The organism is Plantactinospora veratri, assembly GCF_036421995.1.
GTDB lineage: Bacteria > Actinomycetota > Actinomycetes > Mycobacteriales > Micromonosporaceae > Plantactinospora > Plantactinospora veratri.
This window is the reverse complement of record NZ_JAZGQL010000009.1, coordinates 1-57,671: the sequence shown is the minus strand read 5'-3', so window position 1 is coordinate 57,671 and position 57,671 is coordinate 1. Positions and strand designations below refer to the sequence as shown.

Below are 57,671 nucleotides of genomic sequence, written 5' to 3'. Positions count from 1 at the left end.
GAGGGAACCCATGACGCTGCCGCTACCCGTACCCGCGTCGGCCCGACCCCGTCGGGCCCTGACCGTGCTGACCACGCTGGCGCTGCTGCTGGCCGGAGCGCCCGCCTCCCCCGCCCCGGCCGCCGACGTCGCGCCGACCCCGGTGGACAACCCCTACCTCGGCGCGACGGCGTACGTGGACCCGGAGTGGTCCGCCCGGGCCCGCGCCGAACCCGGCGGGGCGGCCGTCGCCGACCAGCCGACCGGGGTGTGGCTGGACCGGATCGCCGCCATCGCCGGCACACCCGGCCGGATGGGGCTGCGCGCCCACCTGACCTCGGCGCTGGCGCAGGGCGCCGACCTGGTGCAGTTGACCCTCTACAACCTGCCCGGCCGGGACTGCAACCGTCGGGTCAGCTACGGCGAGCTGGCCATCGTCGAGCTCGACCGGTACCGGACCGAGTTCGTCGACCCGATCGTCGCGATCCTCGCCGACCCGAGCTACGCGGGGTTGCGGATCGTCACCGTCGTGGAGCCGAACTCGCTGCCGAACCTGGTCACCCACACCTCGCCGCGTCCCGCCGCGACCGCCGGCTGCGACCGGGCCAAGGCCGACGGCGTCTACCTCGCCGGCGTCGGCTACGCGCTCGCCCGGCTGGCCACCGTGCCCAACGTCTACCCCTACCTCGACGCCAGCCACCACGGCCAGCTCGGCTGGTCGAACGACGGGGCCGCGACGGCGGCGCTGCTCCGCCAGGCGGCCACCGCCGCCGGCAGCACCCCGGCGGCCGTGCACGGCTTCACCGTCAACGTCGCCAACTACTCGGTACTGCGCGAGCCCTACCTCGACGCCGACGACGTGGTGAACGGCCAGCCGGTACGGGACACGCCCTGGATCGCCGGCAACGCGTACGTCGACGAACTGCCGTACGCCCGGCAACTGCGCCAACACCTGGTCGCCGTCGGCTTCTCCACCCGGGTCGGCATGCTGGTCGACACCTCCCGCAACGGCTGGGGCGGACCGGACCGGCCCACCGGACCGGGACCGTCGACCAGCGCCGAGGAGTACGTCGAAGCGGGCCGGACCGACCGGCGCGGCTATCTCGGCAACTGGTGCAACCAGGTCGGCGCCGGACTCGGCGAGCGGCCGGTCGCGGCGCCGGAGGCCGGCATCGACGCGTACGCCTGGATCAAGCCGCCGGGCGAGTCCGACGGGGCCAGTGACGTGCTCGGAGCGAACCGGCCGTACGAGCCGATGTGCGACCCGACGTACCGCCCGCACCTCTTCCCCACGGTGACCAGTGGTGCCATGCAGAACGCCCCGCAGGTCGGCGAGTGGTTCCCGCCGCACTTCCGGCAACTGCTGGCCAACGCGTGGCCACCGCTCTGACCGCCGCTCTGACCATCCCGGTGCTCCGGCGGGGCCGGCCGGAGCACCGCACCGTCCTCAGTAGTAGTTCCGCATCAGCTCCTCCGCCCAGCCCGGCTGGGTCACCGGGGTGCGCGGGGCGAACTCCCGCAGGTACGGCTTGACGTCCAGCACCGGGGTACCGTCGAGGGCGTCCAGGTCGGCCACGTGCAGGTCCCGGCCGTCGACCCGGAGCAGCCGGCAGCGCGAGACGGCGAGCCGGTTGGGGCGGTTCGGACCCCGCGAGGCGAAGATGCCGACCACCGGGAACCGGTTGTCGCCGCGCGGATGCCGGGCCGCCGGACTCACCCGGTCGGCGTCGACCCGGTCGAACAGGAACACCACCTCGAGGTGGGAGAAGTCGGCCAGCCCGAGCGCCGCGTCGGCGGGCAGGTGTTCGGCGATCCGGATCACGGACCGCACGTCCCGCCACTCGTCCTCGAACGCCTCGGCCCGGCCGCCGATCACCCGGGCCACCGGCTCCACCTGATAGCTCATCTCCACCTCGAGGTTGTAGTAGTCGGGCCTGTCATCGTAGGGACCGCGCCGCCGCCACCGTCGCACTGGGTAATCCAGGCCGGCTCCAGAAAATGCGGTACGCCGGTTGCTACCGTTTACCGGCCCGCCGGGAAAAAGGGGGTGACCAGGCACATTGTCTTCACTCGACCAGACCGTCGACCCGCAATTCGCGCGGGTGTCGGTCATCGTCCCGAACTACAACAAGGAAAAAACTCTCCGCGCCTGTCTCGCGGCGGTCTACGCGCAGACCCGCCCGGCGGCCGAGGTGATCGTCGTCGACGACGCGAGTACCGACCGGTCGCGGCAGATCGCGGCCGAGTTCCCCTGCGCCGTACTGGCGTTTCCGGTGAACCGGGGCGTCTCGGCGGCCAGGAACGCCGGTGCCGCCCGAGCCGGTGGTGACCTGCTGTTCTTCGTCGACTCGGACATCGCACTGGCGCCCGACGCGCTGGCCGGGGCGGTGGCGGAACTGCGGGCGCATCCGAACTGCGGCGTGGTGCAGGGGATCTACGACCTGACGCCGCTCTTCGCGGACGGGCCGGTGGAGTCCTACAAGACGCTCTTCGAGCACTTCTGGCGCCGCCGCGACGTCGGGGTCACCGCGATCACCATGTTCGCGCTCACCGCCGTCCCCCGGGCGGTGTTCGAGCTGGTCGGCGGCTTCGACGAACGGCTGCGTGACGCCGAGGACGTCGAGTTCGGCACCCGCCTGCCGGCGTCGTACGAGATCCGCACCAGTGACCGCGTGGTGGGCCGGCACGACGACGTGGACCGGCTGGGGCCGTACCTGTCGGAACACTTCCGCCGAGCCCGCACGTACGCCGGAGCGGTCGTCGCGGCGCGCTGGGCGCCCGGGCCGGCGAAGTCCGATGTGGAGCCAGCCGAGCGACGGGCACCGCACCGGATCGACCTCGGCTCGGTGGTCGGGTTGCTGGGCAGCGCCCTCGCGGTGGTCGGGCTGCCGCTGGCCGTCTGGTCGCCGTGGCTGCTGCCGGTGCCGCTGGCCGGGCTGGCGGCCTTCCTCGGCGCGGACCGGGCGCTGCTCGGGTTCGCGCTCCGGCAGCGCGGGCCGGGCTTCCTGATCTTCTCCACCGGGATGCGGTTCCTGACCCACCTGACCGAGTTCACCGGGCTGGCACTCGGGCTGGGCCGGGCCCTGCTCCGGCGTCCCCGACCCGGCCGGGTCGCCCCGCTGGCCCCGGAGTCGACCCGGTGACCCGCCCGCCCGGCCCGACCGGCTCGGCCGGACCAACCGGCTCGACCGAGCTGGCTGACCCGCCCGGCCCGGCTGGGCTGGGTGCGGCGGTCGAGGCGGTGCGGCGGGCGGTCGGGCGGCGGCCCGGCTGGTGGCGGCGGGTCAACCAGCTGCTGGTCGTGGTCTTCGTGCTGGCCCTGACGGCCGGGCTGGTGCTCTTCCTGCGGGACCAGGACTGGACACCGGTCCGCGCGCTGGCGCAGCGGCTCGACCCGGTCCAGGTCGGACTGGTACTCGGCGGTGCGCTGCTGGTCAACTCGGTCGGGCTGTTGCTCGGGTACCACTCCTGGCAGGCGCTCTTCGTCGACCTCGGTGCGGCGGTGGACCGGTGGACCGCCGCCCGGCTCTTCTTCGTCGGGTTCCTCGCCAAGTTCGTCCCGGGCCGGTTCGTCGCGCTGCCGGTACTGCTCCGGATGGGTAAGGAGATCAACGTCGGTGCGGTGCGGCTCGCGGGTGTCTTCGGCCTCAGCTGGGTGGTGGTGGCGCTGACCGGGATGACCGTGGGCCTCGCGGCCGGGCCGGCGGTACTGGACCGGGCGACCGGGTGGATGCTGCTCGCCGTACTGCCGCTGGTGGCGCTCTTCGTCCGCCCGGACCTGCTCAACCGGGGGCTCGCCGCCACGGCACGACTGCTGCGCCGGCCACCGCCGCAGGTGAGCGCGTCCCGGGCCGGCGTCCGGCGGGCGATCACCACCCAGTCGCTGTCCTGGGTGGTCTCCGGGCACCACCTCTGGCTGCTGGCGGTGACCGCCGGCGCCCCGCCGCTGCGCTCCTATCTGGTCTGTGTGGCCGGTTTCGCCGCCGCGACCGTGGCCGGGTTGCTGGTGATGGTCGTCCCGGACGGGCTCGGCGTCCGGGAGGCGGTGCTGATGGTGGGGCTGTCGACGGTGATGCCGGTCTCGGTGGCCGCCCCGGTGGTGCTGACCAGCCGGCTGGTCTGCGCACTCAGCGAGGTCGCGGTCGGCGCGGGCGGGCTGCTGCTCGCCCAGTACGTCCACCGGCGCCGGCTCGGCCCGCGCGGCGGTGCCGACCCCGCGCTGACCGGCTGACCCGGATCCCCGTTCCGGCCGGTCGTCCGGTCAACCAGATCGAGAGCGTCGTTCCCGGAGACCGCCGGGATCCCGTCCACGTCGAGAATGTCTTCCACGTCGAGAATGTCGGTGACACCATGTCGAATGCGTTGGTCCGTGCGGTGGCACGGCTGATCCGAGTTCCGGTACGGGTACTGATCCGATCCCATCCCAGGATCAACAGGGCGTGGTGGAACGTCCAGTACGCCCTGGGGTTCTGGCGCTATCTCGACGACATGTCCGACGGGGACCTGCCGCTGTCGCTGATCGAGAGCTGGGCGCCCCGGCCCGCGATCCTCGACCTGGGCTGCGGTACCAGTGCCAACCTGCCGCTGGCGCCGGGTCGATACCGGCACTACCACGGCGTCGACCTCAGTTCCCGGGCGATCGAGGCGGCCCGGGCGCTGGACCGGCCGGACACCACGTTCGAGGTGGCCGACATCCGCACCTTCGACACCGCGCACCGGTACGACGCGATCCTGCTCCGTGAGGTCGTCTACTACCTGACCGAGACCGAGGCCGCCGACCTGCTGCGCCGGTTGCCCGCGATGCTGACGCCCCGGGGCCGGATCGTCGTGCAGATCTACGACGAGACCCCGGCCGAGGAGTTCGCCCGGATCGTCCGGGCCTGCGGCCTCTCGGTCGCCGAGGAGGTCCCCGCGCGCCTCGGGGACGGTCCTGCCGGTGCTTTCTTCGTGCTGACCGGTCAGGAGGGGATCGAGCGGGCCGATGGCCCCGGGCGCGGCGGATCCGCCGGGTTGGATTCCGCCGAGCCGGCCATCGAGCCGGGTCACGCCGGGCCGGGTCACGCCCGGTCGGGCAACTCCCGGTCGGGCGACACCGAGTCGGTCACCGGGATCAGACCGGGACCCGCCGCTCCCACCACGGCCGCACGGTGACGGGCTCGCTGCGCAGCAGCCGGCGGTGCAGGTCCTGGAGCCGGTGCCCCGGCTCCACCCCGAGCCGGTCGGCCAGGGTGATCCGGGCGTCCTCGAAGGCGGTCAGCGCCTCGGCCCGCCGCGACGTCTGGCCGAGGACCACCAGCAGCAGTTCCCAGAGCCGCTCCCGCATCGGCTGTTCCGCGAGCATGCAGCGCAGCTCGGAGACGAGGTTCTCCACGTCGCCGAGGAGCAGCCGTACCCCGGTGGCCTCCTCCACCGCGTCCTGACGCAGTTCGGTGAGGCGGATCCGTTCCGCCTCGGCCAGCGGCCCCGTCGCCTCCTGGAGCGCCAGGCCGGACCAGCGGGACAGCGCCTGCTGGAAACAGTCGAGCGCCCGGGACAGCTCGCCCTGGGCCCGGGCCGCCCGGGCCACCCTGACGTCGTGCTCGAACCGGGTGACGTCGACGGCGACCGCCGGGACGTCGAGGGTGTATCCCGGACGGGTGGACCGGAGTACCCGGGCCAGTGCCGGCGGCCGGCCGGGATGCTCCAGCACCCGGCGCAGCCGGCCGATGTAGGTGTGCACCATGTTCTCCACGGAATCGGGCCGGCGCCCGTTCCAGATCGCGTCGACGATCTGCGGCACCGACATCACCATCCCGCAGCGCAGTGCCAGCACGGCGAGCACCTCCCGCTGCCGGGGAGTCCCCAGGTAGAGGTTGGTACCGCCCCGCTCGGCCCGGATCGGGCCGAGCAGCAGGATCTTCAGGTCGTCTTCCGACATCTTCACTTCCCCCTAGAGAGGCATCGCTGCTTCCCCCCGCACGGCCGGGCGACACTGCCCGGCGTCGTCGTACGCAGAACGGCACGTCGTCACTACCGGTCGGCACCGGGTACGACGAACCGCAGTCCCCGGTCGAGCAACCGGGGAAGTACGGTTTCCAGGGCCGCCACGGTCTGCGACCGGTCGCCGCCGCCGTCGTGACAGAGCAGGACGTGTCCGGGCCGGCTCCGGGACAGCCGCCGGACGATCCGGTCCACCCCCGGGCTGCGCCAGTCGCTCGGGTTGACCGTCCAGTCCACCGGCACCAGGCCGAGGTCGGCGGTGGTCCGTATTACCGTCGACGACCAGTTGCCGCCCGGCGCCCGGAACAGTCGGGGCGCGGCCCCGACGGCATCCTCGATCTGCCGCTGCGCCGCCACGATCTCGGTACGCAGCCGCGGCGCGGGCAGCGCGGCGAACGGCTGCGGATGCGTCATCGAGTGGTTGCCGACCAGGTGTCCGGCGTCGCGGATCCGGCGGGCCAGCCCGGGGTGTTCGGCGACACGGGCACCGATCAGGAAGAAGGTGGCCCGGACCCGGTGCCGGTCGAGCAGGTCCAGGATCCGGGGCGTCCACTCGGGATGCGGCCCGTCGTCGACGGTGAGTGCCACGCTGTGCCCGGCCACCCCGAAGACCGGCCGGCGCCCGTCGCCGAGCATCGGCCGGCGGCACCGGAACTGCTGTGCCCGGAGCGCGAACAACAGGTAGTGCAACGCCTGGGCCGACAGGTACGGCCAGGAGATCCGCCCGGTGCCCGGCTCCGCGGTCATCGCCGCCCCGCCTCGTCCGGACCGGGGTTCCGCCGGAGGCGCGCCGCGTCCAGGTCCAGCCGCTCCACCCGCACCCGGACCTCGTCGACGCCGGTCTCCGGGAGCCGGGCCCGACCGCCGATCGGCCCGCTCATCGGGACGATTTCGCGGCGGCCACCCGGGCCGGGCCGAAGTCCCGGTCCACCAGGTGCCGCAGCCCTCCGACGACGGCACCGGCGACGACGGCCAACTGGACGAGCAGGTGCACCGTGTAGAAGAAGACCGCGAAGCCGAGGCCGCGCCGACGCAGCACGAAGCGCAGCAGTCCCGGGTCGGCGGCGACGAAGAGCGCCAGCAGGAAGAGTGGGACCGCCAGCAGCACCGGGGCGTAGAGGCCGAGCGGCAGGGTCAGCGGCACCAGGGCGGCGCTGAGCAGTCCGGCCGGGGTGTTGGCGCGGATCCCGGCCGGTCCTCGCTCGGCCCGGGCGACCGGGACGAGGAGCTGGGAGCGGCCGAACTGCTTGCGCAGCAGCCGGCCGAGGTGGCTGTCGTCGTCGTGCCGGCAGACCACGGTGTCGGTCAGCACGATCCCGTAGCGGTCGCCCATCCGGTCGCCGATCTCGACGTCCTCGGAGGCGCGCAGCCGCTCGTCGAATCCGCCGACATCGTCGAAGACCGTCCGGCGGATCAGGCAGACCGCGAAGAGCGTGGTGCGGACCCGGCCGACGTGGCGCAGCCGCCAGTAGTGGCCGTGCAGCAGCCGGTACGCCTCGACCGGGCCGTCGTCGTGCAGCGGCCGGAGCGCGTAGATGCCGTGTACGCAGGCGACGTCGGGCTCGGCGGTGAGGATCGCCAGCGCGTTGGCCAGCGCGTCGGGCTCGGGGGCGCAGTCGGAGTCGACGAAGAAGAGCAGCTCGCCCGTGCTGGCCCGGATGCCCCGGTTACGGGCGGCCGCCGGCCCGGCGTTGCGGTCGGTGACCAGCAGCCGGCACGGGAACTCGGCGGCGATCTCCCGGGTGTCGTCGGTGCTGGCGTCGTCGACGACGATGACCTCGGTGACCGGGTGCCGTTGCGCGTAGACGGCCGCCAGGCAGGCGCGGAGAGTCTTCGAGCCGTTGTGTACGGGGATGATGACCGACACCGTCGGCGACATGTTCACCCACCTCAGCGGGATTGCGGGACAACCATCAGGGACATTGACATTACGAGATCTACTCCGTCGCGACCAAGCTATCCAGTCGGTTGTCGACTGGCAAGCGTTGCCTTACGTAGTCAAGGTTGCGTCCAGCACCGATCCAGAGAAGATCCCGTACCAATCGATAGCGTCACGACATGCCCAATCTGGTCAGCCTGTCCGATTGCGATCGACTCACCGTTCGCGAGGTGCACGACCTCTATCGTCGTTACGTCAACGCGAGCCAGGTCAGCCTGATGACCTCGTTCGGGTTCGGCCGGGAATTGGTCGACCACGCCGAAGGCGCACACCTGGTACTCCGCGACGGTCGCCGCGTCCTCGACCTCACCGGAGGCGTGGGCGTACTCAACCACGGTCACAACCATCCGCGCATCCTGGCCGCCCGGCAACGGTTCGCGGCCCAGCGGCGGATGGAGGTGCACAAGACGTACTTCTCGCCGTACCTGGCGGCGCTCGGGCACAACCTGGCCCAACTCCTCCCCGGTGACCTGCGGATGTCGTTCCTGCCCAACTCGGGTGCCGAGGCGGTCGAGGGGGCGGTGAAGCTGGCGTACAAGTACCACGGCGGCCGGCGCGCCACGATCCTGCGCGCCGACTGCGGGTTCCACGGAAAGCTGCTGGGTTCGGGTGGGCTGACCGGACAACCCTCGTTCGGTTTTCCCACCATTCCCGGCATAGTTCCATTTACCTATGGGAATCTGGACTCCGTCCGGGAGGCGGTCGAGGCACATCCGGGCGATGTCTACGCTCTCATCGTCGAGCCGTTCAGCGCCTCCACCGTGACTTGGTGCGACGAGGACTTCCTCCGCGGCATTCGTGAGCTGTGCGACCGGCACGACATCGTGCTCATCTTCGACGAGATCTACACCGGTTGGGGTAAGACCGGCAGCCTCTTCTACTTCATGCGGTATCCGGGGCTGGTCCCGGACGTCCTTACCACATCCAAGTCATTCGGCGGTGGAAAGTCATCGATTTCTGCATTCGTGGCGCGGGAAAGGGTGTTCCGGAAGGCGTACGACAACCTCACCGACGCGCTACTGCAGAGCACCAGCACCACCTACTACGGCATGGGCGAGGAGTGCGTCACCGCGCTGGAGGCGATCAACATCGTGGTGGAGGACGACTACCCGGCCCGGGCCCGCGAGCTGGAACGGGTACTGGAACCGGCGCTGAACCGGCTGGCCAAGGAGTTCCCGGACGCGGTGGGCCGGGTGGCCGGGGCGGGCGCGCTCTGGGGCGTACAGATCGACGGCGGCCCGAAGATCCTCGACCTGGTGGCCAGGCTCGCCCCCGCCGGGATGGCCCGGGACCCGAGATTCAAGGCGAAGCTGGTCACCTGCGCGGTGATCCAGGCGCTCTACCGGGACCACGACATCTTCACCTACTACACCCTCAACGGCCGCAACCCGCTGATCCTCGGCCCCTCCCTGGTCACCGACCCGGCCGACGTGCAGCGGGCCACCGACGCGCTCGGCGAGGTACTGGAGCAGGGCCTCACCAAACTGGTCACCCGGTTCGTCGCGCAGAAGGTGGGGTCGACGCTGTGGTGATCACCGTGACCGGGGCGGCCGGCATGCTCGGCTCCCGGCTCGTCGAGCGGCTGACCGCCGACGGGCACCGGGTGTGCGGGGTGGACCTGCGCCCGGATCCCGGCGTCACCGTGGTCGGCGACATCCGGGACCCCCGGGTGATGGAGCGGGCCACCGACGGCGCGACCGCGGTGCTGCACTGCGCGGCGGCGCTGCCCAGCTATCCGGCCGCCGAGATCCGCTCGATCATCGTGGACGGCACCGGGAACGTGCTGCGGGCCGCCCGCAGGGCCGGGGTGGACCGGGTCCTGCACGTCTCGTCCACCGCCGTGTACGGGCTGCCCCGCCAGGTGCCGACCCCGGAGGAGCACCCCCGGGAGCCGGTCGACACGTACAGCGCGGCGAAGGTGGCCGCCGAGGAGATCGCCGAGCGGTACCGGGCCGACGGGCTCCCGGTCGCGATCCTGCGGCCGAAGACCTTTCTCGGGCCGGGCCGGATGGGACTCTTCGCGATGCTCTTCGAGTGGGCCGAGGAGGGCCGGAACTTTCCGGTACTCGGCCGGGGCGACGTACGGATCCAGATGTTCGCCGTCGACGACCTGGTCGACGCGGTGCTCACCGTGCTGGCCGCACCCGACGAGGTGGCCAGCGACACCTACAACCTGGCCGCGGAGCGGTTCCGTACCCTGCGCGAGGACTTCCAGGCGGTGCTGGACGCGGCCGGGCACGGCAAGCGGGTTGTCGGGGTACCGGCCCGGCCGGCGCTGTTCGCCCTGGAACTGCTGGAGCGCAGCCGGCTCTCCCCCGTCTACGGGCGGCTGCTGCACAAGCTCCGGTACGACTCCTACGTGAGCATCGACAAGGCCGTCGAACGCCTGGGCTTCGCACCGAAGCTGTCCAACGAGGACGCGATCCTGCGCACCTACGAGTGGTGGCGCTCGGAACGCCACCTGACGCGCCCGTCCCGGGGCGGCCGGACCAGCCGGGACCCGTGGCGGCAGGGCGTGCTCTCCCTCGCGAAGATCTTCTTCTGATCGGAGTCGAAGGTGTCTTTCTCTGCCCGGAGCCGAGGGTGACCGCCGTCGAGACGGTCGTCGAGACCGCCGTACCGGCCGCACCGGGACGCGGTATCCCGGCCCCCCGGCCCGCCCGGCACCTGCTCGCTCTGACCCGACCCGGTCACGCGGTCAAGAACCTGCTGGCCGTACCGCTGGCGCTGCTCGACACCCCACTGTGGACCGGGACGGCGCTGCTGCGTACCGGCTGGGCGGTGCTGGTCTTCACGGTGGCCGCCTCGACGATCTACGTCGTCAACGACATCGTCGACCGCCGGCTGGACCGTATCCACCCGGTCAAGCGCAACCGTCCGGTCGCCGCCGGCCTGGTACCGGTACCGCTGGCCTGGCTGCTCGCGGTCGGGCTCGCCGGGACGCTGCTGGGCCTGGTGCTGGTCGGTCCCGACCTGCCGTGGTGGCCGCTGGTCGGCTACCTCTGCCTCAGCGTCGCCTACAGCCGGTGGCTCAAGCACCTGCCGATGCTGGACATCTGCGTCGTCGCCGCCGGCTTCGTGCTGCGGGTCCTCCAGGGGTACGCCGCCAGCGGGGCGACCCCGTCCGGGCTGCTGCTCACCGCCGTCTTCGCCGGCTGCCTGGTGCTGATCCTCGGCAAACGGCGGCACGAACTGGCCGCCGCCGGCTCGGCGCACCGGCCGGCGCTGGCCGGCTACAACGTGCTGCTCGCCGACCACCTGCTCGGGCTGAACACCGCGCTGGCCAGCACCACCTTCCTGCTCTACCTGAACACCGACGCGCCGCTCGGGCCCTGGCGCCCGGTCACCCTCGCCGTGGTGGTGCCGCTCGGCCTGCTCGCCGCGTTCCGCTACCTCCAGGCCGTACTGGTCCGGCAGTCCGGCGGCGACCCGATCCGGGCCCTGCTGCGGGACCGGATGATCGTGGCCAGCGCCGTCCTGATCGGCACCACGCTGACCCTGGCGGAACTCGGTGCCCGCTATCCCAACCTGCTGAACTGGATGGATCTATGAACACACCGCTCGTCTCGGTCATCGTGCCGAACTACAACTACGCAAGGGCACTCGGGCTCTGCCTCGGGGCGCTGCGGGCACAGAGCTATCCGAACCTGGAACTGATCGTGGTCGACGACTGCTCCACTGACGACTCGGTCGCGGTCGCCGAGTCCTACGGGGCACGCGTGCTGCGTACGCCGAGCAACTCCGGACCGGCGGCGGCCCGCAACCTCGGTGCGGCGAACGCGCACGGCGAGATCCTCTTCTTCGTCGACTCGGACGTCGCCGCCAAGCCGGACGCGGTCGCCAACGCGGTCGAACTGCTCACCGCCGATGCGGAGATCGGGGCGATCTGCGGCAACTACGATCCGGTGCCGCTGGTCCGGGACAGCCTGCTGGAGGAATACCGCTGCCTCCAGCAGTCCTACTGGCTGATCGCCGACGAGGGACGGATCATGACCCTCTACACCGCGCTGCTGGCGATCCCGGCCCGGGTCTTCGCCGAGATCGGGCCGTTCAACCCGCGACTGCGGGAGACCGAGAACGCCGACTACGGGATGCGGCTCGCCCAGCGGTACCAGATCTGGCTCTCGCCCAGGGTGCGCGGCGTGCACGACCACGACGCCGACCTGGGCGTACTGGTCCGCAAGGTCTTCACCCGCACCGCCCTGCACATCCCGATGTACGCCCGCAAGCCGGAGTTCCCCGGCGGCCTGAGCAGCGGACCACGCGCCTGGGTCAGCGTGGCCGCCCTGCTGACCGTGCTGACGTGCGCGCTGCCCGTGCTCTTCGGCCCGGCGTTCCTGGCGGTGCCGCTCGCCGCGCTCGCCGCCTGCCTCGCCGGCGACCTGCCGATGTACCGGTTCGTCCGCCGGGAACGCGGCCTGCTCTTCCTCGGCTACTTCATCGCGATGCACTTCTTCCTGAACCTGGTGATCGCGGTCGCCGCGATCTCCGGGGTGGTCGCCTGGCTCGCCTCGGGCCGGTTCCGTGGGCTCTACGACCGGCCGGAGGTGGCCACCCGATGACGGTGAACGGTGCGCGGCCGGACGACGGCCCGCTGGTCTCGGTGATCGTGCCGAACTACAACTACGCCGAGTCGCTGGATCTGTGCCTGCGGTCGATCCTGGACCAGACCTACCCGAACATCGAGATCCTGATGGTCGACGACTGCTCGACGGACCAGTCCGTCGCGGTGGCCGAGGCGCTCGGCGTACGGGTGGTGAGCACCGGACGCAACGGCGGCTGCGGCCGGGCCCGCAACATCGGCGCCGCACACACCAGCGGCGAGCTGATCTGCTACGTCGACTCCGACCTGGTGCTCGCGCCGGACGCGGTGGCGAACGCGGTACGACTGATCCTCGGCGACCTGCGGATCGGCGCGGTCTGCGGGATCGAGGACCCCGAGCCGCTGCTGCACGACACGGCGGTGGCCCGGTACCGTGGCCTGCAATATCACTACTGGTCGATCAGTTCGGAAGGTGACGTGTCGTTCCTCTTCCCGGCCGTCTGCGTGCTGCGCCGGCCCGTCTTCGAGGAGATCGGCCCGTTCAACCCCGGACTGCGGCACACCGAGGAGGTCGACTACGGCTACCGGCTGAGCCGCCGCTACCGGCTGGTGCTCACCTCACTGGTCCGGGGCCGGCACGACCACGACCACGAGCTGCGTGGGCTGCTGCGCAAGCTGTTCCACCGGGGACGGCTGCGGATCCCGCTCTACGCCCGGGCCCGCCGGTTCGGGCAGGGCTTCGAGACCGCCGCCCGGGCCTGGGGCAGCCTGGCCGCGTTCGGCGTACTGCCGGCGTTGGCGGTGCCGCTGCTGCTCGGCCCGTGGGGGCTGATCGTCCCGGCCGGGCTGTTGGCAGCCTCGCTCGCCTGCGACGCCGGCATGTACGGCTTCGTCCGCCGCCGGCACGGCGTACCCTTCCTGGTCTTCTTCGCCGGGCTGCACTTCCTGGTCAACGTCGCCATCACCGCCGGGGTCGCCACCGGCGCGGTGCAGTGGCTCGCCTCCGGCACGTTCCGTCGGCTCTACGACGCCTCGTTCCCGGTCGACCCGAGCCCGCTGCGGGGCCCGGCGTGACGGTCGCCGTCCCCGACAGCGACGGGCTACTGCCCGGAGGGCCGGCCGCCGGCACTCCGGGCGGCGCCACTCCCGGCAGCGCCACTCCGGGCAGCGGTACTCCCGGCAGCGCCACTCCGGGCAGCGTTGACCCACCGGGGTCCGGCTTCAGCTCGCCGGCCGAGGTGGAGCCGTCGGCCGAGGTGGAGCCGATGTCCGGCGTGGTCCGGAGGGGCCGGCGCGGCTGGCGGTGGTGGCTCTACGGCGGGCTCGTCGCCGCCGCGGCGCTCTGGCTGGCCTTCACCGTGGCACACCTGGTGCTCAGTGGGCAGTGGTGGCTCTGGCTCGCGGTCGACGCCGTGCCACCGCCGGCCTTCCTCGGCGTACCGCTGCTGCTGGCCGTGGCCGCCGCGCCGTGCCGCCGGTCGCGCCGACCGGTGGCGCTGCTGGCCGCCGCCGCCCTGCTGCTCGGCGGGCCGCTGTCCGGGCTCAACCTGCGCGGTCTCACCGGCGGTGACGGTCCGCCCCCGCCCGACGCGGTCCGGGTCTTCAGCTGGAACACCGGGTACTGGGACGAGGGCGGCCAGACCGACGAGCTGTACGCACTGCTCCGGGCCGCCGACGCCGACGTCTACCTGCTCCAGGAATACTGGTACGAACACTCCTCCGGACCGGGTGCGGCGGAACTGACACGGCTGCGTACCGAGTTCCCGGGCTTCCACATCGCGGTCGTCGGCGAGTTGCTGACCCTGTCCCGCCATCCGATCCTGCGTCGGCTGCCGCTGGATGCCCCGGACATGCCGCCGGCCCTGTGGGGCACGAGTGAGCAGTGGCGGTACAAGGTGCTGCGTACCGATCTGGACCTCGGGGCGGGCCGGGTACTGTCGGTCTACAACCTGCACATGCCGGTACAACTGGTGCCGGACCACAGTCCGCTGGGTGGCGAGTTCTACCGGGTGATCCGGCAGCAGCACGCGCAGCGCGAGCCGCAGTGGCGGGCGCTGGCCCGGGACGTGGCGGCCAATCCGCATCCGATGCTGGTCGCCGGCGACCTCAACACCAGTCCGGCAATGGGCGACCTGGCGAAGCTCCCCGACCGGCTCCGGGATGCCAGCTACGCGTCCTCGGCCCGCTATCCGGCGACCTGGTCGGATGCGCCCGGCTGGCCGCGCCTGTGGCGGCTGGACTGGGCCTTCGTCTCGGCTGCGGTCCGGGTGCACTCGTACCACTTCGGCCGGCCGACGAACGGCGTCTCCGACCATCGCCCGCAGCAACTGGTGCTCTCGCTGCGATGACCTGCCACCGGTCGCACCGTCGGCCGGGATCGCACCGTCGGCCGGGATCGCACCGTCGGCCGGGATCGCACCGTCGGCCGGAAGTGGCGGTCGCCGGGAAGTGGCGGTCGGCGGTCCTACCGGCCGTCCGGGTCGGGCGGGTGGACGGCGGGCGTCTGTCCGGCGTCCTGGGCGTCGTCCTGGTCGGTGGCGTCGACGTACCGGACGCCCAGCCGGTCCAGCAGCGGTCGGAGACCGTACATGTCCAGCCCGAGCACGCCGTCCGCGAGCTGCCAGCGCTTCTCCTCCTCCCTGGCCTCGCGCTCGGCCCCGGCGGCGGCGACCTCCCGGGCCCGTTCGCGTGGCACCACCACGACTCCGTCGTCGTCGGCGACGATCACGTCGGCCGGACGCACGTAGGCGCCGCCGAGCACGATCGGGACGTTCACCGAACCCGGGCTCGCCTTCACGGTGCCCTGCGCGGAGACCGCGCGGGACCAGACCGGAAAGCCGAGTTCGGTCAGCGCGGCCACGTCACGGCAGCCGGCGTCGATGACCAGGCCGAGGACGCCACGGGCCCGCAGCGAGGTGGCCAGCAGTTCACCGAAGGCACCGTCCGTGCTGGGCGAGGTGAAGGCGACCACGAGTACGTCGCCGGGGCGGGTCTGCTCGACGGCCGCGTGGATCATCAGGTTGTCGCCCGGCTGGGCCGAGACGGTGACCGCCCGACCGGCGATCCGGGCACCCGGGTAGATCGGTCTGAGCAGGTGTCCGAGCAGGCCGGTGCGACCCTGCGCCTCGTGCACCGTCGAGACGCCCTGTCGAGCGAGTCGCGCGACGGCGTCGGGCGGTGGGGCGGCGTCGGTCCGGACGATGACGTGATCCGTCACAGCAGCTCGTCCCCGACCACCGGGAAGACCCGCTGGTACGCCTCGGCGTGCGTGATCGACCGGTTACCGCCGTTGCGGACCGCCTGCACCCCGCGCCGTACGCCGAGATCCGTGTAGTACCCGACCAGGTGCCCCTGGGCCCCCATGATCCGCATAGCCTCGACCTTGCGGTCGAAGACGGCGGTGATGTCCAGCAGCAGGTTCGGCACGAAGCCGCACTGCTCGGGCTGGTGCGGTTCGAACTGCAACACGTTCGGGGCGCCGATCGGTCGGGTGTCCCGGTCGTGTCCGGCCGCCTGGGCCACCATCCGGGCCCGGAGCACGATCTCGTGGGTCAGCGAGTGGTCGAGGTTGTAGGGATCCTTCGCCGGATGGGTGAGGATCACGGCCGGGTCGACCCGGCGGATCGTCGCGACGACGCTGTCGTAGAGGTCGTCCGTGGCGCGCAGCGGGTAGTCCCCCGCGTCGAGGAACTCGATGTCGGCGCCGAGCACCTTCGCCGCCCGGCCCGCCTCGTCGCGTCTGGCCTCCTTGACCCGGTCGAGGGTCATGCCGGGCTGCTTCCACAGTCCCTGCGATTCACCCTTCTCGCCGAAGGTGAGGCAGAGCACGTGCACCGGCTGGCCCCGGGAGGCGCCGAGGGCGATGGCGCCACCGGCGCGCCAGACGAAGTCGGCGGCATGCGCGCTCACCACGAGGATCGGACCGCGCCCGATCGGAGACGCTGTCATCGACAATCCTTCCCGAGCGGTTCCGCGGGTACGTCGTACGTCCGGGGTGGAAGCCGCCACGCTTGTCGGAGCAGACCGATCATAGGGGCGGCCAACACGATTACCAATAACATTGTCAACAATCCCGGGCCCGGGAAGGCGGACGGACGATGCCCGGGATGCCAGCGCCACTCGGGATGGTGGTGGAGCCGTTCGGCGTGGGGGCGGCCCCGTTTTCGCTGGGCGTTGGTGCGGTCCCGTTCGCGCTGGGCGTTGGTGCGGTCCCGTCCTCGTTCGGCGTGCGGGCCGCGAACGGCACCTCGGCAACGGCCGCCGAGGCTTCGCCGGCCGGGTGCTGCCACAGCCCGCGTCGACGCAGGATCGGCAGGACACCCTCGCCGACCCAGTACGCCTCCTCCAGGTGCGGATGTCCGGAGAGGATGAACTCGGTGATGCCGAGTGCGTGATACTCGGCGATCCGGTCGGCCACCTCGGTGTGGCTGCCGACCAGTGCCGTACCCGCACCGCCGCGTACCAGCCCGACCCCGGCCCAGAGGTTCGGTGACACCTCCAGCCCGTCCCGGGAACCGCCGTGCAGCGCGAGCATCCGGTGCTGCCCCTCGGACTCACTACGCCGCAGTCCGGCCTGGACGGTCGCGACGTCGGAGTCGGCGATACCGTCGAGCAGCCGCTGCGCCTGCGCCCACGCCGCCTCGGCAGTGTCCCGCGCGATGACGTGCAACCGGATCCCGAACCTCATTTCCCGGCCGGCCTCGGCCGCCAGCCGCCGGATCCAGGTGAGTTTCTCCGCCACCTGCGCGGGTGGTTCGCCCCAGGTCAGATACACGTCGCTGTGCCGCGCCGCCACCGGGCCGGCCGCCTTCGAGGAGCCGCCGAAGTAGATCGGCGGGGCGGGGTCGGGCAACCGGGTCAACCGGGCCTGTTCGACCCGCAGGTGCTCCCCGGCGTGGCTGACCGTCTCGCCGCGCCACAGCGCCCGTACGACGTGCAGGAACTCGTCGGTACGTGCGTACCGGGCGTCCTTGTCGAGGAAGTCCCCGTAGCCGCGCTGCTCCTGCGACTCCCCGCCGGTGACCACGTTGAGCAGCAGGCGCCCGTGGGAGAGCCGCTGAAAGGTCGAGGCCATCTGTGCGGCCAGCGTCGGCGAGGTCAGTCCGGGCCGGAACGCCACCAGGAACTTCAGCCGCTCGGTGACCTCGGTCAGCATCGCGGTGGCCAGCCAGGCGTCCTCGCACCAGGCGCCGGTGGGAGTGAGGGCGCCGACGAAGCCGAGCTGTTCGGCGGTCCGGGCGATCTGCCCGAGGTACGCCAGGGTGGCCGGCCTGGCACCTCCGGCGGTACCCGGCGGCAGTCCGTGCCCGCCGCCGACGATGTCCCGGCTGTCGCCGTAGGTCGGCAGGAACCAGTGGAAGGTGAGCGTCATGGTTTCTCTCCGGTGAGCTGCGCCCGGGTCACGGGCGGGACGGGTGGGCGTCGGGCGACGGCGGCGTCGCGGACGGGCGGCTGCCGCGTTCCGATCCCCGGCCCCGACACCCTATCCATAAATCCTATCGGTTTAGTAGGCTAATCCGGCGGCCGGCCGTGGCGAGGTGTGCCTCGACGCATCCGGGCGCCCCGTCCGGCATCGACGCCGCCGCCCGCACCACGCCTCCGCCCCGCCCCGCCGGTTCGTTCCCCGCCGGTTCGTTCCCCGACGATTCGTTCCCCGACGGTTCGTTGCCCGACGATTCGTTGCCCGACGGGCCGGATCCACAACCTCTTCAGGAGCATTCCGATGGTTCACCGCACCCTCAGCCCTCGCCACCGGCTCCGATCCGCCGACGACGGTTCCCGCCGGCCCGACGGGACCGCCCGCCGACCGGGCGGGAGCCCGCGCCGGTCCGACGACGGCGGCCGTGGCCTGCCCACCCCGAACCGCCCCGCCCGGCAACCGCGTACCCTCCTCGTCGGCCTGCTAGCTCTGGTGCTGGCGGCGACCGGGGCGGTCGCCGGATGCGGCGACGAGAGCGCCGGCGCGGACACCGACGAGTTGCTCGTCGGCTACCAGCGGTTCGGCGGCCTCAGCCTGGTCAAGGCCCGCAACGGGGCTCCGGAGGTGAAATGGTCGCTGTTCGAGAGCGGACCGGCGCTGACCGAGGCGCTCAAGGCGGGCGCGATCGACATCGGCCAGGTCGGCGAGGCGCCACCGGTGTTCGCCGCGGCCGGAAAAATCAGGTTCCGGATCATCGGTACGTCGGAACCGGTGCCGCAGGGCGAGGCGGTACTCGTCAAGGAGGCCAAGGGATACCGCAGTTTCGCCGACCTCAGGGGGAGGACGGTCGCCCTCAACAAGGGGTCGAACGTCAACTGGCTGCTGGTCAAGCTGCTGGAAGCGCACCACATGACACTGGCGGACATCAACGTCAAATATCTCAAGCCTGCTGAGGCGCGTCCGGCCTTCGACAACGACCAGGTCGACGCCTGGATCATCTGGGACCCGTACTTCGCGCTGGCCGAGCAGCACGGAGTGAAGATTCTGGCCGACGCCACCGGGCTGGCCAGCAACCGCGAGTACATCCTCGTCTCGCCGGAGGCCCTGGAACGCAAGCCCGACCAGATCCGGACGTTCCTGGGAACGTACCGCAGCGTCACCGACTGGGGCATCGCCAACCCCGAGCAGCGGACGAAGATCCTGGCACCCGAGCTGAAGATCGACGAACCGACCACCGCCCGTGCCCTGGCCCGCAGCGCCAAACCGCTCGCCCCGGTGACCCCCGAGATCGGTGCCGAACTCCAGGCGATCGCGGACGGCTTCACCGAACTGGAACTGATTCCGGAACGGGTCGACATGGCGTCCCTGGTGGATGCCCGATTCGACGGAGTGTTCCGGTGACGGACACCCTGGTCGAGAAACCGATTCGTTCGCCGGCCGCGCCGGTGGCCGTCCGGCGACCCGAGCGCCGGCACCGACCGGCGCGACGCTGGCGGCGCGCCGTCACCCCGGTCGGGCTCCTGCTGATCTGGCAGGCGGCGTCCCAGACCGGCCTACTGCCGGCGGAGAAGCTCTCCGCGCCGAGCGCCGTGGCCCAGACCGGCTGGCGACTCGTCCGGGACGACACGCTCGGGATACACCTGTTCGACTCGCTCACCCGAGCCGGCATCGGGCTGGCGATCGGCGGCACCCTGGCGCTGGTACTCGGCGCCACGGCCGGTCTGCTCCGGCTCGGCGACGACCTCGTCGACCCGCCGGTGCAGATGGCCCGGATGCTGCCGCACCTCGGGCTCGTGCCGCTGCTGATCATCTGGGTCGGCATCGGCGAGTCACTGAAGATCACACTGGTGGCGCTCGGTGCGTTCTTCCCGATCTACTTCAACACGTACGCCGGGATCAGGGACATCGACGAACGCCTGGTCGAGGCCGCCCGGAGCTGTGGACTCAACCAACTGGCCCGGATCCGGCACGTCGTACTCCCGGGTGCCCTGCCGTCGCTCTTCCTCGGCCTGCGGCTGGCCCTCGGCGCCGCCTGGCTGAGTCTGGTGGTCGGCGAACAGGTGAACGCGCAGACCGGGATCGGCTTCCTGATGATGGAGGCCCGCGAGTTCAGCCAGACCGACGTGGTCCTGCTCGGCCTGCTCGTCTACGCGCTGCTCGGCCTCCTCTCCGACCTGGCACTGCGAGTGGCCGAGAGGAGGACCCTGACATGGCGACGCGGACTCCAGGCGGTCTGAGCACCGCCAGTTTGAGCACTGCCCCCCGGGCCGTCGTCACCGCGCACGCGGTGCGCCGTGCCTTCGGCGCGACGGTCGTACTCGACGGCGTGGACCTCGCCGTCGCGCCGGGCGAGATAGTGGCACTGCTCGGTGGCAGCGGCTCCGGCAAGAGCACCCTGTTGCGCATCCTGGCCGGGCTCGACCCCGCAGCGACAGGCGAGATCACCCGGGCCGGCAGCCAGGCGGTGGTCTTCCAGGAGCACCGGTTGCTGCCGTGGAAACGGGTGGCCGACAACGTCTCCCTCGGCGTCGCGGGCCCCGGGGTACGGCAGCGGGTCGCCGCCGCGCTGGCCGAGGTCGGACTCGCCGAGCGGGACCGGGCATGGCCGACCGAACTCTCCGGCGGTCAGGCCCAGCGGGTCGCCTTCGCGCGGGCACTCGTCCGCGAGCCCGCGCTGATGCTGCTGGACGAACCGTTCGGCGCGCTGGACGCGCTGACCCGGCTGAAAATGCAGACCCTGTTCGGGCGCCTGCACGCCGAGCACAGGTTCGCCGCGTTACTGGTCACGCACGACGTGGACGAGGCACTGCTGCTCGCCGACCGCACCCTCGTACTCGACGACGGGCGCATCGTGCAGAACGCACCGGTACCGCTGGATCGACCCCGCGCCCCCGACCAGCCCGGCTTCGGGCCGCTGCGCCGGCACCTCCTCGACCAACTCGGCGTGCGCCCGGCGCAGGACGGCGACGCCGACACCTGACCGGCTGCGCCGGCACGGCGGGACGGAGGTTGGGCGGTGGCGAGCCGGTGCGTCAGGCCGCGATGGGCAGCGTGGCCGCGTAGCCGGCGGCCAGGTCCGGGTCGCCGAGCGTGGACTCCGGTACCGCCAGCCCCGGGCGCACCTCGGCGCCAAGTTCGGCGAGCAGGCCACGGAGGTGCCGCTGCGACTGGGCGGCCTGCTCCGGGTCGGTACCGACGGTGATCGGCAGCGCGACCACTCCGGTGAGTCCCTGGTGCGGCAGCCGGTCGAGGAAGACCTTCAGTAGGCCGGTGTAACTGCCCTTGTAGGTCGGGGTGGCCACCACCAGGATCCGGGCCGCCCGCACCGTCGCCATCCCGTCGACCACGCCCGGCTCGTCGGGTAGCAGCAGAGCCGGCCCGTACGCCGCCAGGTCGACGACGACGGGTGGTTCCGTGCCCTCCCGCCGGGCTACCACCTCGGCGACCGAGGTGGCGAGCCCCTGGGTGCGCGACCCGGGTCGCGGGTTGCCAGAAACGACGACGATCTCGCTCACGTGTTCCTCCGCCCGACGCCGCGGATCCGACGCCTTCGTCCCGGTAGCCAACTGTCCGATGTGGTCACGCCTGATGTCGGACACGGCCGCTGGGGCGAGTCGACGTCCGACCTGCATGCGTTCGTTAGCTCGTCCAGCAAATCCTACCTATCCGATAGGTTGAAGGGGAATCAGCAGGTCGGGTTTTCAGCACGCCGGCCACAGGAGCCCGGATCGGGGCGAGCGGAGACGCCAGGGACCTGTCCGCACCAGAACCGGACAGACGGCTCGTCACCGGCCGGTCGGGCCAGCTCATCGGGACGCATCGGCGGGACCGACCGAGGTCGATCTCATTGATCTAGCATGACCGGAAGTATTCAAGCCGGTACCGAAAGTCGTCGTCGCAGAGCACTCCCGCTTCCGGCAGATCACATCGGCAGGGCGGCAGTGACGTCGAGCTCCACCAGCTGACCCGGGAAGCCGAGCTGGGCCACCCCGAGCAGGGTACTGGCACTGGTGAACGCCGGAGCGAGCGAGGAGGCCTGGAAGCGTCGCCAGACCTCGGCGAGCACGTTCCGGTCCGCGCTGACGACATAGATGACCGTACGGACCACGTGCTCCGGTCCGGCGCCCACAGATCCGAGCGCGATCATGGCGTTGGCGGCAACCTGGTCCACCTGTGCGCCGAAGTCGCCCGGACCGACCAGCACACCTCCGGCGTCCAGCGGACACTGTCCCGCCAGATAGGCGGTACGCCCCGCCGGAACGATCGTGACGTGGTGGTAGCCCGGGGTGACATGCAGTCCGTCAGGGTTGCTGCGGGAGATCGTCATGGTGCCCAGTCTGCGAGGTGGCAGCGTCCCGCCGGCTCGGGGTATGCCGCCGTGCGTGATCCACCGGCGCCGTGTACAGTTGTCCCCCGTGCGGCGCTGCGGATGGCCGACGGGCGAGATCATCGTCCCGGCGGTCGCTCAGTGACGTAATGCAGGTCCGGGTGGCGGAATGGCAGACGCGCTAGCTTGAGGTGCTAGTGCCCGTATAGGGCGTGGGGGTTCAAGTCCCCCCTCGGACACGTTATTTCGACACGAAGCGTGATAGTCCTTCGTGTTTTGCGTGATCCCCGTCCCGTCGGGCGGGGATTCTTGCTGTGGTGGCGAGGACGGGTAGGCGCGGTGTGAATGGCTTGGACCGCGATGAACCGCTCCTCGGTGACCAGCGGGTGAGCGATCTGACGCGAGATAACCCACTGCGGGGCGGCGTTCCAGCGCTGGACCTCGCGGTGCCGCGCGACGGTCCCATCGGGCATGAGGTCGTCGTGGTCGGTGCGCTGCCGGTTCCAGACCTGGCGGCCGGTGTAGCGGGGGTTGGCCAGGATCGCCGCGACCGTGGTCAGCATCCATCGGTGGCCGCTGCGGTGAGGGTTACGTGATGGGTCGGCGCCGGACGGACACGGCACACCGGTGTCGTTGAGCCTGCGAGCGATACTGGTCACGCCGTAGCCGGCCGGGCGCCGCTCGAAGATCCACCTCACAAAGGGTGCGGTCGCCGGGTCGGGTGCCAGGCGGTGCAGACGGCGACCCCAGGCGGCGTGGGCGCGGTTCGGATGAGGGTCAGCTGTTCGAGCTGTTGGCCGTGGAAGGCACGTTCGTACTCGCCCACGACGATCGCGTCGAACCCACGAGCCACCACGGCACCGTCCATGCAGGATTGAGCGAGCCCAGCAACCGGCTGCCACCACTGACTACCCGTAGGTACAGCCGATCCGCGGCGGCACTGTCGCACGGGGCGGCGCCCCCGGTGCGAGACCGCTTTCAGTGACGACTATTCGTTGATCTTGTCCAACGGACTGAGGCGCGCTTGATCTCACCCTCTCGCTTGCCACCTGGCGCAAGCTACCTGGAAGGCAGCACGGGCGGCAGTGGCCGGGAGGATTCGGTAACAAAAGTGGACTGGACTCGCGCTGCGGATCCGGCGTAGCATCCTGCTCCAGAGAGATCGTCAAGCGATCGCCGCTGGTGGATGTAGACAGCGGATCGGGGGATCAATGATCTATGCGCTGCCACCGCAACGCCACTCTTCCTGCGCTGCTATAGCGCCGCATCCCTGGGTTCTTACCTTGGTTCCCGAGGAGCGCTACAGAACAAGCCGGCAAGACTAGCGTCGATCTTCACGAGCCTATTGGCCTGATGTCGGCTGGTGTGCGTCAGCCTTGGACCTACCTTCTGGCCGCGGTGGCCTGGGCTTGCCTCCTCACCTCCAGAGTGGTCAGACGGCGATGCCAGCAAGACCGCTGGCGGCGTGTCCAAGGCCGGGAGCCGCGTCGGTGCCGTCGCTCGTCGGGCGGGGCGGCCGGGCCAGGCGCATCAATAGCACCTCCAGCCGTCTTCTGCGACCAAGCCGCCACCACTCTGCCGGGGACGAGGAACGCCCTCGCGCTGCGGTTCACCGAGTCGAGCCGTGCCGTCCTGTGCTGGCTCAGCCTGCGAGCTGGCGGCGCCAACGGGTGGCAGAGACGACCGCCTACCTCCCTCCGCACGGCGGATACGTGCTGGCCGATTTCGATCGCCGGTGCGCCACTGCCTAGAGCGGTTTGCCGACTACTGGAGCAGCAGGTCCGCTGAACGGCCCGATGCACACGAGGCACCAGACGAGAGGGGTTCGCGAACCGTGGTGACAGTGGATATCTTCGGTCGCTGCCAGTCATACAACGAGAGCCAGGAGGCTCGCGCAGCCGAGCTCAACCCGAACTTCATTCCCGTCGAGGGGCACGACGCGACCGCCGCGCAGACAATCGACGGCGACATCCTCATGTGCGGCTCGAACAACTACCTCGGGCTGACCTCTGACCCGCGCGTGAAAGCGGCAGCGCAGGCGGCGATCGAAGAGTACGGCACGTCGCGGACGAGCTCGCGGCTGCTCAACGGCAATACGCCACTACACGACGAACTGGAGCACGAGCTGGCCGACTTCCTCGGCATGCCGGCGGCGCTGGTGTTTCCGACCGGCTACCACTGGAAGCGCTTGCCCATGGCGTGCCGATGGTCGCGCTACCGGTGGGGAACGACCAACCAGGCGTGGCCGCCCGGCTCAAGTACCTCGGCGTGGGCGAGTCCAACCCGGTGCACAAGGTGAGTCCGGCGCGGCTGCGGGCGGCCATCGACAAGGTGGGCGACGACCCTGCCTACCACGCGAAAGCGCAGCACCACAAACGCCGGATCGCGCAGTTGGACGGCGTGCGGCGCGCGGCCGACATCGCGGAGGAGGCGTTCCGGACGCGCCGGCCGGTACGCAGACAGGAGATGTCCGAAACGACGGAGGGTGGCCGCCGATGACACAGCAGGCGGGACGTATGGCCCGGCAGCTGCCGACGCTTAACGGTTTGCGGGGGATCGCCGCGGTAACGGTTTTTTTCTCCCACACGACGTTGTTCGGCTTTTTCGCCGACGAGCGGGTCGACGACTGGTGGTACACGGCTCTCAGCCGTACCGGATCTGCCGCGCTCGGCTTCTTCTTCATCCTCAGCGGTTTCGTCCTGACCTGGTCGGCTCCCGACCACGAGCCGAATCGCCGGTTCTGGCGCCGCCGGGCCGCCCGGATCCTGCCGAACCACCTGGTCGTCTGTGCTGTGTTCATCGTTCTTCTAATCCTGGTACGAGGGGGCGCGCCGCTGTGGCCGACGCTGGCGAACGTCGCGCTGGTGCAGAGCTGGATTCCGAATGAGTTCATCTTCAACGGAGTCAATCCGCCGAGCTGGTCGCTGAGCTGTGAGATCTTCTTCTACGCATCGTTCCCGTGGCTGCTCGCCGGCATCCGAAAGCTCTCCGCTACCTGGCTCTGGTCGATGGCGGGTGGCATTGTCGCCGCGATGCTTGTCGCACCCGTCTTCTCCACGGCGTTCCTTCCGGCCGAGCCGACGTACACCTACGCGGACGCGGCATTTCCGCAGTTCTGGTTCGTACAACAGTTCCCGTTGATCCGGATGCTGGACTTCGTCCTCGGAATCGTCATCGCCCAACTCGTCATGCGGGGGCTGTGGATCAGGCTGAGCCTGCCCGCCGCCGCACTTGTCACGCTGGCCTTCTACGGCGTTTCCGAGGTCGTTCCGCTGCTCTACTCGGTGGTCGCGGCGATGGTCATCCCGCTCGCGCTGCTGGTGGCCGCCGCGGCGCGGGCGGACGTCGAGGGGCACCGCTCACCGCTGCGCGGGCGGGTCGCCGGCTGGCTGGGCGACACGTCCTTCGCCTTCTACCTCATTCACATCCTGGTGTTGTATGGCGCCGGCAACATGTCTCCGAGCGGCTTCGGTGTCGCCGCTGCGCTGGCCGTGATGATCGGCGCCTACCTGGTGACGCTCGCCCTTGCATCGTTGCTTCACATCGGCGTGGAACGGCCGATGATGCGCCGGTTCGCCAGATCCCGAAAACCTGCCGCCGGCCCTCAGCCCGCCGCAGTGGCTACCGCTTCGCCTGCCATTGAGCCGACACCCGTCGCGACGGGTGACGGGACGCGAGTCAGGTAGCGACAGCCGGAGGTCGGACCTGGCCTGGTGCCCTGGCTGATCCTGTCCGGATCAGCCAGGGCATCAGTTCACCGGACGGTCAGCGTGGCCCGGACCGCGTCAGCCGGACGCAGAGTGACCATGGGTACGACCTCAAGCCGCTCGTCGCGTGTGTCCACCCGGTAACGGGCGAGCAACGCGCTCAGCAGTACGGTCATCTCCAGCAGCGCGAAGTGTTCCCCGATGCAACTGCGCGGCCCGCCACCGAACGGAAAGTAGGCGTAGCGCGGCCGATCCTGCTGCCCGAGGAACCGGTCAGGCTCGAAGCGCTCCGGGTCGGGCCAGAATTCCGGATGCCGGTGCGTGACCCAGGGAGCAACCACCACCTTGGTATTGGCCGGAATCCGGTAACCGGAGACGACGACGTCGGTCTCGGTCATCCGCTCCATGCTGTACACGGGCGGGTACAGCCGCATGCCTTCCATCGCCGCAGCTCGCACAAGTTCCTGGTCGCCCGTGCCGATCCCGGCCGCGACCCGTTCCTGCACCTCGGGATGCCGACCCAGCAGGTGCATGGTGAAGGCCAGCCCGGCCGAGGTCGTCTCATGCCCGGCGAGCAGGAACACCAGGATCTGATCCCGGATCTCCTCCATGGACAGCGTCTGCCCGGTTTCCGGATCCTTGGCCGCGAACAACCGGCCGAGCATGTCCTCGTTCTCCTCGCCGCCGGTTCGCTGTCGGGCGGCAATGATGCGGTCGACGATCTCGTACTGGGTCGCGCGTACCTGCGTGATCCGGCGGGACCGCGGAGTCGGCCAGCTCAGCGGCAGCTTGACAACCTGTAGGGCGCGCGCCAGCGCGAGGTCGCCCAGAATGGGCATGAGCTCCTGCAGACGGGGGACGACCTCGTCGATGTCGTCGCCGAACAGTGCCCGGCCGACCACCCGCATCGTGTAGCGCTGCATGACTTGGTACAGGTCCACGACGGATCCCGTGGTGACCGCCATGTCGTCGACGACGCGGGCCGCTTCGTTGGCCATCAGCTCGGTGTAGCGGGCCACCCGGCGCGGTGTGAACAGCGGTTGCAGCGTCCGCCGCTGTTGCAGCCAACGGTCTCCGTCGCTGGTCAGCAGGCCCTCACCGATGAACTCCCGAAGGATTTCGTACGCGCTCGCGCGGCGGCTGAAGACCTGAGGCGTGGTAAGGACCTGATGGATGCCGTCGGGGTGGTGCACGTTCACCACGTCGACGCTGACGGCACGTGGCCCCCGAGGCAGTCCGACGTGGTAAGCAACCACGTCGCCGTACGTGTGGAAGCCGTCCAGGATCGATCCCAGCAGGTCGCGGCGGAGCGCCGGCAGCATGCCGAGTAGCGGATGCCCGGCCGGACCCGGTACGGCGATGGCCTTGGACAACTGTGTCGTCACGGTGATCCCCCGATCAGTTAATCGACCTACGTCGACTATATTTCCACGCGCCGTACCCCTTCTCAGTCCCTGGCCCCGCAGTGCGCAGCGATGGTCATCACCATCGCTTTCGCCAGTAGTCAAGAGTGCAGCACCAGCTCGGCCTCACTGGCCGGCGTGCGCTGCACGACCGCACCGCCTCCACGAGCGGCGGGATCGCGATCCGGCCGGCTCGCTTCGGCCGTCGCCGACCCCCGACCGGACTCGCTGGCCAGGCCGCGGCTCCGACGTCACCGGCACCCCCGCCGATCGGCCGAGGAGCGACAGCCGGGCGTGGCACCGCTGGACAGCGCGCACGCCCGGCCGCGCGGGCAGGCGCGGCTGCTGCGCTCGCGCCGGCGGCAGCTCACCAGTGGCGGTACGAGGCCCAGTCGAAGTCCGCGTATCCGCCCTCGGCGCCCAGGTCCTGAACCCACAGGCCGACGAATGCGCCGGTGAAGCCCCAGCCCTCAGGCTCGCCCTCCACGAGGGTCGCGGCGTACTCGTCGGACAGGATGGTGGCGTCCAGCTCCGCCGGCAGGTCGACCCAGCGCGCCGCACCGGCCAGTTGATAGGCGAACGTGACACGCGGACCGTCGAAGGTGACCCGCAGCGTGATGTCGTCCGCGCCCGGCAGATCGACGCGGCAGGCGTCGTGCATGACACGCCGACCGTTGTCGGAAGACATCACCTCAAGCACCGGCTGGCCGTCGTCGTCGGCGGTCAGATAGGCGTAGTGCCAGTTGCGGGTGTTGTAGTAGGCGGTGACGCCAGCGAGCTGGCGGTAGTTGGCCGGCTCGAAGTGCATGTAGGCGGTCAGCTCGCACTGCTGCGAGGTCACGCGACGCGCGACCAGGCTCGGACGCCGCCGGCCGACCGGCGACTGGCCGCCGTGAATCCGCAGGAACGAGGGCCGCGAAGTGAGATCCACCCAGTCCGCGGTGGCGTGACGGCGCAGCGTCGACCACTCGGGGCCGAGCACCGGGTCGGTGAAGTCGTCCCGCTCCTCCGCCAGATCGCCCGCCGGCTCAGCTTCGCCCGGCACGGGTACGATCACCGCCGGTATCCCGTCCTCGATGCGCGGCCACTCCCCCTCCGGCCATTGCACCGCCTGGATTGCGGTCTCCCGGCCGAGCACGCAGCGGCCGAGGGGGGTGTACGGCCGGGCCGTCAGGTGCGCCAGGTACCAACGCCCGTCCGGCGTGGACACGAGGCTGCCGTGACCGGCCTTCTGCAGCTCCAGCTCGGGACGACCGTACGAGGTGAGCATCGGGCCGGCCGGATCGACCTCGTACGGCCCGAACAGGCTACGGGAGCGGGCCACTGTCACCTGGTGCGTCCAGGAGGTGCCGCCCTCCGCGGTCACCAGGTAGTACCAGCCGTCCTTCTGGTACAGATGCGGAGCCTCGGTGGTGCCGGCGGTGGTTCCCTGGAAAATTGTCCGCTCGGTGCCGACGAGGAGCCGGGCCTCGCGGTCGTACTGCTGGATCTCGATGCCCGCGAACCGATCACGGCCCGGCCGCCAGTCCGCGGCCATCGACAGCATCCAGGTTGTGCCGTCCTCGTCGTGGAACAGCGACGGGTCGAACCCGCGCCCATGCAGTACCACCGGGTCCGACCAGGGCCCGGCAAGGTCGCGCGCGGTCACCAGATAGTTCTGCGGATCCCAGTACCCGCTGGCGAAGCTTGCCACGTCGGTGTACAGGAGATGGAACTCGCCATCCACATAGGACAGGTCGGGCGCCCACACGCCATTGGAGTCACCCGCTCCGGTGAGATCGAGAAGCCGCCGCTCGGTGAGGACGCCACCGAGCGGGCGCCAGCGCACCAGGTCGGTCGAGTGGTGCAGCCGGACGCCGGGGTACCACTCGAAGGTCGACGTGGCGATGTAGTAATCGGTGCCGACGCGCAAGATCGACGGGTCGGGGTTGAAGCCGGGAAGAACCGGGTTTCGGATCAGCCGGCCGGGCTCTTCGCCGCCGTGGGGCCCGGCTGCTGCCGGGCTCTTTGTTGCGGTCGTCATTTCGCTTCTCCGTAACGGTAGCCTCGTCGAAAGTTTCGGCGAAGTTTGATCGCCGGATCGGCACAGATTAGCCGTTGGAACGTCCTAGTGACAATGTCGGCGGCCTGTACAGCCGTGTCTTTTCAACGCTCCATGTCTCCGGAAGTTCTCCGATACTTCTCCCCCACAACCCTCTTGGTGGCCCCGCAATGAGGCCTGACCTCCGGGTCCGGTACGGCCGCTCCCGAGCGCCCGAGCGTGGTGCAGATCGCCGATGGTCCCGGGACCAATCCGGAGACGATGCGCAGTCGGGTCCGCACCGATGAGGCTGGACTCCGCGCACGCCCGCAGGCGGGCCGCTTCGCCGCAATGTCGTACCTGTACAAGACCCACCCTGGGCCCGGCAGCTAACGTCCGTCTGCCAGCCAACCCTGGCCGGCTGTCCGCAACCCGAATTCAGAGGAAACCGTGTTACTCAGCGTCAACATCTTCGTCAGCCTCGACGGTGTCATGCAAGGACCCGGAAATCCCGACGAGGACCGCTCGGGCGGCTTCGACCGCGGCGGGTGGCTCGTTCCGCACGCCTCGATGCAGACCAACGAGGTCGTCGAGAGCTGGTTCCGGGAGGCCGACGCGTTTCTCTTTGGCCGCACCAGCTTCGGCCTGCTCGGCGGGTACTGGCCGAAGGTCACCGAATCTGACAACCTGATCGCCACCAAGCTCAACACGCTGTCGAAGTACGTCGTCAGTTCCACGCTGACCGACGATGAAGCCGATTGGAACCCGACGACGGTCCTACGCGGTGACCCGGCCGACGAGGTACGCCGCCTCAAGGAGCTTCCCGGCAAGGAACTCCAGGTTCACGGAAGCTGGAAACTCGTGCAGACGCTGCACCAGGCAGGACTTGTCGACGTCTACCGGCTGCTGCAATACCCGGTCGTCGTCGGCACGGGAAAGCGCCTGTTCCCGGACGGATCGACGCCCGCGACGTTCGCAACCGTCGAAAAGAGCTCGCGCGTACTGCCCGGCGGGGTCGTCTCGCTGACCCTCAACCCCACGAGCCTCGGCGCGATCTCCGCAGGCGCGTACACGGTCGACGAAGGGCGCTCGGCGACGGTCCTAGACTGACATCGGTGCCCGACCGGCTCAGGCTCTGATCTCCGGCTAGGACCTGTGTCGAAGCCGGTCACAGCCACTCGTTGATGGCGGCGGGCTGGATACTGGCACCGTACGGCCGCCCTTGGATCCCTTGGCCCGTCGGTGGGCATCCCGGTCGGTCTAGCCGTAGGGTGGCCGGCCGCCGAGATCTCCACGATCATGGTCGAGTACGTACACCGTCCGGCACCCGACCACCGGTTCGGTCAGCGTCTCGACGCGTGCAGTGCGGCCAGGGCCCGCCTTTCGAGCAGACGGAAACCGCAGGATCCGGCGATCGCCACGGCCTGTTCGGCGGTGTAGCTCGCCGAGGCCGGGTCACCGGCGGAGAGCCGGGCGGTGGCGAAGCCGACCAGTGCCCGTGCCTCCACGAACGGGTAGGCGTTGTGTGCGATCGACACGCAATGCTCGAACCACTGGATGGCGGCCGTCGCTTCTCCGAGCGCGAGGTATGCCTGGGCGGCAGTGGCCGCGGTTTGTGCCGTGGCCCTCCTGTCGCGGACCGCGATCGCCATGTCGTGCGCCTGCCTCGCCACCTCCAGCGCGGTGACGGCGTCTCCGCGTTGGAGGTGCAGCTGACTCAGCTCATCCAAGGTGGACATCTCGCCGCGCAGGTTCGACTTGTTCCGGTACGCCGCGAGCACCTTGCTGAGCAGTTCGGAGGCACGCGCCTCCGCACCGAGCTGACGTAGCGCGCTCGCCAGGTTGCCCTGATTGGCCAGCGCCGACGTTTCCCGGCCGGTCGCCTCGTTGATCTTCAGCGCCGCGTTGAGTAGTTCGACGGCGTCCCGCAGCTCGCCCCGGCACAGCCGCAGCACCCCGAGTCCGTTGAGCGCGACCGCCCGCACGTGACCGAGCCGGTCGTCCTCGGTCAGCTCAAGCGCTCGGTGCAGCCACTCCTCCGCGTCGGTGAGCTTGCCCTGCTCCAGATAGTTCCACCCGATCTGATGGGACAGGTACGCCGCGGCCGTCGTCCAGCCGGTACTGACCGCGAGCTGCTCGCCGGCGAGGCAGTCGGACAGCGCCTCGTCGTCCCGGCCAACCGACCACAGCGCCTGGCCACGGCTGATCAACATCGCGGTCCGCGCGACGTCGTCACCGGCTCTGTTGGCCGCGTCCAGGCCTGCCTCCGCCGCAGACAGCCAGCCGTCGACGTGCCGGCGAACCAGGAAGTAGCCGCGGAGCTGGTCGGTGATCCGCCAGGCCAGTGCGCGGGCGGCGGACCCGGCCGCGTGCCGGACAACGGCGAGCAATGCGGGCAGCTCGACGTCCAACCAGGCGAGCGCCTCGGCTTCGGTGCCGAAGAACGTGTCCCGCTCGGCATGCGTCTCGAGCCGGACGAGCTGCGGGTACACCCATTCCATCGCGGCGGTCACCGCGTCGGCGTACCAGGCGTACAGCCGGGAGCGTGCCGGGTCGCCCTCGGCATCGTCGGCGAGCAGCCGGCGGGCGTACAGGCCGAGCAGGTCATGGAACCGGTAGCGGTCCCTCGTGTACTGCATCAGCATGTTCGCCTCGAGCAGATCCTCCAGCACGCGGTCGGCCTCGGCCGCCGGCATCGCCAACAGGATGCTGGTGCCATCGGCGCCGAAGTCGTCACCCGGGTGCGTGCCGCACAACCGGAACGCCCGCTGGGCCACCGTACTCAGATCGGCGTAGCTGAGCTGGAAACTGGTGAGCATGCTCGACTCACCGGTGGACAGTTCGGTGAGTCTGCGGTTGTCGTCCTGCAGTCGGCGAGTCAGGTCGCCGATGGTCCATGCCTGCCGAGTGGCCAGCCTGGCGCTTGCGATGCGCAGCGCCAGCGGCAGCCGTGCGCATGCCTCGGCGAGCGCGGCCGCCGCGTCGGGATCGGCGTCGGTCCGATGCGATCCGGTGGTCGCGGCGATCAGGGTGATCGACTCCTCCGGGCTGAGCGGTTCGAGGTCGACGACGCTCGCGCCGGTAAGGCCAGGCATCCGGCGTCGGCTGGTGACGACCAAGTCGCTGCCGCCCGCTCCGGGCAGCAGGGGCCGGACCTGGCCGGCGTCATGCGCGTTGTCCAGAAGCACCAGCATCCGGCGGTCGGCGAGTTCGCTGCGGAACAACGCGGCCGCCTCGTTCTCGTCGGTCCCGATCTGCCTGCTCGGCACGCCGAGCGCGCGCAGAAACCGGCCGAGCACCCGCATCGGTTCCAGTGCGGTCGCGGTGGCGCCACGCAGGTCAGCGTAGAGCTGACCGTCGGGGTACCTCGCACGCAACCGGTGCGCAGCGGCGAGCGCGAGAGCGGTCTTACCGACTCCCGCGATGCCAGCGATCAACACGATTCGGGACGACGTCGATCCGGACTCCTGGCCCGTCCTGGCGAGCGCGGCCTCGATTCTGGCGATCTCGTCCGCCCTGCCGACGAAGTCCGGCGGCGCGGCGGGCGCCTGCTGGACCGCGGTCCACCCCATCGTCCGTCGAACCTGCCGATCCTGCTGCCGGAGCACCGCGAGCTGGGCGGACCTCAGCCGCTCGCCGGGATCGATACCGAGCTGGTCGGCGAGCGCGGCCCGGATCCGCTCGTACGCCGCAAGTGCCTCCGCCTGCCGACCGCTCGCCGCCAGGGTCAGGATCAGCTCGGCATGCAGCGGCTCGTCCAGCTCGCGACGACCCGCCAGCTCTCGCAGCGGTTTGAACGCCTGTTCCGGCCTGCCGAGATCGCGCGCCAGCGTGGCGAACCGCTGGACCGTGCTGGCGTACTCGGTGGCTATCGCGGTGTAGAGCGGGCTCGACGCCACCCGCTCCGCGTCGATGTCACCGCGCCACAGCGCGACGGCCTGGGCCAGCCGGGTCAACGCCTCCTCCGGCTCGCCGTACGCCGCCCGCGTGGTGAGGTCGCGGAACGTCAGCAGGTCCAGGTGATCGGGGCCGACCGCGAGCCGGTACCCGGTCTGACCGCCGACGAGGACGCTGCCGGTTTGTCCGTCGGTGGTCAGCAGCCGCCGCAACCTGGCGACGTGCGTGTGCAACAGGTTCGCCGTCTTCTGGGCCTCGCTGTGCTGCCACAGAAGTTCGACGAGTTCGTCCTGCCCGACCGCCGCGCCGGCGCCGAGCGCGAGCCGCGCGAGCAGCGTGCGTTGGGTGTCGGAGCCGAGGGATGCCTGGACGTCGCCGTGCCAGACCTCGACCGGACCGAGCACACGGATGCGCAGCGGGCCCCGACGGACCGGACCCGCTTCGGCGAGTCGGGCACGATGGGCTTCGGCGGCGGCGTGAAGTTGCTCGACGTCGCGCCCGTCCAACCCCAGTGCGGTGGCGATTGCTTGGACCGAGTGCCGCTTCGGGCTTCTCGTCCTGCCCTGTTCCAGGTCGCGGATCGCGCCCGCGCTCACGCCCGCCCGGCCGGCGAGTTGCCGTTGCGTCATCCCGGTTCGGCGGCGATAGGCTCTGAGCAGTCCGCCGAAGCTTGTCGCCGTCACTCGTACCTACGCCGAGTGACCAGACCGTTGAGCTGCGATCTTCGGGGCACCAAACGATCCTAATGCCTCGTCTTCGACGGATGATCGTGTAATCCGTCGACTCCCGGCGGTCCTCGGCAGGGCTGTCTCCCGACGCTCGTACCGCGGGAGGTGGTGGCTGTTGGCAGCCGCCCTGACAGGTTCGTCCGGCAGGCGCCCGGCCGAAAGGGCTCGAGACTGCCGGGCGTACTGGTTCCACTGATCACGACTCCGCCGTCTCGGGCGGGCGTGTGTCCGGTACGGGCGGCGTACCCGGCGGTACGGGCGGAGTACGGACAGCGCAGCGCCACCGACGATGGCTACGTTTCGCCAGCCACCAGGAGAACCGGGCGGGCACCGGCGGAACGACAGGGGACGTGATGAGTGCGGCGTTTGCGCGGCGATTGCCGCGTCCGACAGACAACCGGTCTCGAGCAGGAGTGTCGACGGTGATGGGCGCGGCACTCGTGTTGCTCGCTTCGGGCATGCTGTGGCCGATGTCGTCCGCCTCCGCCGATGTCGAGACGAGCGCGGCGACATTGTGCGACGTGGACCTCGAATACGGCGAATCGGGAAGCTGCGTCGAGCGGTTGCAGCGGCGGCTCAACGAGTTGGGCCTCAACTGCGGCAATCAGGTCAGCGTCGACGGCGTGTTCGGCGCGGCGACGCGGATGCGGGTCTTCGCGTTTCAGGGACGCAACCGGCTGACGATGACCGGGGAAGTCGGGTCGGTGACCCGTTCGAAGCTCGCCAACCCGGACCAGCGGTTGAGCGTAGTCTGCGACTCGACCGTGGAGAGCCAGATCCGCGCCGTCTTCCCGGACTCGATCGCGAACAAGGCGGTCAGGGTCGCCCGGTGCGAGTCGGGGCTCAACCCCATCGCCGTCGGTCTGAACACCAACGGAACCAAGGACGTCGGGGTGTTTCAGTTCAACACCGGCGGAACGTTGCAGGAATACCTGCCGGGAGCGACCTCGGCAGTGAAGGTCGACAACGCGTTGAGTTCGGCGGACAACATTCACGCCGCCTATGACCTGTACCGGGCCCGCGGCTGGCAGCCGTGGACGTGCGGCAACGCGTGACCCTGATCCCACGTTGAAAGGAATATTTGCCATGGAAGGGAAAGCTATGAAAAGCAGAATTACGACGTTGGTGACGTCCTTCGCCGTCGCGGTCTCCGGCGCCGTCTTCGTGGCGGCACCTTCGGCGTCTGCCGATGGTCTGAGCAACCCGAGTGGCACGCTCACCGTCTCCTGCCCGGGCGCCGAGGCCTTCATCCAGGTCGACTGGAAGGCCGGCGACAAGGTGACCGTCCGCTGGCGCGTCGAGGACACCGGCACGGCGAGCAACATCTCCCCGGTGCTACGGATCCAGGCCCACGATGCCGACCACGGCGCTGCACCGTTCATCTTTCCCAGCGGTGACCCCTTCTTCGTCCTCCGAGGCGGCAACGGTCATCACGAGGTCGGCCTCAGGTCCGACTGGAACCCCGACAACATTCCCAACATCAACCACCTCAAGGTGAGGGTCCAGAACGGGACGACCGAGCAGGGCACCTCGTGCTTCGAGGAGAGGGAGATCTTCAACTGGACGATGATCGGTCACAAGAACGCCATGGCGAAGCTCGGCGCCCCCTACGTTCTGGGAGGTGAAGGCCCAGGCTATGACTGCTCCGGCCTGGTCTACGCCTCCTACAACCCGATCGGCAACTTCCCCGGCTGGCCGGTCCGCCGCGCGGTCGACATGTGGAACTGGGCCAAGGACCACCAGTCCCCGGGCAAGTTCTATGCCAAGTCGGTCGACTACTCGGACCTGAAGGTCGGTGACCTGATCTTCTACAAGACGACCAGCGAAGCCGTCGGTCACGTTGCCTTCTGGGAGGGGGACGGCCGGATCCTCGACGCGCCCGAACCCGGCACCAAGGTCTCGGTCCGTGACGAAGGCGGCCTCCGCAACGTCCGCGTCGCGGCCTTCCGCATCCTCGGAGTCTCGACCGTCGCCAACGGATGACATCCACTCCTGGGTGTCCAGGACCCGACCGGGGCACCCAGGAGACCGTCACCCCGCGACGGCCACCGATCCCAGCACAGACCACCCGGAATGTCGGCTCCGGCGTGCGCCAACCGGCTACATCCGCAGCCACGGCGTCGGCATCACCAGCTTCACGACCCAGGCATCGTCGGCACCAGGCTCCGGACGGGTCCGTCCGAGTACGGCTGGTCTCGGACGGACCCACGGGGGCCTTCCGCTACTGGCCGTACGCCTTCGCGGTCCAGCCGAGCGAGCCGAGGGAACCGCCCTTGATGTCCGTGCCGACTCCGTCCGTCTTGTTGGCGTCGAAGTGCACGGAGGCCCTGCCGTCGGCGGTGATCCCGAGCAACGGCCGGCCGTTGGGGTGGGCGTCACAGTAGCCCGTGCTGAGGCTGGTGAAGGGTGCCCAGCCACTCGTCCGCAACACCTTCGAGGTGATCGTCGTCGGGGTGGCCCGGTTGATCCGCCACTCCTTGAGTTCCCCGTTGGTCTTGGTACCGATCAGCACGTCCACGGCGGCGCTGCCCGTACCGCCGCTGCGTTCGTAGGTCAGGGTGTTGACCGTGTCCCAGCCGGTGCTGGCCAGCTGTACCGGTGGCAAGAGAGTGTGCACGCCGTCCACGTAGATTTCCTCGTAGCGGTAGAGCGAACTGCCCGCCACGCGGTAGAGGTACGGCGACGCCGATGCGAGGATGCGGGTATTGGCGAACCCGATGGCGAAGTGGCTGGAGCTCGACGACATGATACGCCAGTTGCCGTCGATCAAGTGGCCCTCACGCCTCAACTTGTAGAGCCGACCGTCGGTCGGATGGGCGGCGTACTCGGTGCTGCGGAAGATGGTGTCGTCACCGGAGGCGCCGATCTGTTGGTGCGCGGTCGGCACCCAGTTCAGAGTGTCGTTGGCGTAGGCGTTGGTGCTGGTCTCGCCGCCGGAGTAGACGTAGGTGAGACGCTGTCCGTCGGAGCGGTACGCCGCTGTGGAGACACGGCAGTCCGAGGGAACGTCGCTGAGCGCCGCGCTCGCCGGCCGGGCGGGCACGACGACTCCGGTCACGGCGAGGCCGGTCGCGACAGCGGTCAGCGTCCTCGCTGCGGCGACGATGGATTTGTGCATGGGGAGAGTTCCTCCAGGTAGGGCAGGTTCGGAACAGCCAGGTTCGCGCCGTCGGACGTTTCGTCCGCCGCGAACCACTGATCATGATGTTGAACCGGACTCTTCGTCGCGCGTACCAGGGAATGGGGGTGCTCTTTCAGGGGGCGGTACGGACGGTAGAACCGTACGGTGCGCCCCGCACAATCGCCGCACAAGCGGCGTACAGCTCACCCGCCCGCTCCCGTCATCCAGGTGCGGCGCACCTGGTGACAGGTAGCGGCGCTCAACTGTGAGGTGCCTGTGCGTTTCGACCTCCTCGGCCCGCTCCGTGTGTACCGTGAAGGCCAGCCAGTTCGGCTGGGCTCGGTGAAGCAACGTCTCCTGTTGGCCACCTTGCTGCTGCGACCGAACGAGGTCGTCGGCACCAACGAGTTGGCCGCGATGCTGTGGGGCGACGAACAGCCGGCGTCGGCCGGGGCGAACCTGCGCACCTACGTACGCGGGCTGCGGCAGTCGCTGGGCGGAGGGACGCCCTGGGAGGGGATCACCACTGCCGCCGGCGGCTACCTGCTGCGGGTGGGTTCGGGCGAGCGGGATCTGGACCTGTTCGACGCCGCGGCGGCGCGGGGCCGCGACGCTCTCGCCGCAACGGATGCGGGCCGGGCCGAGGCCGAACTCTCCGCCGCGGTGGGCCTCTGGCGCGGGGACGCGCTGTCCGACCTGCCGCTGCGTCCGGCGCTGGCCCGACGCGTGGCGCAGTTGGAGGAGCGCCGGCTGCTCGCCGAGGAGGACTACGCCGAGGCGCTGCTGGCGCTCGACTCGCCGGCCGACGTGGTGCGCCGGCTGCGTACCCTGCTCGACCGGAACCCCCTGCGGCAGCGGGCGTGGGGGCAGCTGATGGTGGGCCTGTACCGCAGCGGAGACGTGGCCGGCGCACTGGATGCCTTCCGGCAGGCTCGGCAGGTGCTGGCCGAGGAGACCGGCCTCGATCCGGCGCCGGAACTCACCGGGTTGTACGACGACATCCTGCATCACCGCCCAGGGCTGGCGGCGCACCCGCCACCGGCGCCGGACGGGCCGGTGCCGGGCACGGTACCGGGGCCACTCGTCCAACGCCCCATGCAGCTGCCGCGTGCGGTGCCGGAGTTCGTCGGCCGCAGAGCCGAACTGGCCAGCCTCGACGCGCTCCTCGACGGCGGGGCGCGGGGGCCGACGACCGTGGTCATCTCCGCGGTGTCCGGCATGGCCGGGGTCGGCAAGACCGCTCTGGCACTGCACTGGGCACACCGGGCGGCCGCCCGCTTTCCCGACGGACAGCTCTATGTCAACCTCCGCGGATACGACGAAGCCGGCGTGGTGTCCCCACCCGACGCCCTGTCCGGCTTCCTCGAAGCGCTCGGCGTATCCCACGCCCGGATACCCTCCGACACCGAGGCCCGGACGGGCCTCTACCGCAGCTTGCTGGCCTCTCGTCGGATGCTCGTGGTGCTCGACAACGCCCGCGACTCCGCGCAGGTTCGCGCCCTGCTGCCCGGCGCCGGCCGCTGCATGGTCGTGGTCACCAGCCGGGACCGGCTCGACGGCCTGATCGCGGCCGAGTGCGCCGCGCCGTTGACGCTGGGTCTGCTCACCGCTGAGGAGTCGACGAGCCTGCTCGCCAGCCGGATCGGCGTCAGCCGCCTCGCCTCCGAGCCGGCCGCGGTGGCCGACATCGTCGAGGCCGCTGGCCGGCTCCCGCTGGCATTGTCGATAGTGGCGGCACGGGTCGCCACCCATCCCACGTTTCCGCTCGGCGCCATCGCGGCCGAACTGCATTCAGCCGAGGCGAGGCTGGACGCGTTGGCCGACGGCGATGTCCGCCGCGTCTTCTCCTGGTCGTACCTGGCCCTGGGGCAGGATGCGGCCCGGCTGTTCACCCTGCTGGGGCTGCATCCGGGCCCGGACCTGACCGCCGCCGCGGCCGCGGCGCTCGCCGGCGTGTCGACTGCGGCCGTCACGCCGCGACTGCGGGACTTGACCCGGCTCCATCTGCTGGCCGAGCACACGCCCGGCCGGTACGCCTTCCACGATCTTCTGCGCGCCTATGCGGCCGAGTTCGTGGAGTCGTCGGAGCGCGCCGACGAACGCGCTGCCGCCCGAAGGCGGCTGTACGACCACTACCTGCACGCCGCCTATCCGGCGGCCCTGCTGCTCCAGCCGCAATGGGCTCCAATCGAGCCGGTGCCACCGCTGTCCGTACCCGCCAGTCGGCCGGTGACCGATCACGACGGCGCGCTCGCCTGGTTCACGGCGGAGCACCGGGTGCTGAGCCGGGTGGTCCAGCAGGCCGCCGAGAACGGCTTCGAAGCGTACGCCTGGCAGATCGCCTGGTCATTGAACACTTTCCTGGCCCCGCGCGGCCTGTGGCAGGACCAGCTCGCCACCCAACGGGTCGCGCTGGCCGCCGCAGAGAAGATCGACGACCTCGCCGGCCAGGCCGCCGCCAACCGGCTGCTCGCCCGCGCACTGACCCGACTCGGCGACCACGACGCCGCCGAGTACCGACTGGAGCGCGCACTCGAGCTACACGAACGCCTCGGCGATCCGACTGGCCAGGCCCAGACGCTGCACAACTACTGCGAACTCTGCTACCTGGACGGCCGGCTCGACGAAGCGCTCGCCCACGGTCGCGAGGCGCTTCGGCTCTACCGGTCGGCCGGTAACCGCTCGGGGGAAGCCCGGACGCTCAACGCGATCGGTTGGCTGCTGGCCACCACCGGCGACTATGTCCAGGCCATCGAAAGCTGCACGGAAGCACTCGCCCAGCAACGACGGAGCGACGACCGCAACGGCCAGGCCGCAACGCTGGACAGCCTCGGCTTCGCCTACGACCGCCTCGGCGACCGCGACCGCGCGGCCGACTGCTTCGAGCAGGCGATCCAACTCTTTCGCGAATCCGTCGACCGGTATCACGAGGCGGAAACGCTCATCCGGCTCGGGGACACCCGGGAAGGAATGGGCGACCGGACCGCTGCCGCTGCCGCCTGGCGCCAGGCCGTGCGGATCTACGAGGATTCGGGCGACCCCGGGGCCGAGGAGGCCCGCCGCCGCCTCGAACGCTACGGATTGGAAGGTTAGCGGTTCGAGTCCCCCAAGCGAAAAAAATCATGGTGGTGACGTCGTCACCACCGGTGGCGAACGGATCCGGGCGCCGGCGGCCGCGCGCCGGACTGGGGATCCGTGCTGGGAGCCGTCAGCCCGCGCCCTTCCGACCCGCGGCGATCGTCGTCTCCGCCGGCCAACCGCTCGCCGTCGGCGCCGGCCGTTAGAGTGGTCAGCACCGACGGGGAGGAATCGATGCAGCAGATCCTGGTCCAGGTCACCGCCGACGACGCGACCGACCCACGGCGGCTGGAGCGGCTCACCACCCAGCTGGCACAGGATCTGCGTGCCATCCGGGAGATCTCGGTCCGCCCCGCGGTCGCACCGCCGCAGCAGGGAGCCAAGTCGGCGACCATCAGCCAGGTCGGCAGCCTCGTGCTGTCGGGGCTGCTCTCCGCGGCCGGGCTGAACGCCCTGCGCGACATCATCGTGGCGTACCTCCAGCGCCGCAGCGCCCGCTCGATCACCCTCCGGGTGGGCGAGCGCGAAGTGACCCTGACCGGCGGGGTCGGCGCCGAGGAACTCGCCGCCGTCTCGAAGCAACTCCAGGCGTTGCTGTCCGAGCCGGAGGGACCGGAAGGCAGCGCGTGAGCCGGCGGCTGGCGCTTGTCGTCGCCAACGACAACTATCAGGACGCCGGACTCACCTCGCTGTTCGCGCCCCGCAACGACGCGCAGAGCCTGCGTGAGCTGCTGCGCGATCCGGAGATCGGCAACTTCGAACCGGCCGACATTCTGATCAACGAATCCAAGTCGGAGATCGAACGCGCCATCGAACGGATGTTCCGCGCCGCCCGCCCCACCGACCTGGTCACGCTGTACTTCTCCGGGCACGGGGTACGCAGCCTGGGCGGCCGGTTGCACCTCGCCGTCGCCAACACCGACCTGTCACTGATCTCGGCGACCTCGATCTCGGCCTCGTTCATCAAGGAACTCGTCGACGAGTCGGACGCCGCCAGCACCATCATCCTGCTCGACTGCTGTTACAGCGGCGCGTTCGGCGACAGCGGGGTGAAGGCCGACCCGAGCATCGACGTCGGCCAGGAACTGCGGGCCGGACGCGGCACCTATGTGCTCACCGCCTCGACCTCCGTGGAGAGCGCCGAGGACGGCGAGCGGACCGTACCGGGGAGCCCGCCCAGCCTCTCCGCGTTCACCGAGGCCGTGGTGCGCGGCCTCGCCACCGGCGCGGCGGACATCCGCGGCGTCGGCCGGATCAGCCCGAACGACCTCTGGGAGTACGTACGCCAGGAGGTGCCGCGCCGCACGACCCGGCAGACCCCCACCCAGTACGGGTACGTCGAGGACGAGGTGCACCTCGCGAACGTCCGACGGTCCCGCTTCGGCCTCACCACGGGTTCCAGTCACCGGGTACACCTCGGCGACCTGCTCGGCGCGCTCACCCAGACGGCCGAGCACGGGCTGCGCGCCGAGGAGTGGAACGGCACCGGGCACCTGGTGGTGCCGATCGGACAGGCGTTCCGGGGTGCGGATCGCGCCGAAACCGTCTCGCTGGAACTGGCACACAACGACGGGCACGTGCTCGTCGTCGGCCGGATCGGCTTCGGCAAGAGCACGCTGCTGCGTACCCTGGTCGGCGCCCTCGCCCTGACCGCCTCTCCGTCTGAGGTCCGGTTCTACTTCCTGGAGTCCGGCGGCAACAAGCTCGGCTCGCTACGGCGACTGCCGCACGTCGCGAAGATCGCCCGGGACGACCAGGAGGCGATGACCCGCGAGCTGTTGCAGGAAATCGCCGCTGTCATCACCTACCGCAAGCGGCTCTACAGCGAACGTTTCATCGATTCCGCACAGCGGTTCCGGGCGGTACGGCAGGATCTGCCCGGCCATCCGCACCCGGACATCTTCCTGTTCATCGACCGGTGGTCGGATTTCGCGCCACACAGTCAGCAACTCCACCGCCTGGCCAGCGTCGGCCTCGACTACGGTGTCCACCTGGTGGTCGCCACCCGGAGCTGGCGCGACATCCCGGACGAGTTGCAGGAGCTGATCCACTGTCAGATCGAGTTCAACCTGGGCCACGCCGACAAGTCGCGGGTCAATCCACGACTGGCCGCGCAGGTGGCCAGTGACCATCCGGGTTGGGCGGTACGCCGCGAGGGCCGGTTCCGGGTCGCGCTCCCCCGTCTCGACACCGCCATCGGCACGCCGGTCGACCTGCTCGCCAGCGACACGTTCGACGGCGCGCTGGAACTGGTCGAGCGGGTGGTGACCGCCTGGTCGCGTACCGGGAACAGTGCGGTCGACGCCCGGACCCCCTCGGTACGCGCCATCGCCGCCACGTCGTCCGTACTGGAGCTGTTGGGCGTGCCGGCGCTGAACGTGGACGAGGTGCGGTCGCTGCGGGCGGACCGCTCGCGGGCGAGCCGGCTGGTCGTCCCGGTGGGGGTGGCCAGCGACGGCCGGACGATCGAGCTGGACCTCAAGGAGTCGGCGCAGGAGGGCATGGGTCCACACGGTCTGCTGATCGGCGCCACCGGGTCCGGCAAGTCGGAGCTGCTGCGTACCCTCGTCACCGCCCTCGCCCTGACCCACGACTCGACAACGCTCAACTTCGTCCTCGTCGACTTCAAGGGCGGGGCGACGTTCACCCCACTTGCCAGGTTGCCGCACATCGCCGCGATGATCACCAATGTGGCCCATGACCTGCCGCTGGTGGACCGGCTGGTCGACGTCGTCAAGGGCGAGTTCGTCCGCCGGCAGGAACTGCTCCGCAAGGCCGGCAACCTTCCCAACCAGCGTGACTACGAGCGGGCGCGTGTCGAGGGCGTCGCGGTTCCGCCGCTGCCGTCACTGCTGATCATCTGTGACGAGTTCTCGGACCTGCTCTCCGCCCGGCCCGACACCATCGACCTGTTCGTCCAGATCGGACGGCTGGGCCGCACACTCGGGGTGCACCTGTTGCTCGCCTCGCAACGCCTGGAGGAGGGCCGGCTGCGTGGGCTGGACACCCACCTGTCGTACCGGATCGGCCTGCGCACGTTCTCCGCGTTGGAGTCCCGTGCGGTGCTCGGCGTACCGGACGCGTACGAGCTGCCACGCTCGCCCGGCCACGGTTACCTGAGGGTGGGCAGCGAGCCACCCCTCCGGCTGCTCGCGGCGACCTCGTTCGAGGAGTCACCGTCCGCCGAGCCCGGCGAGACCGTGTCGCTCGCGGAGGCGGCGAGCGCGCTGCTGGCGAGGGTCGACCCGCCGGCCCAACAGGTGTGGCTGCCACCGCTGTCCGTGGCACCGACCCTCGACGAACTGCTCGGCCCGGTGGCCGCGACGCCCGCGCGTGGGTTGACCTGTGGCAACCCCGAACTGCACGGCGCGCTCAAGGTGCCGGTGGCGTTGGTCGACAAACCGTTCGAGCACGGCCGCGACGTCCTCTGGTTGGCGCTCGACGGCGCCGCCGGGCACGTCGCCGTCGCCGGCGGTCCGCAGAGCGGCAAGTCCTCCCTGCTGCGCACGCTCATCTGCGGACTCGCGCTCACCCACACTCCCGCCGAGGTCCAGGTCTACTGTCTCGACTTCGGCGGCGGCGGGCTGGCCGCGCTGCGCGAGCTGCCACACGTCGGCGGCGTCGCCGGACGCCGCGAGAGCGGTGCGGTGCACCGCACCGTCGGCGAGATCTCCACCCTGCTCGCCGACCGCGAACGCCGCTTCGCCGAACTCGGCGTCGAATCGATCAGCGCGTACCGTCGGCGACGGGCCGTCGAGGGCAGCGGCGCCGACCCGTTCGGCGACGTGTTCCTCGTCGTCGACGGCTGGTCCACCCTGCGCGACGAGTTCGAGGATCTCGAGGCGACGATCACCGACATCGCCGCCCAGGGGCTCTCCTACGGGGTGCACGTGGTCGCCGCCGTATCCCGTTGGACGGAGCTCCGCTCCGCGATCCGTGAGCTGTTCGGCTCCCAGCTCGAACTTCGGCTCAGTGACCCGAGCGACTCGGCCATCTCCCGGCGCGCCGCCGTCAACGTGCCGACCAAGATCCCTGGCCGGGGCCTGACCGCCGGCAGCCTGCAGTTCCTCGCCGCCCTGCCCGCACTGTCCAGCCACGGCGGCGAGACCGGCGACCTGGTCAAGGCCGTCACCAACGCCTGGACCGGCGCCCCCGCACCCCGGGTACGTCTCCTCCCGCTGGTTCTCCCCTACACCGACCTCGATCTCGCCGGCACCGGACTACGGCTGCCCATCGGAATCGCCGAGGCCGATCTGCGTCCGGTCTCCGTCGACTTCGCCAGTGAGCCGCACTTCCTCCTCTTCGGTGACATCGAGAGCGGAAAGTCGGGGTTCCTGCGGGCGCTCGCCACCACCATCGTCGCCCGGTTCACTCCCGAACAGGCCCGGGTGATCCTGGTCGACTACCGCCGCAGCCTGCTCGGCGTCATCTCGACCGAACACCTTCTCGGGTACCCCACCTCGGCGGCGGCGACGGCGGAGATCATCGAGTCGGTCGCCGAGGAGGTACAGCAGCGGCTCCCCGGCCCCGACGTCACCCCGCAACAGCTCCGGGACCGATCCTGGTGGACCGGACCCGAACTCTTCGTACTGGTCGACGACTACGACCTGGTAGCCACCACCGCCAGCAACCCGATCCTCCCGCTGCTCGACTACCTGCCGCAGGCCCGTGACGTCGGCCTGCACCTGGTGCTCGCCCGACGCTCCGGTGGCGCCTCCCGGGCCCTCTACGAGCCGGTCATCCAACGGCTGCGCGAACTCTCCTCACCCGGACTCGTCCTGTCCGGCGACCGGACCGAGGGCGCGCTCGTCGGCGACGTACGACCGGCGCCGATGCCGCCCGGACGCGGACGGCTCGTCACCCGACGGGAGGGCGTACGGCTGATACAGCTCGCGCACCTTCCGCCTGCCGACTGAATATGTGAGTCCCGGCAGTCGTCGCAGGAAGGGCTGGCCGCCGAAGCCGGAGCCAACCCGGACAGGCCCCTAGGCGTTTGTGACGACACCTGACACTTGACGGCATGAGGCAAGATCGGAAAACATTGTTGAATGCCGATACTCGGAGGCACCCTCAGTAAGGTCGTCGCCGTCGCGGGGGTGCTCGCCGCCACCGCGGCGGCCGCTCCGGCGTCGGCCGCGCTGCCGGAGTACACCACCGCCGAGGCAGGCAACCCGATCGTGGCCGGGTGGTACGCCGATCCCGACGTGGCGATCTACAACAACCGCTTCTACGTGTTCCCGACCGCTTCCCGCCCGTACGCCGAACAGACCTATCTCGACGCCTTCTCCTCGACCGACCTGGTCTCCTGGACCAAGCACCCGAACGTCCTCACCACCGCGAACGTGAGCTGGGCGCGGTACGCCGTCTGGGCACCCGCCCCGATCGCCCGCAACGGCAGGTACTACCTGTACTTCGCGGCCAACGACATCCAGAGCAACAGCGAACTCGGCGGTATCGGGGTGGCGGTGGCCAGCCGGCCGGAGGGGCCGTACACCGACGCGATCGGGCGGCCGTTGATCGCGCAGTTCGTCAACGGCGCCCAGCCGATCGACCAGGACGTCTTCGTCGACGACGACGGGCAGGCGTACATCTACTACGGCGGATGGGGGCACGCCAACGTCGCCAAGTTGAACGCCGACATGACGAGCCTGGGCACGTTCGCCGACGGCACGACGTACAAGGAGATCACCCCGAGCGGGTACGTCGAGGGCTCGCAGATGTTCAAGCGGAACGGCAGGTACTACCTGATGTGGTCGGAGGGCGGCTGGACCGGCCCCGACTACTCCGTGGCGTACGCCATGGCCGACTCACCCACCGGCCCCTTCACCCGCCTCGACAAGGTGCTGGCCCAGGACCCCGCGGTGGCGCGCGGCGCCGGGCACAATTCGGTGCTGAACATCCCGGGCACCGACACCTGGTACATCTTCTACCACCGCAGGCCGCTCTCGGAGACCGACGGCAACGCGCGACAGGTCGCGTACGACCGGATGAACTTCAACGCCGACGGCACGATCCAGCGGGTGAAGATGCTCGTGCAGGACAACTTCGCCGACGGCAACGCGCTCGGCTGGAGGCCGTACGGCGGGGCCTGGTCGGTCAGCGGCGGCCAGTACCGGACGACCGCCTCCTACGGCGGCAAGGCACTGCTCGACGACAACCACGTGAACGCGACCTACGACCTCGACGTCACGGTCACGTCGGGCACCGGCGACGCCGGACTGGTGTTCCGGGCCTCCCACGTGGGGACCGGAACCGACGCCTACCGCGGCTACTACGCCGGCATCACGCCGGCCGGCCGCGTGATCCTCGGCCGGGCCGACAACAACTGGACGCTGCTCGGCTCGGCGCCGCTACCGGTCGTCGTCGGCCAGCGATACCACCTGCGCGTGGTGGCCGGCACCTCGTCGATCAGGGTGTACGTCGGTGACCTGACCGCCCCCAGGATCTCGGTCACCGATGCCACCTACCCGTCCGGCAGGTCGGGCGTTCGCGTCTACAACGCGGCCGCCGCCTTCGACAACGTAGCCATCAGCAATCAGTAGGTGCCGGCCGGGAGCGGGCTGAGTCGGACGCTCTGGTACGAGCATCCGGACGTCCACGAGGGCGTGAACAACCGATGGCACCAGCGAGGTCCTGGAGCGTGACGCTGACCGGAACCCGCATCTGCCACATCCTCGGCGGGTAGGTGCGGGACCGGCGGTCACCTCCCTAAGGTGATCCCATGCCTGCCACCGTGAGTTCCGCAAAGACCCGAGCCGCACTTCGCACCTCGGCGCACATCTCGCTGCAGATGTTGCTGGTCTTGCTGATGACGTGGGTGGCACTGTGGCTGCTTGGCCGGGCATGGTCGGTGGTCTGGCCGCTGGTGGTCGCCCTGCTCCTCACGACGTTGACCTGGCCCATGGCCCGCTTCCTACGACGGCACGGATGGCGTCCCGCCCTGGCCGCGTCGGCCGTGACCGTCCTGTTCCTTCTCATCGCCGCGGGCACCGTGGTGCTGATCGCGGTGCCGGTGGCCGCACAGTCCGGCGAACTGGTCACCGGCGTGACCGAAGGTATCCAGCAGATGCGGGAGTGGGCCGCCGGCCCGCCGCTGAACATCGGTGACGACCAGGTCACCCAGGCCTTCGACTCCGCGATCGCCCGCATCCAGGACAGCGTCGGCAGCATCATCACCGCCACCCTGTCCGGGGTGGGAACCCTGGTCAGCGGAGTGGTCACCACCGTCCTGGCGTTGTTTCTCATGTTCTTCTTCCTCAAGGACGGTCCGAGGTTCCTGCCGTGGCTGTCCCGGCAACTGCCCGGCCGACTCGCTGTCGACGTACCGGTGGTTGCCGAGCGTAGTTGGGCCGCACTCAGCGCGTTCGTACGGTCCCAGGCGTTCGTCGGCCTGCTGGACGCGGTCTTCATCGGCCTCGGCCTGTGGATCGTCGGCGTGCCGCTGGTGCTGCCACTGGCGGTGCTGACCTTCGTATCGGCGTTCGTGCCGATCGTGGGCGCCCTCTTCGCCGGTTTCGTCGCGGTGCTCATCACACTGGTGTCGAACGGCCCGACGGATGCGCTGATCGTGCTGGCCATCATCGTCGCGGTCCAACAGCTCGAGGGAAACGTGTTCCAGCCCATCGTGCAGAGCCGCGGCCTCGGCCTGCACGCGGCGGTTGTCCTACTGGCGGTGACACTGGGCGGCAGCCTGGCCGGCATCGTGGGAAGCCTGCTCGCCGTCCCGGTCGCCGCACTCGTCGCGGTGATGTGGAACTACGTGCGGGAGCAGCTCACCGATCCGCCCCGGGAGCCGGACATCGACCAAGCTGAGGCGCCGGCTGCGAACAGCGGGGACGAGAAGGAGGTGTGACGCGTCGGACCGGGCGGGATCGCGGTGCCTGGTGGCGGCGGTGTTCTTCCTCGCCGGAGCGGGCTTTGCCACGGGCGCGGTGCTGCCGGTGGACGGCGGTCTCACGATCGCCTCCCCCGCCGCCTTCCTCCGGCCCGAACTGCGGGCCAGATGGCTGGCCCCCGGGCGGGGCGACGCCGGGCTGACACCGCACCGACGCCGGCACCGCTCCCCGGCCGCCTCCGCCCTGCCAGAGACGACGGGTGGGAAACCTGGTGGGCACCGGCCCCGACGACTGGACGCCGTGCTCAGCCCCCGGCCAGCTCAGTCGCCGCCGTCGCTGGTGACCTTGACGGCGGCACCGAGGGTCGGTGCCGCCGTCCTGGCGAGTTCGCCGGCACGGTCCAGATCCGCGCTGTCCGCCACAACGATGCTCACCGCCGATCCTGTCGCACGATCACGTCGCAGAGTCGCGCCGACGACGCGGTACCGAGCGACCACCGCGTCGTACGCGGCGATCGCCTCGGCGGGGAAACCGTCGTTGAAGTCGGTCTCGACGCGGAGCGAGGGCCGCACGCCGCGCTCGGTGCTGACCTCCAGCGAGGTCACTCTCGAGAGTGGCTGGTGCTGGTCGCCGTCTGCCATCATGTCCTTGAACACCGCCATCGCGGCAGCCTGGTTGACCGCGGTGACCTTGATCTCCCAGCGGTCGGTCTTATCTTTCCAGGGCGCATCCTTGATGTCGCCGTTCACCACCCGGTCGTCGTCCGTCAGTGAGTGCCACAGCGCCAGTACCCTGCCGGCCCGGGTCTTGTCCGCGACAACGGTGAAGGTGATGCCGTCCGCCGTGATCCGGCCGGTGGTGTTGTCGTGACCGGCGACGTACTCCCTCAGCTTGTTCGCCAGCTCGGTCACGCGGTCGGCCGGGGTGCCGTCCCTGAGGATCAGCACGCCGCTCGCCGTTCCGAGGAAGGGCAGCGTGTTGTTGTCGGTGGTGTCGATTTCGACGACGTCCGGGGTGCCGGCCCAGTCTTCCTCGAAATCCGCGGCGAGTGCCGAGCCCTTGTCGATGGCGCAGCCCGTCAACGAGGTCAGGGCCAGTACGAACGCGATGATCGGTAATGACCACCGCAGGCCGTTTCTTCCCAACGTCGTCTCCTTCAAGGGGCGTAACAGGCCGGGACCGATCAGGCCCGAACCTGGGCTGTAGAGGTGGCGACCATCCGAAGCCTGCGGCGCTGTCCGTCGGCGGTAAGCAGGCTAACCTCCTTGATCAATGCGTGGGCGCACTGGGCCTCGCGGTGTGCCGCCGAGTGGGCCCTCGCCCGGTCACGCTCCGGAGCTGACGCACTGGGTCGCCGCCTAGGTCGACCTCGGGGTGCAACCATGTCGACGACACGGCGGGAGGGTGCTGCGACACTCCACGGAACAGGCCGGCCGGTGATCCGACCGGAGTTCGCCGAGGAGGCCGACGGCCGGGCCGGAGGGCGGAACCCGACCGTGGTCGACCGCGTCCGACGGGTCATGGCGATCGGCCGGACGGCGACCCGGATCGGGGTGGTGGTTGCCTTTGCCGGGGCCCTCCGAACGAGGTGACCGTCCACCTCGTGGCGTTCACGACCTGATCGTGTCTGCCCGCCGATCAAGGGCCCAACGACGCTCCTCCGCACTTCAGGCTTGGGATGTCAGCCCTTGTTACGATCTTGGCCGTGCATCCCGAACCCACACCACCGGGCCGGATCCAGCCCACCCACGGGTGGCCAGCCGACCAGCGATTCGCCGGAAAGACTCCCGCCGGGTCCGGTTCGCAGGGATTCGGCCCGGCCGGGGCGCCGCCGACCGGTTCCGCCCCGTGGGCGGGAGCCTGGACGGCGGGCAAGTCGGTCAGAAGGACGGCGCTGGTGGTGCTGCTCGGCCTGGCTTTCATCGGGCTGAACACCGCCATCGCGTACGCCACGGTCGGGTCGAAGGCCATTTCGATCGTGACGGGCCTCGCCTTCTGCCTGGTCTTCATGGTCGTCGTACGTGTGCTACACCGGGCGATGTGGCTGTCCTTACTCTCGTTCCTTCCCGCCCTGTTCGTACTCGTGGGATCGGTGGGACTCGCCCCCGACCTGGCACTTGAGAAGCGCGGCGTCCGCCAGGAGGTAACCATCGTCGACGCCGAGGTCGCCGGTAAGCGGCACACGTTCACGCTCCGGGGCGACGATGGTCCGCTCGACGAGCCACTGACCTATCAGGGCAGCAACCCCGGCTACCAGATCGGCGACACCCTAACCGTACTCATCGACCCGGACGGGGTGATCGCGCTCGAGGAGGCCGGTCGGGTCGACTCCAGCGGCACCCTGGGGTCGCTGGTCCTCGGTGGCATCGGCTGGACTTCCATCGCGCTGCTCGCGGGATGGCGTGGGCACGTCCGCCGTCGGGAAGGCCGGTTCGACAACCTGGTGATATAGCGTCCTGATCCCGCACGAGCGCATGAGCCGCTCCGCGCGTTCCGGAAAGGGCGAACCAATTGCCAGGAAGGAGCACCGCGATTCTGGAGCGCTCATTCCCGAGGATGACGGTCCCGGGACCGATGTGATAACCGCCGGGCCGCGTCAGGGTGGCGGGCATGATCGAGGTACGCAAGCTGACGAAACGCTACGGGTCGAAGCTGGCCGTCGACGGCTTGTCCTTTGAGGTGGCGCCGGGACGGGTCACCGGGTTTCTCGGTCCGAACGGCGCCGGCAAGTCCACCACGATGTGCGCGCTGCTCGGCCTGGTTCGGCCCACTTCCGGTGACGCGCTCATCAACGGGCGGCGGTACGCCGAACTGCGCGATCCACTCCGGCAGGTCGGCGCCCTGCTCGAGGCCAAAGCGCTGCATCCGGGGCGTACGGCGTACGACCACCTGCTCGGGCTTGCCGTGAGCAACCGGATTCCGAGGACCCGGATCACCGAGGTACTGGGCATGGTCGGCCTGGAGAGTGTGGCGGACACGAGGGCCGGCGGATTCTCGCTCGGCATGACGCAGCGGCTCGGCGTCGCCGCCGCGTTGCTCGGCGATGCACCGGTGCTGTTGTTCGACGAACCGGTCAACGGCCTCGATCCGGAGGGCATCCTCTGGATCCGCAACCTCATGAAGCGGTTGGCGGCGGAGGGCCGGTCCGTCCTCGTCTCCAGCCACCTGATGAGCGAGATGGCGCTGACCGCCGACCACCTCGTCGTCGTCGGCGCCGGTCGCCTGCTGGCGGACACCTCCATCGAGGCGTTCATCGCGAGCAACTCCCGCTCGTTCATCAGAATCCGTACGCCCGAGCCGCAGCGGCTGCGGGAGGTGCTCCGCAGCGCCGGCATCCAGGCCGGAACCGGCTCCGAGGGCGTACTGGAGATCGCCGGGGCCTCGGTGGAACGGGTCGGTGAGCTGGTCGCCGCCAGCCGGGTGACGGTGCACGAGGTCAGCCTGCGAACGGCATCGCTGGAGGAGGCGTTCATGAGGCTCACCTCGGACGCGGTGCAGTACCGGGGCGACGCGCGGACCACGCGCGCGACAGGAGGGGGAAGGTGACCATGGCCGCCATCGGATCAGCCATCGCCTTCGAATGGATCAAGGCCCGCACCGTGCGGTCGACGACGTGGTCACTGATCCTGTGCTTCGCGACCAGTGTCGGCATCGCCCTGCTGTTCGGCTCGGTCCTGCGCGGCGCGTACGACAACATGAGCCCGGAGGGCAAGGCGGGCTTCGACCCGGTCGGATCCGGCTTCAACGGCCTGCGCCTCGGCATGATCGCTCTAGTCATGTTCGGGGTGATGCTGGCCGCGAGCGAGTACACCACCGGTACGGTCCGGTCGTCGTTGGCGGCGGTGCCGCGCCGGGGGCTGCTCTACGGCGCGAAGATCATCATCACCGTGCTGATCGCGTTCCCCTTCTCCGCCATCGTCGTCCTCGCCACGTTCTTCACCGCCCAAACCGCCATCGGTAGTGCGCACAACGCCGCCATCACCGACGACGGGGTGATCCGGTCGGTGGTCGGTGCAGTCTTCTACATGACGTTGCTGTGCACCTTCGCGGTCGGGCTCGCGACCATGCTGCGTAGTCCCGCGCTCACCCTGGGCATCCTGGTCCCACTCTTCTTCATGGTGTCCGAGATCCTGAACAATCTCCCGGGAGTGAAGACCGTGGCTCAGTTCCTGCCGGACTTCGCGGGTGGGCTCGTCCTCCGCCGGCAGCCTCCGGACGACACCATCCTCGACGCCTGGAGCGGAATGGGTGTACTGCTGCTCTGGACCGTCGCGACCGTGCTCGGCGGTTACCTGACCATGCGACGTCGGGACGCCTGACGGCGCCGCGGTGATCTCCGAACGGGGTGTGACGATGGACCGGTCGACAGTGTGGACAGCCGGCCCGGCAGGGTCGAGCCCGGTCCGTCCGGTGGACGTACCAGGCTCCGGCTGGGCAGGTCGAGCGGGTGCCCGTTATCTGTTCACCCTGGACGCTCTGGTCGCGATCGGGTACGTGACCGTACTCCTGCTCCTGCGGCACACGCAGTCCGTGGAGCCGGCGGCCACCGGTGTGCCCGGTCCGGCCGTGGACCTGATGATCGTCACGACCGGCCTGCCGCTCGCCGTGCGCCGCCGGTGGCCCCTGCCGGTCCTCGTCGTCGTCCTGGTGATGTCTCTGCTGGCGGTGCCGCTGAACGTGCTGAATGATCCGTTCCTGGCCCCGGCCTACGCCCTGTACCCGGTCTCCCTGGCCATGCCTCGGCGGTTGTGGGTGCCGGTGGTCGTGGCGGTGGCGCTCGCGGTCGCCGGTCTGGTGTCGACCACCCCGGCCACAGGTCAGTCGCACTGGTGGCTGGGCGGCCCCGGGCTGATCGTCGTCGGCTGGCTGCTCATCGGGGCGTCGTGGACGCTCGGCAACGCCGCCCGGCAGCAGCGCGACCACGCGGCGCGGGTGGCCGAGCAGCGCGCCCAGCAGGCGGTGACCAGGGAGCGGTTGCGCATCGCGCGCGAGTTGCACGACGTGGTGGCGCACAGCGTCGGCCTGATCGCCGTCAAGGCGGCCGTGGCCAACTATGTCGTCAGGACCCGGCCGGAGGAGGCCGGCGAGGCGCTGCAGGTCATCGAAGCCGCCAGCCGTACCGCGTTGACCGAGATGCGGCACATGCTCGGTGTGCTGCGTGCGGAGGACTCTCCGGCCCAGCCTGCGACGGAACGCGCGCCGGTCCCGGGGCCGGCGAACCTGCCCGCGCTCGCCGAACAGGCGGCGATGGCCGGCCTGCGGGTGGAGTTGATACTGCGTGGTGTGGAACGCATGTCCGAGGCGCTGGGCCTGACCGTCTACCGGATCGTGCAGGAGTCACTGACCAACGCCGCCAAACACGCGGCACCGGCACGGTGCCGGGTGTCGGTGGACGCGGCGGGCAGCGAGGTGATCGTCGATGTCGCCGACGACGGGCACGGCCGGGACACGCCGGTGCGGCACCGTGACGGGCACGGCCTGATTGGCATGCGGGAACGGGTCACGATGTACGGCGGCTCCTTCTCCGCGGGACCACGGCCGGAGGGCGGCTTCCGGATCGTCGCGCGTCTCCCCGCCGAGCCGGGACGACAACCAGTCGGGCTCGTCCCGTGAGCCCGACGGTCCGGGTGTTGATCGCCGACGACCAGGCCCTGCTACGCGCCAGCTTCCGGGTGCTCATCGAGAACGAGCCCGGCTTCACCGTGGTCGGCGAGGCGGACACCGGCCGGGCGGCGGTGGCAGTGGCTCGCCGGACGCGACCAGATGCCGTGCTCATGGACGTCCGCATGCCGGACATGGACGGCATCGAGGCGACGGAGCAGATCTGCGGTTCGGCGGAGACCGCCGACGTGCGGGTCCTGATGCTCACCATGTTCGACCTCGACTCGTACGTATACGCCGCGCTGCGCGCCGGAGCGAGCGGGTTCCTGCTGAAGGACACCCCGCCGGGGGACCTGCTGTCGGCTATCCGGGTGGTGGTCGCCGGCGACGGACTGCTGGCGCCATCGGTGACCCGACGACTCATCGCGGAGTTCGTCCGCAGCCACGAACCAGCAGGTCCGTTCTCACCGGAACTGGAGCGCGTCACCGACCGTGAACGCGAGATCCTCACTCTCATCGCCCGTGGCCTGTCGAACGCCGAGATCGCCGCGCGGCTGCGGCTGAGCCTCGCCACGGTGAAGACGCACGTGAGTCACCTACTGACCAAGCTCGACAAGCGCGACCGAGCGCAGCTGGTCATCGTCGCGTACGAGTCAGGGCTGATCTCGCCCTCCTCGTCGCCGTCGATGTGAGTTCGACCGATCCTGCGCCGTTGGGGACGGCACACGGCTGCCCACCGACGGGCCCGCGACGGATGGAGACCACCATGACCGGTCAAACCCCTGACCCGACAGCTCAGCCGGACGGCTCGTGGCGCAGTGGAGCGCCGCAGGGCGAGCCGCGGCCGGAGGTGACACAACCGAGCGGCAAACGGCGGATGAGCCGACGTAAGTGGTGGTTCATCGGCACCCTCTTCGTGCTGGCCGCCATCCTCGTCGGGCTCTTGTCCGCCTTTCCGGCCGTCGCAGCGACCACCTGTCCGAGCTGCTACGGTCTGGAGCTGATAGCAGACGATCTTTACGCGGAGCGCGGGTTGCGCGGCACGCAGCAGCAGCAGGTCATCGACGTCGTCGATGACGGGCGCCGGCGGGTCCGGGAGTTCTACGGCGGTACGACCGGCTCGCCGACGGTGTTGGCATGTCTGAGCAGCACCTGCTACGACCGGATCGGCGGTGGGCGCGAACGTGGCATCGCCGTGATGAACCGCGCCGTCATGTTGTCGCCGCGCGGCGTCGACGTGGTCATCGCCGCGCACGAACTGTCGCACGTGGAGTTCGGGCGGCGGATGGACGAGCATGCCGAGCAGGTTCCGCAGTGGTTTGACGAGGGGCTGGCGGTGCTGGTCTCGGACGATCCGCGCTACCTGCTGCCGCAGTCGGCCGGGGACCGCTGCCGGGTTCCGACCGTCGGCCCGCTGCCCACGACGCTTGACGAGTGGCTTGCCGCTGCCCGCGCGGACACCCAGCTCTACGCCAGGGCTGCCTGCCAGGTGAACCGCTGGGCCGATGCCACGGCGGGCGGTCGGGCGTACGGGACGCGATCGAGCGCCTCGGTCGTGGCGAGCCCTTCGCGGCCGTCGTCAAGGTTTGACCGGCGCCGTGTCGCCGCGGCGGGGCGTAGTCAGCGACGCTGGTAGGACTCGACCGTCCGCTGGACTACCCGGCCGAGCCCGGACACCGGCGTGCTGGTCCCGCGACTCGGCGCACTCGACTCGGCGAGGCGCAGCGCCTGCTGGAGGATGTGCACGACCTCGGTCTCCGCATCCGCATCCTCCGTCGCCTGCACCCACGCCTCGATCGTCATCTGTCCACGCCTCCGCGAATGCCACACCACCCGCGGTGCTGTCGGACGCCGCCGGGAGATCGATTCGGAGACGCGATAGACCAGATGCATCCTGAGACCGGCGCCGGTGCCGGCGGACTCCGCGGCTGCGGTCACCCTGAGCCGCTCGATCGCCCGCGACCAAGGCCGGAGCCGGTCGCTCGTCTCGACGAGACCGTTGACCGTCAACGCCGGGACAGACTGTGGGCCCGCTCGTCCGTGACGCAGCCACCAGGCCAGACGCGAGGCGCCGATGACCACCAGGCAGGCGACCCCGTAGAACACCGTGGCGGGTGGAACCAGCAGGATCAACCCTTCGCTGGCGAGCCCGTCTCTGGTCGCCACCTGCTGTGGGCGGTCCGGCAGCAGGTAGACCGTGAGCACGTCGCCCACGCGATGGCTCCCCGCGAACAGCGGGGCGACGAGGCGGGCCGAGCGGGTGGTGCCCTCGAACCGGTACGACACGGTGACCACCTGCGGCAGGTCGATGCGCTGCACCGGGATGGCCTGGACGGCCGTGACCTCCGCGTCGACCGCCACGCCTCCGGTTATCCGCTGCGTGGCGAGACGGTCGAAGAAGGTGTATCCGACCCCGCCCAGGACGGCCGCCAGCACGGCGCCGACCGCCCACCTGCGCCACTGCGGGAACGGGGGCCTGTACGCGCTACTCAAGCAGCCTCCTCGGACTCCTTGCACGGGACCGTGGAGCTCAGGATCGTACCCGTGACGTCGCTGATGTACTGAGCCGCTGGTTCACCAGCTCGTTGGTCCTGGTCGGCCAGAACCTGATCTTCTTCGCCGCGAGGTCATCCACCGTCCTCCAGGTGCGCTCGCGGGTCCGTAGTCGGTGACGTCGTCGTCCGAGTACGGAACCAGGACGATCCGGCCGGCCCGGTCGGAATTCACCTCGTCAGTCCCACCGCAAACCTGGTGCTGGTCCAGCCGACCTGACCCTTGGCTGCCTGGAACACGTCTTCGACGGTCCAGCGGATCCCGACGACTCGCACGAGCTGCGTGAGGCTGGTCGGCTGTGGGGTCCAGCAACGGTAGAAGGTCAGCTCACCCGGCGGTGGCGTGGGTGATGTGGGCGTACCGGGCCCGCCAGTCCCGGACTCGGTACTCGTCCAGACCGGCCTCGTTCTTCGCCTGCTGGAAGCATTCCTCGACCGCCCACCGGGCGCCGGCGACCCGGGCAAGGTCGACCAGGCGGGTCGGCGGGGGCCGTAGCAGACGTAGTAGGCGACCTCGCCCGTGGTGATGCTGCGCCGGGCGAGGAGCCAGTGACCGCGACCGGGTCTCCACCACGCGGCTACCCGGATCGGTACCCGCGCCCACCAGTACTCACGCGGTCCGTGCGCACCCGCACCGGCGGACAGCCGGCACCACGCCTGACCAGGTAGGACGGCGACGAGTTCGTCGGCGCGAGCACGTCCCATGTCGGTGGTGACCAGATCGTCGTCGCGGCGGGTCGCGACCACATGCGGCAGCTGAGCCCACCAAAGCTATTCACATTTGAGTGATGATGGCGGTGGGTTCGCTGTATCGAGCGAGCGATCACCCGTGCACCGGACGGTGAGCCTGCCGGGCGGGCGTGGAAGGCCCCGATCGCAAAGGGTCGGGTGCCGGCTCGATGATGGGCTGCGGCGCGATCGGAGTGACGGTCCTCATCGGCGGTGCAGCTGTGGCTGGCTTCGCTCCTCGCTGGGCTCGTCGACGGCGACCGTGGCGACGGAGCAGACGATGACCGCGTCGCGATCCTGGAGGTCGGCGGTCACGTCTTGGACGCTGGCATCGGGGCCACCTTGCCGCTGCCGGCGAACTGGGCGGGATGTCGGCCTTCATCCGGCGTTCGGGCCGGTAGATCCAGCGGGGATGTTCGTCGCGGGTTGATGGGCGCTGCTGTGGCCGTGCCGGCAGCGGTAGCCGGACTGGCACGGCGTCGGGGTGGACCTCGATGGCACGGCCCGGGTGGTGCCCGTTGCACCCAGTGCGGTTGCAGCCGCCGCCCACACCGCTGGCGGATCCGCAGATCGGTCAGCGCGTACACCCGGGTGATCATCATACGGTGCGCCGCCGCGCTGATCTGCTGCGCCGCGCGAGGTCGGCCTCGCTGACCAGGGCCGAATGGGCCAGGTGTTGCGAGACACCGACGGGACTAAATCTCACCAAGTATCCTGTAACGCGCGCTTCGCACCATTCGGGATGTCGAACTATCCAGATCTTGAGCGTTTGGAGGGTTGCCAGTGGCGGTTCATGCCGCTCGGCCGGGGGGGG

At 70.1% G+C, this 57,671-nt stretch carries 47 protein-coding genes, 1 tRNA gene and 1 pseudogene; 31 read left to right on the top strand and 18 right to left on the bottom strand.

The genetic code is table 11. From position 1 onward, the window contains the following. Positions 1-10 precede the first annotated feature (10 nt). Complete coding sequence (locus V1634_RS15115) at positions 11-1,369, top strand: glycoside hydrolase family 6 protein (RefSeq protein WP_331208446.1); 1,359 nt, start codon at positions 11-13, stop codon at positions 1,367-1,369. Between the two features lie 57 nt (positions 1,370-1,426). Here the strand turns inward: V1634_RS15115 and V1634_RS15110 are convergent, their stop codons facing one another. Further along, complete coding sequence (locus V1634_RS15110; RefSeq protein WP_331208445.1) at positions 1,427-1,885, bottom strand: SAM-dependent methyltransferase; 459 nt, start codon at positions 1,883-1,885, stop codon at positions 1,427-1,429. Positions 1,886-2,081: 196 nt separating this feature from the next. On the opposite strand from V1634_RS15110, the gene V1634_RS15105 reads away from it, so the two are divergent. The 3 genes from V1634_RS15105 to V1634_RS15095 all read left to right on the top strand — a co-directional run bounded on the left by V1634_RS15105 (position 2,082) and on the right by V1634_RS15095 (position 5,130). After that, on the top strand, positions 2,082-3,122 hold the full coding sequence (locus V1634_RS15105; protein WP_331208444.1) for a glycosyltransferase family 2 protein: 1,041 nt from the start codon (positions 2,082-2,084) through the stop codon (positions 3,120-3,122). After that, entirely contained in the window at positions 3,119-4,210 is a 1,092-nt protein-coding gene (locus V1634_RS15100; protein WP_331208443.1) for a lysylphosphatidylglycerol synthase domain-containing protein, read from the top strand. The genes V1634_RS15105 and V1634_RS15100 overlap by 4 nt, the downstream gene beginning before the upstream one ends. A 119-nt stretch (positions 4,211-4,329) precedes the next feature. Beyond that, positions 4,330-5,130: a class I SAM-dependent methyltransferase gene (locus tag V1634_RS15095; protein WP_331208442.1), complete on the top strand. Its 801-nt coding sequence runs from the start codon at positions 4,330-4,332 to the stop codon at positions 5,128-5,130. Here the strand turns inward: V1634_RS15095 and V1634_RS15090 are convergent. From V1634_RS15090 to V1634_RS15075, 4 genes are all read right to left on the bottom strand, one after another. Next, positions 5,090-5,896 (bottom strand): AfsR/SARP family transcriptional regulator, encoded by an 807-nt coding sequence (locus V1634_RS15090; RefSeq protein ID WP_159079197.1) that lies wholly within the window; start codon positions 5,894-5,896, stop codon positions 5,090-5,092. The two genes, V1634_RS15095 and V1634_RS15090, sit on opposite strands and share 41 nt — an antisense overlap. Before the next feature lie 92 nt (positions 5,897-5,988). Continuing rightward, the gene (locus tag V1634_RS15085; RefSeq protein WP_331208441.1) at positions 5,989-6,705 is read right to left on the bottom strand and encodes a polysaccharide deacetylase family protein; all 717 of its coding nucleotides are present in this window, start codon (positions 6,703-6,705) and stop codon (positions 5,989-5,991) included. Then, entirely contained in the window at positions 6,702-6,839 is a 138-nt protein-coding gene (locus tag V1634_RS15080; RefSeq protein WP_331208440.1) for a hypothetical protein, read from the bottom strand. Before V1634_RS15080 ends, V1634_RS15085 begins: the two co-directional genes overlap by 4 nt. Beyond that, positions 6,836-7,837 carry a glycosyltransferase gene (locus tag V1634_RS15075; RefSeq protein ID WP_331208439.1) on the bottom strand — a complete coding sequence of 334 codons (1,002 nt, stop codon included), beginning with the start codon at positions 7,835-7,837 and terminating at the stop codon, positions 6,836-6,838. Before V1634_RS15075 ends, V1634_RS15080 begins: the two co-directional genes overlap by 4 nt. 278 nt (positions 7,838-8,115) lie before the next feature. On the opposite strand from V1634_RS15075, the gene V1634_RS15070 reads away from it, so the two are divergent. From V1634_RS15070 to V1634_RS15045, 6 genes are read left to right on the top strand one after another with little or no spacing between them, the layout of a single operon-like run. Continuing rightward, positions 8,116-9,429: an aspartate aminotransferase family protein gene (locus V1634_RS15070; RefSeq protein WP_331208611.1), complete on the top strand. Its 1,314-nt coding sequence runs from the start codon at positions 8,116-8,118 to the stop codon at positions 9,427-9,429. Further along, positions 9,423-10,442, top strand: a complete 1,020-nt coding sequence (locus tag V1634_RS15065) for an NAD-dependent epimerase/dehydratase family protein (protein WP_331208438.1) — start codon at positions 9,423-9,425, stop codon at positions 10,440-10,442. The genes V1634_RS15070 and V1634_RS15065 overlap by 7 nt, the downstream gene beginning before the upstream one ends. Positions 10,443-10,480: 38 nt before the next feature. Next, on the top strand, positions 10,481-11,449 hold the full coding sequence (locus V1634_RS15060; RefSeq protein ID WP_331208437.1) for a UbiA prenyltransferase family protein: 969 nt from the start codon (positions 10,481-10,483) through the stop codon (positions 11,447-11,449). Then, a complete protein-coding gene (locus V1634_RS15055; protein ID WP_331208436.1) occupies positions 11,446-12,459 on the top strand; it encodes a glycosyltransferase family 2 protein in 1,014 nt (337 codons plus the stop codon). Before V1634_RS15060 ends, V1634_RS15055 begins: the two co-directional genes overlap by 4 nt. Then, a complete protein-coding gene (locus V1634_RS15050) occupies positions 12,456-13,514 on the top strand; it encodes a glycosyltransferase family 2 protein (protein WP_331208435.1) in 1,059 nt (352 codons plus the stop codon). Before V1634_RS15055 ends, V1634_RS15050 begins: the two co-directional genes overlap by 4 nt. Further along, positions 13,511-14,788 (top strand): endonuclease/exonuclease/phosphatase family protein, encoded by a 1,278-nt coding sequence (locus V1634_RS15045; protein ID WP_331208434.1) that lies wholly within the window; start codon positions 13,511-13,513, stop codon positions 14,786-14,788. The genes V1634_RS15050 and V1634_RS15045 overlap by 4 nt, the downstream gene beginning before the upstream one ends. 116 nt (positions 14,789-14,904) lie before the next feature. Here the strand turns inward: V1634_RS15045 and V1634_RS15040 are convergent, their stop codons facing one another. From V1634_RS15040 to V1634_RS15030, 3 genes are all read right to left on the bottom strand, one after another. Beyond that, complete coding sequence (locus V1634_RS15040) at positions 14,905-15,657, bottom strand: 4-carboxy-4-hydroxy-2-oxoadipate aldolase/oxaloacetate decarboxylase (protein ID WP_331208433.1); 753 nt, start codon at positions 15,655-15,657, stop codon at positions 14,905-14,907. Beyond that, positions 15,654-16,388, bottom strand: coding sequence for a PIG-L deacetylase family protein (locus V1634_RS15035; protein WP_331208432.1), 735 nt, complete (start codon positions 16,386-16,388; stop codon positions 15,654-15,656). The genes V1634_RS15040 and V1634_RS15035 overlap by 4 nt, the downstream gene beginning before the upstream one ends. Before the next feature lie 115 nt (positions 16,389-16,503). Next, positions 16,504-17,811, bottom strand: a complete 1,308-nt coding sequence (locus tag V1634_RS15030; RefSeq protein WP_331208431.1) for an LLM class flavin-dependent oxidoreductase — start codon at positions 17,809-17,811, stop codon at positions 16,504-16,506. 351 nt (positions 17,812-18,162) lie between these two features. Here V1634_RS15030 and V1634_RS15025 point away from each other — a divergent pair, with 351 nt between their 5' ends. Genes V1634_RS15025 through V1634_RS15015 form a run of 3 tightly spaced genes read left to right on the top strand, consistent with a single transcriptional unit; the run spans position 18,163 to position 20,839 of the window. Beyond that, positions 18,163-19,260: an aliphatic sulfonate ABC transporter substrate-binding protein gene (locus tag V1634_RS15025; RefSeq protein ID WP_331208430.1), complete on the top strand. Its 1,098-nt coding sequence runs from the start codon at positions 18,163-18,165 to the stop codon at positions 19,258-19,260. Next, complete coding sequence (locus V1634_RS15020; RefSeq protein ID WP_331208429.1) at positions 19,257-20,096, top strand: ABC transporter permease; 840 nt, start codon at positions 19,257-19,259, stop codon at positions 20,094-20,096. The genes V1634_RS15025 and V1634_RS15020 overlap by 4 nt, the downstream gene beginning before the upstream one ends. After that, a complete protein-coding gene (locus V1634_RS15015) occupies positions 20,069-20,839 on the top strand; it encodes an ABC transporter ATP-binding protein (protein WP_331208428.1) in 771 nt (256 codons plus the stop codon). Before V1634_RS15020 ends, V1634_RS15015 begins: the two co-directional genes overlap by 28 nt. Positions 20,840-20,891: 52 nt before the next feature. Here V1634_RS15015 and V1634_RS15010 read toward each other — a convergent pair whose 3' ends face one another. Together V1634_RS15010 and V1634_RS15005 are read right to left on the bottom strand one after the other, a co-directional pair. Continuing rightward, positions 20,892-21,374, bottom strand: a complete 483-nt coding sequence (locus V1634_RS15010) for an NADPH-dependent FMN reductase (protein ID WP_331208427.1) — start codon at positions 21,372-21,374, stop codon at positions 20,892-20,894. Between the two features lie 407 nt (positions 21,375-21,781). Beyond that, positions 21,782-22,186, bottom strand: a complete 405-nt coding sequence (locus V1634_RS15005; protein WP_331208426.1) for a RidA family protein — start codon at positions 22,184-22,186, stop codon at positions 21,782-21,784. A 155-nt stretch (positions 22,187-22,341) separates the two neighbouring features. On the opposite strand from V1634_RS15005, the gene V1634_RS15000 reads away from it, so the two are divergent. Next, a tRNA-Leu gene (locus V1634_RS15000) sits at positions 22,342-22,425 on the top strand. Here V1634_RS15000 and V1634_RS14995 read toward each other — a convergent pair. Continuing rightward, positions 22,381-23,088, bottom strand: coding sequence for a recombinase family protein (locus tag V1634_RS14995; protein WP_331208610.1), 708 nt, complete (start codon positions 23,086-23,088; stop codon positions 22,381-22,383). The two genes, V1634_RS15000 and V1634_RS14995, sit on opposite strands and share 45 nt — an antisense overlap. Before the next feature lie 941 nt (positions 23,089-24,029). Between V1634_RS14995 and V1634_RS14990 the strand changes: the two genes are divergently transcribed. The 3 genes from V1634_RS14990 to V1634_RS14980 are packed head-to-tail and all read left to right on the top strand — an operon-like array spanning position 24,030 to position 25,872. After that, positions 24,030-24,485: an aminotransferase class I/II-fold pyridoxal phosphate-dependent enzyme gene (locus V1634_RS14990; RefSeq protein ID WP_331208425.1), complete on the top strand. Its 456-nt coding sequence runs from the start codon at positions 24,030-24,032 to the stop codon at positions 24,483-24,485. Next, positions 24,386-24,685 (top strand): glycosyltransferase, encoded by a 300-nt coding sequence (locus tag V1634_RS14985; RefSeq protein WP_331208424.1) that lies wholly within the window; start codon positions 24,386-24,388, stop codon positions 24,683-24,685. Before V1634_RS14990 ends, V1634_RS14985 begins: the two co-directional genes overlap by 100 nt. After that, complete coding sequence (locus tag V1634_RS14980) at positions 24,682-25,872, top strand: acyltransferase family protein (RefSeq protein WP_331208423.1); 1,191 nt, start codon at positions 24,682-24,684, stop codon at positions 25,870-25,872. Before V1634_RS14985 ends, V1634_RS14980 begins: the two co-directional genes overlap by 4 nt. Positions 25,873-25,940: 68 nt before the next feature. On the opposite strand, the gene V1634_RS14975 is transcribed toward V1634_RS14980, so the two are convergent. Both V1634_RS14975 and V1634_RS14970 read right to left on the bottom strand, forming a co-directional pair. Then, positions 25,941-27,278: a cytochrome P450 gene (locus V1634_RS14975; RefSeq protein ID WP_331208422.1), complete on the bottom strand. Its 1,338-nt coding sequence runs from the start codon at positions 27,276-27,278 to the stop codon at positions 25,941-25,943. A 385-nt stretch (positions 27,279-27,663) separates the two neighbouring features. Next, positions 27,664-29,319, bottom strand: a complete 1,656-nt coding sequence (locus V1634_RS14970) for a glycoside hydrolase family 43 protein (protein ID WP_331208421.1) — start codon at positions 29,317-29,319, stop codon at positions 27,664-27,666. 447 nt (positions 29,320-29,766) lie between these two features. Between V1634_RS14970 and V1634_RS14965 the strand changes: the two genes are divergently transcribed. Then, positions 29,767-30,426 carry a dihydrofolate reductase family protein gene (locus V1634_RS14965; RefSeq protein WP_331208420.1) on the top strand — a complete coding sequence of 220 codons (660 nt, stop codon included), beginning with the start codon at positions 29,767-29,769 and terminating at the stop codon, positions 30,424-30,426. Between the two features lie 233 nt (positions 30,427-30,659). On the opposite strand, the gene V1634_RS14960 is transcribed toward V1634_RS14965, so the two are convergent. After that, positions 30,660-33,896: a BTAD domain-containing putative transcriptional regulator gene (locus V1634_RS14960; protein WP_331208419.1), complete on the bottom strand. Its 3,237-nt coding sequence runs from the start codon at positions 33,894-33,896 to the stop codon at positions 30,660-30,662. A 470-nt stretch (positions 33,897-34,366) separates the two neighbouring features. On the opposite strand from V1634_RS14960, the gene V1634_RS14955 reads away from it, so the two are divergent. After that, entirely contained in the window at positions 34,367-34,996 is a 630-nt protein-coding gene (locus tag V1634_RS14955; protein ID WP_331208418.1) for a peptidoglycan-binding protein, read from the top strand. 70 nt (positions 34,997-35,066) lie between these two features. Beyond that, on the top strand, positions 35,067-35,924 hold the full coding sequence (locus V1634_RS14950) for a C40 family peptidase (protein WP_331208417.1): 858 nt from the start codon (positions 35,067-35,069) through the stop codon (positions 35,922-35,924). A 238-nt stretch (positions 35,925-36,162) separates the two neighbouring features. On the opposite strand, the gene V1634_RS14945 is transcribed toward V1634_RS14950, so the two are convergent. Then, a complete protein-coding gene (locus tag V1634_RS14945; RefSeq protein ID WP_331208416.1) occupies positions 36,163-37,059 on the bottom strand; it encodes a hypothetical protein in 897 nt (298 codons plus the stop codon). A gap of 273 nt (positions 37,060-37,332) precedes the next feature. Here V1634_RS14945 and V1634_RS14940 point away from each other — a divergent pair, with 273 nt between their 5' ends. The 5 genes from V1634_RS14940 to V1634_RS14920 all read left to right on the top strand — a co-directional run bounded on the left by V1634_RS14940 (position 37,333) and on the right by V1634_RS14920 (position 47,992). Next, positions 37,333-40,155 carry an AfsR/SARP family transcriptional regulator gene (locus V1634_RS14940; protein ID WP_331208415.1) on the top strand — a complete coding sequence of 941 codons (2,823 nt, stop codon included), beginning with the start codon at positions 37,333-37,335 and terminating at the stop codon, positions 40,153-40,155. A gap of 219 nt (positions 40,156-40,374) precedes the next feature. Next, the gene (locus tag V1634_RS14935) at positions 40,375-40,770 is read left to right on the top strand and encodes a hypothetical protein (RefSeq protein WP_331208414.1); all 396 of its coding nucleotides are present in this window, start codon (positions 40,375-40,377) and stop codon (positions 40,768-40,770) included. Beyond that, positions 40,767-45,056 (top strand): type VII secretion protein EccCb, encoded by a 4,290-nt coding sequence (eccCb, locus tag V1634_RS14930; RefSeq protein ID WP_331208413.1) that lies wholly within the window; start codon positions 40,767-40,769, stop codon positions 45,054-45,056. The genes V1634_RS14935 and eccCb overlap by 4 nt, the downstream gene beginning before the upstream one ends. Before the next feature lie 132 nt (positions 45,057-45,188). Next, positions 45,189-46,682, top strand: coding sequence for a family 43 glycosylhydrolase (locus tag V1634_RS14925; protein ID WP_331208412.1), 1,494 nt, complete (start codon positions 45,189-45,191; stop codon positions 46,680-46,682). A 179-nt stretch (positions 46,683-46,861) separates the two neighbouring features. After that, the gene (locus tag V1634_RS14920; RefSeq protein ID WP_331208411.1) at positions 46,862-47,992 is read left to right on the top strand and encodes an AI-2E family transporter; all 1,131 of its coding nucleotides are present in this window, start codon (positions 46,862-46,864) and stop codon (positions 47,990-47,992) included. Between the two features lie 303 nt (positions 47,993-48,295). Here V1634_RS14920 and V1634_RS14915 read toward each other — a convergent pair whose 3' ends face one another. After that, positions 48,296-49,120, bottom strand: a complete 825-nt coding sequence (locus V1634_RS14915) for a hypothetical protein (RefSeq protein ID WP_331208410.1) — start codon at positions 49,118-49,120, stop codon at positions 48,296-48,298. A gap of 752 nt (positions 49,121-49,872) precedes the next feature. Between V1634_RS14915 and V1634_RS14910 the strand changes: the two genes are divergently transcribed. The 6 genes from V1634_RS14910 to V1634_RS14885 all read left to right on the top strand — a co-directional run bounded on the left by V1634_RS14910 (position 49,873) and on the right by V1634_RS14885 (position 55,212). After that, entirely contained in the window at positions 49,873-50,427 is a 555-nt protein-coding gene (locus V1634_RS14910) for a hypothetical protein (RefSeq protein WP_331208409.1), read from the top strand. A 158-nt stretch (positions 50,428-50,585) separates the two neighbouring features. After that, entirely contained in the window at positions 50,586-51,521 is a 936-nt protein-coding gene (locus tag V1634_RS14905; protein WP_331208408.1) for an ABC transporter ATP-binding protein, read from the top strand. A gap of 2 nt (positions 51,522-51,523) precedes the next feature. Next, positions 51,524-52,294, top strand: coding sequence for an ABC transporter permease subunit (locus tag V1634_RS14900; protein WP_331208609.1), 771 nt, complete (start codon positions 51,524-51,526; stop codon positions 52,292-52,294). Between the two features lie 91 nt (positions 52,295-52,385). After that, on the top strand, positions 52,386-53,588 hold the full coding sequence (locus V1634_RS14895) for a sensor histidine kinase (RefSeq protein ID WP_331208407.1): 1,203 nt from the start codon (positions 52,386-52,388) through the stop codon (positions 53,586-53,588). Then, a complete protein-coding gene (locus tag V1634_RS14890) occupies positions 53,585-54,268 on the top strand; it encodes a response regulator transcription factor (RefSeq protein WP_331208406.1) in 684 nt (227 codons plus the stop codon). The genes V1634_RS14895 and V1634_RS14890 overlap by 4 nt, the downstream gene beginning before the upstream one ends. A 74-nt stretch (positions 54,269-54,342) precedes the next feature. Beyond that, complete coding sequence (locus V1634_RS14885; protein WP_331208405.1) at positions 54,343-55,212, top strand: hypothetical protein; 870 nt, start codon at positions 54,343-54,345, stop codon at positions 55,210-55,212. Here V1634_RS14885 and V1634_RS14880 read toward each other — a convergent pair. Next, positions 55,197-56,012: a DUF3592 domain-containing protein gene (locus tag V1634_RS14880; RefSeq protein WP_331208404.1), complete on the bottom strand. Its 816-nt coding sequence runs from the start codon at positions 56,010-56,012 to the stop codon at positions 55,197-55,199. The genes V1634_RS14885 and V1634_RS14880 overlap by 16 nt on opposite strands. A 462-nt stretch (positions 56,013-56,474) precedes the next feature. Beyond that, a pseudogene (locus V1634_RS14875) lies at positions 56,475-56,881 on the bottom strand (IS701 family transposase); the annotation flags it as partial. Positions 56,882-57,671: the final 790 nt, after the last annotated feature.

Excerpts from the sequence above, each read along its gene's own strand:
- V1634_RS15115 (WP_331208446.1), top strand. The coding sequence starts at position 11 with ATGACGCTGCCGCTACCCGTACCCGCGTCGGCCCGACCCCGTCGGGCC.
- V1634_RS15110 (WP_331208445.1), bottom strand. The coding sequence starts at position 1,885 with ATGAGCTATCAGGTGGAGCCGGTGGCCCGGGTGATCGGCGGCCGGGCC.
- V1634_RS15095 (WP_331208442.1), top strand. The coding sequence starts at position 4,330 with ATGTCGAATGCGTTGGTCCGTGCGGTGGCACGGCTGATCCGAGTTCCG.
- V1634_RS15090 (WP_159079197.1), bottom strand. The coding sequence starts at position 5,896 with ATGTCGGAAGACGACCTGAAGATCCTGCTGCTCGGCCCGATCCGGGCC.
- V1634_RS15085 (WP_331208441.1), bottom strand. The coding sequence starts at position 6,705 with ATGACCGCGGAGCCGGGCACCGGGCGGATCTCCTGGCCGTACCTGTCG.
- V1634_RS15080 (WP_331208440.1), bottom strand. The coding sequence starts at position 6,839 with ATGAGCGGGCCGATCGGCGGTCGGGCCCGGCTCCCGGAGACCGGCGTC.
- V1634_RS15075 (WP_331208439.1), bottom strand. The coding sequence starts at position 7,837 with ATGTCGCCGACGGTGTCGGTCATCATCCCCGTACACAACGGCTCGAAG.
- V1634_RS15070 (WP_331208611.1), top strand. The coding sequence starts at position 8,116 with ATGACCTCGTTCGGGTTCGGCCGGGAATTGGTCGACCACGCCGAAGGC.
- V1634_RS15055 (WP_331208436.1), top strand. The coding sequence starts at position 11,446 with ATGAACACACCGCTCGTCTCGGTCATCGTGCCGAACTACAACTACGCA.
- V1634_RS15050 (WP_331208435.1), top strand. The coding sequence starts at position 12,456 with ATGACGGTGAACGGTGCGCGGCCGGACGACGGCCCGCTGGTCTCGGTG.
- V1634_RS15035 (WP_331208432.1), bottom strand. The coding sequence starts at position 16,388 with ATGACAGCGTCTCCGATCGGGCGCGGTCCGATCCTCGTGGTGAGCGCG.
- V1634_RS15030 (WP_331208431.1), bottom strand. The coding sequence starts at position 17,811 with ATGACGCTCACCTTCCACTGGTTCCTGCCGACCTACGGCGACAGCCGG.
- V1634_RS15025 (WP_331208430.1), top strand. The coding sequence starts at position 18,163 with ATGGTTCACCGCACCCTCAGCCCTCGCCACCGGCTCCGATCCGCCGAC.
- V1634_RS15015 (WP_331208428.1), top strand. The coding sequence starts at position 20,069 with ATGGCGACGCGGACTCCAGGCGGTCTGAGCACCGCCAGTTTGAGCACT.
- V1634_RS15005 (WP_331208426.1), bottom strand. The coding sequence starts at position 22,186 with ATGACGATCTCCCGCAGCAACCCTGACGGACTGCATGTCACCCCGGGC.
- V1634_RS14980 (WP_331208423.1), top strand. The coding sequence starts at position 24,682 with ATGACACAGCAGGCGGGACGTATGGCCCGGCAGCTGCCGACGCTTAAC.
- V1634_RS14970 (WP_331208421.1), bottom strand. The coding sequence starts at position 29,319 with ATGACGACCGCAACAAAGAGCCCGGCAGCAGCCGGGCCCCACGGCGGC.
- V1634_RS14955 (WP_331208418.1), top strand. The coding sequence starts at position 34,367 with ATGGGCGCGGCACTCGTGTTGCTCGCTTCGGGCATGCTGTGGCCGATG.
- V1634_RS14945 (WP_331208416.1), bottom strand. The coding sequence starts at position 37,059 with ATGCACAAATCCATCGTCGCCGCAGCGAGGACGCTGACCGCTGTCGCG.
- V1634_RS14935 (WP_331208414.1), top strand. The coding sequence starts at position 40,375 with ATGCAGCAGATCCTGGTCCAGGTCACCGCCGACGACGCGACCGACCCA.
- V1634_RS14925 (WP_331208412.1), top strand. The coding sequence starts at position 45,189 with ATGCCGATACTCGGAGGCACCCTCAGTAAGGTCGTCGCCGTCGCGGGG.
- V1634_RS14920 (WP_331208411.1), top strand. The coding sequence starts at position 46,862 with ATGCCTGCCACCGTGAGTTCCGCAAAGACCCGAGCCGCACTTCGCACC.
- V1634_RS14905 (WP_331208408.1), top strand. The coding sequence starts at position 50,586 with ATGATCGAGGTACGCAAGCTGACGAAACGCTACGGGTCGAAGCTGGCC.
- V1634_RS14900 (WP_331208609.1), top strand. The coding sequence starts at position 51,524 with ATGGCCGCCATCGGATCAGCCATCGCCTTCGAATGGATCAAGGCCCGC.
- V1634_RS14885 (WP_331208405.1), top strand. The coding sequence starts at position 54,343 with ATGACCGGTCAAACCCCTGACCCGACAGCTCAGCCGGACGGCTCGTGG.